The following is a 57671-nucleotide window of genomic DNA, read 5'->3' on the forward strand; positions in this document are numbered from 1 at the left end:
ATGGAGAATTTGAGAAATTGGAATAAAATTGCGGATGTTCTTTATATTTGGCACTATAATACTGTATTTCCACATTACCTAATGCCTTTGCCTGACCTTGAGGAGCTTGCGGCGGACCTGCCAATGTATAAGAAGCACGGCGTAAAGGGCATCTTCTGCCAGGGGACTTATAATGCAGGTTGGGGTCCGTATGGCGGTGCTGGATTTATGGATGATTTGAAGGCATATCTTATCGCTAAGCTTCTTTGGAATACAAAAGCGGATGCTAAGGCAATAATAGCTGATTTTCTCAATGGGTTCTTTGGGAAAGCCGGGAAGCCCATTGGCCAGTTTCTAGATTTAATCCATGACAAAGTGAGAAAAGAAAACATTCATGGCGATATTTGGCAAGATCCAAATAAACCTTGGCTAACACCAGAGATTCTAGCGGAGAGTGAAAGGCTCTTTGATGAAGCAGAGAAGGTGGCTGACAATGAGGATGTTCTAAGACGGGTGAAGCATGCCAGGCTTTCGTTGGAGTATGTGAAAATATACCGGGAATGCAAACAAATAGGGGAAAAGGGAACGCCTGAGCAGAAGGCAGAAACGCTAAAGCGGCTTGAGGATTTCATCGCTCGGTGTAAAGCCGATGGAATAACCCAACTTTGCGAATGGACGGGAATTGACAACACGTTTAACTCGCTTGCTGAACCATTAAGGAAGTAGATATTTATTCGTATTAAAAACCTTCTGGCTGGCAGAAGTTTTCATTTTTCAAGGGAAGCACAGAAGTTTGTATTACTTTTTGCGGGCGTTTTTTTCGCTTTGTTTTAAGCCACTCGAGTAGTTTGTTGAGGGGAAGAGCATTAAGAACATTTTGGGGTTCAGCCCATCCGCGTCGTGCGGTGGCTACTCCATACTTAAGAACCGCGTGAAGCTGGTCTGTGCTGTGGGCGTCTGAATTTATTGCCAACATTACGCCCATTTCTTTCGCCATTCGAGCATCTGTGTCCTTTAAATCCAAACGGTCAGGCATTGAATTAATCTCCATTGCTGTGCCATTTTCAGCTGCCACACGGAAGACCGCCTCCAGGTCTAGATCGTAAGGGTCACGCTTGCCCAGAATTCGTCCAGTCGGGTGGCCAAGAATATCCACATTTGGGTTGCTAATTGCTTTGATAACTCGCTCGGTAATAACCCGTCTACTTTGCCCCATCCCGCTATGGACGGATGCGGTTACCACGTCGAACTGGGCAAGCACATCATCGTCATAGTCTAGCGAACCATCGGCACGAATGTTAACTTCAATTCCCTGAAGTATATGTATGTCGGGATATTTGCGATTGAGTTCGTCAATCAAAGTTCTTTGTTCAGAAATGCGGTCCAAACTGAGGCCATGGATAAAGCCCATAGATACAGAATGGTCTGAAATCACAAGATATTCAAACCCACGTTCGCGAGCTGATTTGACCATTTCCTCTAAAGTATTATGACCATCACTCCAGTCGGTATGCACGTGCAAATCACCCTTAAGATCGGACTCCTCAATTAAATGGGGTAGTCTGTGTTCTAGTGCTGCCTCAATTTCGCCCATGTCTTCACGAATTTCGGGAGGCATCCAGTCCATGCCGAGTGTTTCATACATACTCTCTTCTGTTTCTCCCGCAATTCTCTTGCCGTCGGATATGCGGAAGATACCATATTCATTCATTTTTAAGCCTTGGCTTTCAGCAATTGTTCGCAAGTGAATGTTATGTGCCTTTGAGCCAGTGAAATATTGCAACGCCGCTCCGTACTCATGTGGTTTTATTACACGCAAATCAATTTGGAGATTATCTGTAGTAACAACACTGCTTTTAGTTGGCCCCTTTGCAAGTACTTCTTTTACCATAGGCAAATTGACAAAGCGGTCCATTACTTTTTCAAGTTCGTCGGAGGAAGCGAGAAGATCAAGATCTCCAATAGTTTCTCGCATTCGGCGCAGACTGCCGGCAAGATCAGCACGCTTTACTTCTGGAAAGCTGCGTAGCATCTCAAGGAATTCTAATGCAGTTGGTAGAGCTATTCCAAGCGGCGTTCGGCCTGTTCTCGCTTTCAAGCGTTCAATAGCGTTTAGGATGTTTTGTTCGGTCTTTTGGCTAATTCGCGGAAGCTTTGAAAGGCGGTGCTCACGTGCTGCTTGTTCAAGTTTTTCAACAGAATCTATGCCTAGCGCTTCATAAAATAATTTGGCTTTTTTAGGGCCAACGCCGGGTACTTCTAGTAATCTGGCAATTCCTGGGTTAATTTCTGATTTTAGTTGCTCATAATATTCACAACGGCCGGTCTCAAGGTATTCGGATATTTTTGCAGCTATGCTTTCGCCGATGTTAGGAACTTCGTCGAGCTCACCTCTAAGAGCGATATCCTCGATATCTTCTGTAAGGGATTCGATTACACGGGCTGCGTTGCGGTAAGCTCGAACTCTATACGGGTTTTCGCCCTTTATTTCGAGCATGTCGGCAATATTGTTTAGAAATTCTGCAATTTCGGCGTTGCGCATAGGGCTCTCTTTTGAAGAAAATCATTCTTCATTTGAGTTTTTCCCATTGCGTTCAGCGGTTAACCAGTCTAGACAGGAGTCCGTCAGTTTGCAGATTGGGTAATGGGTGCTGTTTTTACAAGGAGCTCGAGTTTTGCTGTTAAGCTTCCATTGATTGTTACCTCTGCAGGTATACGAAGGGCATTTGGGAAGGAAGTTGGGATGTTTATTCGGGATGTTAGGAACTCACGTTTGCCAGGTTGTACTTTGAACTTTAGTATATTTGGGGTTACCAATTCCGATAATATTTTGACCTCGCCTTCAATTGAATCGCTGCCTGGGTTGGCAATTTGAATACCTATAGACTGAGTTTCACCGGGCTTTATTGTCATCTGTGGCGGCAAAAATTGACATGCGCCTATCGGGAGTATGCTAGCTGGATTTATCTTACCTCCAACAGTTACATAACATGGGATTTCTGTCAAAGTGAGCGAAGCGAGATTATTAACAGGTTTCAAAGTTAGTTTGTCTTTTTCGTTATTTAAGCTGCTAGTTATTTCTATGGGATTATTAATTACGAAGCTAATTGTTTTGTTTCCGTCTACGCTCCACATTGCCAGAATATCTGAGTCATTTTTTCTAAATAGATATGCTTTCGTTCCTTCGCTCATCCAAAAAGGATTGACAAATTTGGCTTCGGCAAGAACACTTGTCATTGTTTTGTAGGCGAGGAATGCTGGCTTTGGTGAGCCATCTGCAAATCTAAGTCCAAAATGATGCTCATTGTAGGCTGGGTCAGGACCATCGTTTCCAAGCCAATACCAAAAGATTGTCTCAACACCTGAAGAAAATGCCTCGATATAGGAGCGAGGGAGCATTGCCGCCTGAACCTCAGGTGTTACTCCATTTGTGCTTTGATGCGTTGGCCAGCCAATTTCGGTAATCCAAATTGGCTTGCCTTTCATACCATATTTATCAATCAATTCTCGTAACTGTAATAAATTAGCGGCAAGGTTTGCATGTTCCGGCGTGTCTGGATAGCAGTAAGGGTGGACAGAAATTGCGTCCATAAATTTCGCCCCACCTTCTTTTAGAATTGCCTCGATGAAAGTTAAATCTATGCCGGATGTGCAGGCACCAATGACTTTGCAGTCAGGGTTGCCTTTCTTGCAAGCTTTATAAGCAGCCTTCAAAAGATTGGTATAGTCTTTTGCATTTGGGGCAGGTTTCCAAAAGAAGATATTTGGTTCGTTCCAAACTTCCCAGTATTTGACCTTGCCTTTTAGCGATCTAGTCATGAACTCACAGTACCTCGCAAATGCTTCAACAGCTTCTTTTGACACCGGAGCGTTTCCATTGTCATATAGAGGATTGCCGTAGTCGAGAATTAGGAGTATTTCAAGACCAGCTTTCAGTGTATTTTCGATGTTTTGCATGACTTTGTCTTCAATTTTGAGAACGCCTTTTTCCTTTTCAACATTCTGCCAAAGCACCTCATCGCGCACCAGCTTAATGCCGGCATCCTTGCACTGTTCGATGGCTATTTGGTGTTCTTTGACATCACCTTGTATAGAATGCAATCCGATACCAAAAGGAGAAATCAATTCTTTACTTTTTGCTGCGGTAGCAGGGATAGTAATTACACAAGCAATTGAGAAAGCTATCAAATATTTGCACATGTTAATCACCTTTGTGTTGAGTATACGAAAAAATGTTAAGCGGGTAAAGGGCGGTATTACTTCGCTTAGTAGTAATGAACTATCTGGATATAATAGCCCTTCAAGCATGGTATCTTGGAAAAGTATGAAATTAATAGTTGTTTGACAGCCTTAATGGTGGCTGCATATAATGGCCTCAGTGGTGTATATAAGATAGCGTTTTGGCAGGGAAGGTTTCTAAAAATGTCGAGAAAGCTATGCATGTTCTTTGCACTTTTATTTTTTGCCCACCTTGGTGAATTTGTATATGCTCAGGAGTCCGCATCTCAATTTAGAGCCGTCATAGCAATTTTGGGGAAATCAGAGGAGGTAGATGACGGCAAGATTGAAAAGGAGCTTCGAGACGCCTTTGCCAAGACGGTTGCTGAGCAGGGTGGGGCAAGGGCTTTGGAATTACAAGAGGCTTTTTCGCCGGAAGCTAAAGCAGTGCTGAAGAACGATAGTTACAAGAAACTGTTAGAGTTTCCAGAGTTAATAGCTAGAAGCGATCGCATTCGACGCAATCTTCAGGCTGAAGGCATCCTTGTTGGAAATATAGAAGTATTCGTGAAATATGGTAAAAGTTATTTTATAAGCTTAGACATGGTGGTTTATGACATAAGAGGCGATAAGGTTGTGGAGCTTGACCTTGGGCCCCTTAATCTCAAAAGTGAGCTTGAGCGACCAGCATTTGTTCAATCAGTTGCTGATTCTATTGTTGAACGCATGCAGCGAGAAATCCCCGGAATGAAAGTAAGAGAGCCGAAGAATTCGCATGAGAGCAAAGTTTTATGCAACCCAAAGAGCAAGCTTTATCATCTGTTGAGGTCACACCATTTGCCGCCCAAGACAGTTAACGCTCAGGAGCTTGACCAATCCGAAGCTGTGAAGTTGGGTTATAAGCCTTGTGCGATTTGTTTTCCGGAGTTATGTAAAAGAATTGGCGCTGAGAGCACAGAAGCAATGCTTGGAGCTGAGGTGGCAGGTTTTATTGAATACTACTATCGCGTTTCTACAAATCCTCAGCTTCATGAAAGGGTTGATAAAGTAGGCCGCCAAATATTGGCGGCGAACGGTTTTAAAAAACGCAACTATATTTTCACAGTCCTAAACTCGGGTGAGATAAATGCATTTGCTGCACCAGGCGGATATGTCTATGTTACTTCGGGAATGCTGGATGTTTTGGAGTCGGATGATGAGCTCGCTTGTGTTCTTGCTCATGAAATTGCTCATGTTGAACAAGAGCACGGTTTGAAACAGTATAGGCGAGCGCAAAAAACAGCTGCGATTGGAATATTGGTGAGTGTTATTTCAGGCCAGGATATGAGCATTCTTGCCGAATTCGTGCGAGAGCTCGTAATGCGAGGTTACGACCGAAAGTATGAGAAGGAAGCTGACCGATATGGGTATATGTACGTGAGACGAACATCGTTCGACCCAGAGTCTAATTTTATTCTCCTTGGAAAGCTTTTGGATATGGAGTTGTCAAATGATATTAAAATCGCAAGCTGGCTTCGAACGCATCCAAAGGCTGAGGATCGTTTGAAATATATTGAGGAATATAAGGCAGATATGGAGAAGACAGCACAATATCTGTCGGAGCTAGGCAAAGTGGATTCTGGTCTGGCAGTGGCAACCTGCGAAAATCAAACTAAATATGTCGATTCTATTGACCGCCTCAAGTCTTTTGTAGAAATAGTAAAATTGTTGCCTTGAGTTTTATTCTAAGGTAGCTTGCACATCGCCCTTTTGCTTGCTTCAATTGTTTTGTCAATATCCTCGTCTGTATGTGCGGCTGAAACAAATGCTGCTTCAAATTGTGATGGCGCCAGGTAAATGCCCTCTTCTAACATTGCCTGGAAAAATGTAGCATAACGGTGGGTGTCTGAAGTTTTGGCAGTAGTATAGTCAATCACATTCTCATTTGTGAAGAAAACGGTCAGCATAGAGCCAATTTGGTTTATGGCAACATCTATGCCGCAATTCCCAGCTGCTTCAGCTAAGGAGTCGGCAAGGCGGCTTGTTCTTTTCTCAATAGTGGAATAAGGGTTTTCATCACGCAGAATTCGCAAGGTTTCAATTCCAGCAGCAACAGCAATAGGATTCCCAGAGAGAGTTCCTGCTTGGTAGACGGGACCCAGAGGTGCGACTTTCTCCATAATCTCTTGTCTCCCGCCATATGCACCGATAGGGAGACCTCCGCCAATAATTTTGCCCAAGGTTGTCAAATCTGGAATTACGCCGTATAGCTCTTGTGCTCCGCCATATGCAAGGCGAAAACCTGTAATAACTTCATCGAAAATTAAGACAATGCCATATTTATGCGTTAATTCGCGAAGGTCTGCTAGGTAGTTTTCCTTAGGCAGGACTACGCCCATATTTCCCGCGACAGGTTCGACAATAATGCAAGCAATTTCTTTTCCGATTGATTCAAGAAGCATACGCACGGCATCAATATCGTTATATGGAAGTACAATAGTATCGGAAGTTATGGAAGGCGGGACTCCCGCACTATCGGGGATACCAAAAGTTGCTAAACCTGACCCGGCTTTAGCGAGAAGGGAATCGGCGTGTCCATGGTATCCACCTTCGAACTTTACAATCTTATCGCGGCCTGTATATCCGCGTGCAACGCGAACTGCACTCATCACAGCTTCGGTGCCCGAGCTAACCAACCTTACCATCTCAATTGATGGCACTGCCGAAACTATCAATTTCGCAAGTTCGATTTCGCCTTCAGTTGTTGCTCCAAAACTTAGTCCTCGTTCTGCGGTCTTGCAGATTGCGTTCACAACAAGAGGATGCGCATGGCCTAAAATTAGTGGGCCCCATGAGCCAACATAATCTATAAATCGGTTGTCGTCCGCATCCCAAATATATGCGCCTTTTCCACGTGTTATGAAAAGGGGCTTGCCGCCGACTGCCCTGAATGCTCGGACTGGGCTATTTACGCCGCCTGGAATGTATTTCTGTGCTTCTTCGAATAATCTGGCGGATGTTTGTGTTTCCATATTTTCCTCCTGGAGTTGAAGAACAATAGTTGTTTTTCAAATCTAACCAAGCTGATAATTGTTAGTCTTTTAGCTAAAGTTCCCGAAGAATATTTTTCGTGAAACTTAGAAGCGCTTTGGATATTAGTCTAGCAAAGATATTCTATCTGCGGAAGTAGGTAGAGTTAGATAAAAGGCTATTAAATTTAAAGTTGCCTTGCAATTAAGGGCAAGGCAACTTTAAAAGGAGGTAAGTAAGGGACACGCGCATTCTAATTGTTCCGCAACCTGTTAAAAATGCTTACTGGAAAAATTACCAGGTTTTTGCTATTTTTCGTCTTCTAAGCCAATTCCCTGCTATTCCAAGCATGCCAACTATTATGGTTGCAAAGCTCCCTGGTTCTGGAATAAGTGAAGCTTTGAATTGGAAGACATATCCATCAATATTTGGGTTGGAGGTTCTCAGCACCGGTAGGTGTATTGAGCCGGATATTTGAGGCGAAAGAATCCAAAATGTACCGTTTGCTGGGGCTCCTGGAATTCCCTTGTTATCCAATAAAGTTAGTATATAGCTCACAGAATCAACGGGCAGGTAGTTTCCGCTCATGCCGGGACTCCAAGAGAGTTTAATCACATTGCCTTGATAGTTAGGTCCTGCCCAGACATAGAGCGGATGCCAACTTTTTTCCTTATTGCTTTCGTTTAAAGGAGCACGCATATCCTGTCTGTAATAGCCAGTAGGTCCGCTCCAATCCGAGCCATTGACATGGTAGACACCATAGGATGCGGATGCGCTTAGGAGGCTTAAATCGAGATATTTATCCCTTGTGCTTTGGTAGCCGTCAATGTCATTATTGGTGGTGCCAATGTACCCACCTGGTGCACCACTGGCGCCATCAGGGTCGGATGCCTTAAAAAACCAAAGCCACTCTTCTTGGCTGGCTGCTAGAGGAGCGGTTATAATGGAGATTAAGAGCAAGATGAGCAGTAATTTTCTAATCATCCAGACCACCTCCTCGGTGGCAGTATTATCGGATATAAACGGAACAACTAACAACATTTTATTTTCGCAGGTGGCAACTGTCAACAGACTTGATAATAATCTGGTATTTATACCAGATTATTGCACAGTACGTTTTGAGCTTGGAATCGATTTAACTAGAAAGTAGGGGTCTTTGGAGGTTGTCAAAACCCTCGATAAACAACCTGCGTTTGCGAAAAAATTAGGAAGGCTGAATTCAAGAAGTTGCTATATTTCGTTTTCCTGCAATCGCCGTAGGATGTCCCAATATGCGCCACGTGCACCTCTACGGATAGCTTGGACTAGAACGCTATTATCATTGTAGTTGTAGTTGCTGTCTATTTGAGCCCTAGAAGCATGGAAGAATCTGGGGTCACCGTCAATAAGCTCGCTTACGTATTCTTCGATGTCCGTTCCGAGGTCTGCTGATAGGTAGTAAATCGGTTCTAGGAAGCTATCGTTACCCTCAATTACTCCGTGGAGATTGGGGTTTTTAGGTGATAAGCCTTGGCTTCTCACCAATTCGCCGATTTTTGTGCCGTCATATATCCTCACCCCGAGCGAAACACCAACGCGGGAGGGAGAAATTTCTTTCATCATGGCAATAGTGCGCCGAATTGATTCTCTACTGTCGCCCGGACCGCCTAGCAAAAGGTCATACATAAACGTTATTCTGTGTTTATGGCATATCTCTGCGGTTCTTCGCAAGTCCTCCGAGTTGAAATTGCGGCCTAATGCTTTAAGTACCAAATCATCTGCGCTATCTGCACCAAAATCTATACCAACACAGCCGGCTGACTTCATAAGCTCTGCTAGTTCGTCTGTGAACGGTACTGGGCTTGCATAAGTATACCAAGTAATCTGGTCTTTTAGGTCAGTGTTGATGATTTCTTTGCAAATTGCTTCTGCGTGGGAAATAGGAATATTGAATTCGCTATCACACAGATGCAGACAATCGACTCCCTGTTCTACTAGAGATTTAATTTCGGCAATTATGTGTTTTGGAGGTCGAAGTCGGCATGTGCGTCCCTTCCCAACCGGGTCGGCGCAATAGATGCATTTTTGGTTGCACCCTCGCTTTGTTTCGACTCCAGCCTGGCCGCCCTCTTTAAAGTAGCGGCGATTGTCTAACCATCGTCTAGTCCTAACCGGTAATTTCGCTAATTCTTGCCATTCGGGGGAATTAGCATGTATACCATTTTGCGTCCGATAGACTAGGCCTGGTATATCAAAGGGGTTTTCTTTATTAGCTATTCGTTCGACTAACAGCGGGAAGGCAAATTCTCCGTCACCGCAGATTGCATAGTTTGCGTTGGTTAAATCAATTATTGCCTTTGGTGCAACCGAAAGCCCAGCGCCTCCCAGAACAATCGGTGCATTTGTCAGGAATTTAATTCTGGCAACAATTTCAGCATAAAAGGGAACGAAAAAGTCGCGGCTGGCAAAGTAGCAATCGTCGGTGTTTCGAATCGTCATGCCAATAACATCAGGGTGATATGAGCTAAAATGGCGGTCAACATCTGATTGCCAATTTTCTGAGAAGCAAAGGTCTAGGATTGTGACCGAATGACCTGATGAAGCAAGCGATTCCGCGATATACTCTAGTGCCAGTGGAGCAACTGCAGGCTTCATTCGATTTGGGTTTATTAGGGTAACTTGTGCCAAGGTTACCTCCGCTTTTATCTATAATTCTCTATCCACTGCTTCAGCGATTCTTTTAAGTTGCTTCATCAGGTCTTCGAATTTTTGGGGTAGCAATGACTGCGGGCCGTCGCTGAGCGCAGATGATGGGTTATTATGCACTTCTATTAAAAGCCCATCTGCTCCGGCGGCAATTGCCGCTTTTGAGACAGAGGGCACATAGCGCCACTCACCTGTTGAGTGGCTGGGGTCTATAAAAACCGGCAAGTGTGTCCAATGTTTAAGAACTGGAATTGCATTGATGTCTGTCGTGTGGCGAGTCGAGTCTTCAAAGGTGGTGATGCCACGCTCGCATAGGATTACATTTTGATTGCCCTCCGAGATAATATACTCGGCCGACATAAGCAGATCTCTGATTTTGCACCCAAGTCCTCGCTTAAGTAGAACGGCGTGTTTTGTTGCGCCAACTTGTTTTAGCAAAGGATAGTTTTGCATGTTGCGTGTTCCAATTTGGAGGACATCAGCATATTTAGCAACTAGGTCAACGTGATGCGGATCCATTACTTCGGTTACAACTGGCAAGCCAGTTTTTTCGCGAGCTTTGGCAAGTATTTTTAGTGCTTCTTCACCGAGCCCCTGGAAGGAATAAGGTGATGTTCGTGGTTTAAAGGCTCCACCTCTGAGCATGTGGGCGCCAGCTTCTTTTACTCGATAAGCAATCTCAATAGTTTGATTTTCGGATTCTACGCTACATGGGCCTGCTGCTATTATTATTTGCTTTCCGCCAATTTTAATTCCATTGACTTCAACTACTGTATCGGCTGGGTGATACTCGCGGGATGCAAGTTTCCAGAGGTGGGAAATCAATTCAACGCGCTCAACACCCGGAAATGAGCTGAAATGTTCCACAAGATCTGCCTTCTTTGCATCAAGGGCTCCTAATACAGCAATAACTTTGCGTTCAACACCGGGGTTGATAAACGGTCTTAGTCCAATATTACATATTTCGCTTTCCACAGCCTTGATTTGCTCGGGCGTAGCCGATGTTTTCATAATGATTATCATAAGCTTTCTCCGTCAGTAATTATAACAAGAATTGGATTTTCATGATAATTCAAAGCTCGATAGTATTGATGCATGTATCAATGCGCTTGCTGTTCGGTGGCAAAGATGCTAGAATACTGATGAGCTTGGGAATGGTGTGCAAGGGATACTTGGTAAATTCGTAAACTTGCATTTATTTCACACAAGTTTACCAGGGCGGGCATCTAAAGTAAAAATTGGTGGAGCAGAGGGGATTCGAACCCCCGACCTCGTCCGTGCGAAGGACGCGCTCTCCCAACTGAGCCACTGCCCCACTCGAATTGTATTATAACAGACTTTTCTCGGCGGCGTCAACTGAAACAAGCTTCGCAAACAAAGCAGAATAGCGGAAGGCAAATGCCCCATTATTATTTTGAATGCAACATTGAGGTGATACGATGTTGAAAGTTAAACCTGGTCTTGATGTTTTGGTGGAAAGAGAACTCGGCTTAGTCCGTGGAAAGCGAGTAGGGGTTATAACAAACCATAGTGCGGTCGCCAGCAACTTGGCGCATATTGTGGATGTTCTTATTGATGTTGGTGTAAATATCACAGCTTTATTTGGACCAGAACATGGTGTGCGAGGCGACGTTGCGGATGGAAAAGAAATACCGTCGGGAAAGGATCCGCGCACGGGCATCCCCGTCTATAGTCTATATGGCCCCACTAGAAAACCAACGCCTGAAATGCTTGAGAATGTGGACGTGCTTGTCTATGACCTGCAGGATGTTGGTGCAAGATTTTATACATATACCTATACAATGTCTCTGGCTATGCAAGCATGCGCCGAGAATGGGAAGCAGTTCATCGTTTTAGATAGGCCTAATCCAATTACAGGTATCGCGGTCGAAGGAAATATCTTAGAAAAGGAATTTTCTTCGTTTGTTGGTTTGCATCCAATTCCTATTAGACATGGCATGACAATTGGGGAGCTAGCAATATTTTTCAATAATCAGTATGCTTTTGGTGCTAATCTAGAGGTTGTACCCGTCCAGGGTTGGAAAAGAGCAATGTGGTTTGATGAGACTGGGTTGCCTTGGGTGATGCCGTCACCGAACCTGCCAACATTAGAATCCGCTTTGCTTTTCCCTGGAACGTGTTTTATTGAAGGAACAAATGTATCAGAGGGCCGAGGTACAAGCAAGCCTTTTGAAATGGTGGGTGCACCTTGGGCTGATGGATATAAACTTGCTGAATATCTAAATTCTGTTGAGCTTGATGGGGTAGGTTTTCGGCCAGCAAGCTTTATCCCGACGGCTTCAAAGCATCAAAACGAACCTTGTAACGGCGTTCAAATTCACATTTTTCAAAGAGAAAAAGTAAATGCTGTGCGAATTGGACTCCATCTGATTAAGGCATTTCATGATTTGTTCCCCAACGATTTTCAATTCCGTCCGCCGGGACCTTCTGGTAAGACGCATTTTGACCTTCTGCTCGGAACTGATAAGGTAAGACTCGCAATTATGAATGGAAAGACGGTTGATGAAATAATCGAATCTTGGGAGAATGAATTTTACCAGTTCAAACAAGTAAGACAGGAATACTTACTTTATTCATAAATCTAGAAAATAGGCGCTTAGAATTTTTAAATGCGCAGTAACTGCGGGGCACTTCGAAGGTCTATAATTTTTGTTGTTCTCCTTTCAAGTTTAGTTGCTCCTGCCAACGCTTCTCTGAGTAACGATGAGGAGAAGCTCCTCGGTGCAATTAGCCTTCATCGTATGGTTACAACTATCAACCGCTTATGTAGTCGCGATTTTGGGGGTAGACGTGCAGGAAGTCCAGAGAACAAGGCGGTTGCCGATTACTTGGTTTCGAGATTTAGGAGCGCCGGACTTTACCCTTTGCCTGGAATTAATGGCTATCTTCAGTCGCTTACAATGCGCTATTCTCTTGTCAAAAAGAAGGATGAAATAGAAGCTGTCCTTACATATGCTGTGCAGTCGAACAAAGGCATGCTCCAAAGAATGCGAAGGTTTTCGTATAGAGACTTTAATGGCAATGGAGGCATAAAATTAAAATCTAAGGTAGTTTTTGTTGGTTACGGCATAAATGATTCGCAATCAGGATACAACGATTACTCAGGTATCAACGTAAATGGAAAGATTGTATTGTGGATTTCGGGAAGGCCACCAATGGTGGCAAATGTATCAGGGGCAACTCTAGCACACAAAATAGCTACTGCATATCAGCAAGGGGCTGTGGCATGTTTAATCTATAATCCTCACGCCTTTCAGGAAGGATTTGGCGCAAACATCGGGCTTTCTGGACCAATTGCTGATTTTCCGTGTATTACAATTGATAGGAAGGTCGCAAATGAATTGCTTGCACCAGCAGGCTTGAATATCGAGCAGTTGGCATCAATGAAGCCATTGAATCTGCCCCGAGGCGCACAAGGGGCAGAGGTGGAACTTCGGATACCGCAGGTTTGTGACCCTGCTCGCCGCACATTTAACGTCATAGGTGTTCTTCCGGGGTCTGACCCTTTAATTTCAAATGAAATCATCATTGTAGGTGCGCACTATGACCACATTGGCGTTGGTGCTGGAGGCCAATTTTTCCCAGGTGCTGACGATAACGCTTCAGGAACCTCGGTTCTCATTGAAATAGCAGATGTTCTAAAAGATACAATGCTTAAACCAAGGCGGACAATTGTCTTTATCGCTTGGACTGCAGAGGAAGCAGGTCTTGTGGGAAGCAATTATTTTGTTGCAAATCCTCCGTTTCCGCTGAAAACGGTTCGTTTGAACATCAATCTCGACATGGTAGGAATTGGTACCCCAAAAGCATTTGTTGCTGTTGGTACTTCTCACGATTCACTTTCGATTTTAAAAGAGAGTGCTTCGGACTTAGGTATCACTCTTTCCTTCAATACACGAGTAGGCCCTAGTGATCATCTTGCTTTGGCGCGTAAAAAAATACCCAGCTTTCTAATTTATGCTTCTGGCGAACACCCAAACTATCATACGCCCAGGGACGTGCCTACTTCTCTTAATATGAATGTGCTCGAGCATGCTGCAAGGCTAGCTGTTGTTGCTACCTGGCGCGCGGCAAATGAGTAGGGCTGGGGAGTTTGTGGGTAATGTGGAAGGGGTATAAAACCTCCGAAGATGATGTCACTTTTGTGACCAAGGAGGTGTGAGTGAGGATGAAGAGGCTTTTATTAATTTTCATTGTTGCTTTGTTTGCAATAACGTCATTTGCGGCAATTGCATCTGCTTTTACAATGAATGAGCAAGTCGTTGTTGCAGGCGAGCTTATTGCTATCGCCAGAGTACCCGCTGGTGGGTTAACGCCGACTCAAAGGATTGAGCGTATAAATGAAAGACTTGCATATATTTTGGGATATGAGAGGCTGAGCCCTAGTGCAATTTATCTCGTGCCCAAAGGAGATTGTATAGCAATCATGGTAGGTAGAAGTCTTCTTATGACTGTTACGCCCAGAGATGCAAAAGCTAACAATACTACAGTCTCAAAGCTTGCCCAAGAGTGGTTAAGGAATGCTAGAATGGCACTCCCAAAGGCAAGGCCAACAATGGGCGTTTTAGCTTAGCTCTATGGCCAGAGCAAGCGATGCCAGGGAAGGCAAGGAGCGGATAAGACCTTTGTCTTATCCGCTTTTTAATTTTCTTTCCAATCCTGAAGCTTGTTTGTAAACAAAGTTTATGCTATAAGTAAAATCGTGGAATCTATAATCAATAAAAACGAGTGCTGTGGTGCTAAACTTCCGATAGACGTCATAATAGACACCGATATCGGAACTGATGTAGATGATGCATATGCTTTACTCTTTGCGCTTTCTTCCCCCGAGATAAATGTCAAAGGGATTACACTGGTTCACGCAGACCTCGAAACGCGCGAAAGAATAACACTTAAGCTGCTCAAGCTTTTTGGACGAACCGATATTCCCGTGGCTAAAGGTCTAAGCCATCCGTTAAAGGCTGATAGGCCCATTTATTGGGGTGGCCATGAGGGTAGAGGACTCGACTTTTCTGATGTAGAGAATTTGCATGCAATATCTGAACATGCTCCTGAGTTCATAGCGCGCATAGCCGCTGAGAATCCGGGGAAAATTACATTGATTACTATTGGCCCGATGACGAATGCGGCGGCAGCAATTGGGATGTTCCCCAACGAGATGCGGTGCCTAAAAGGCATAGTTTCAATGGCATCAACATTTAATGGTTTTGGACAAGAAAACGCAGGCATCGAACACAATGTTCGTTTGGATCCAGAGGCTTGTGCTGTGGTCTTGGGGTTTGGCTTGCCGGTTACAATTGTCGGACTAAATGTTACATTAAAAACCTCGCTTACGCGTGAACACCTGGCTGCTATCGAAGCAGCAGATACTGATTTATCGCAATTTTTCTTTCATATGACTAGTGAATGGCTTAATATTACTGGCAGGGATTATGCCATCATGCACGATGCGCTTGGCGTGGCGGCGGCTTTTGAACCAAAAGTCGTGGAATTAATCCCAGTAAGCGCGGCAGTCAGCACTGACATAGCAGGATTAATCACTTATGAAAAAGCAAATGAAACTTCGTTGATAAGAGTTGCAAAATCGGTTGATATAGAACTTTTCAACAGTTTATTTCACCCGCGGATATTGTCTGCAATGAAAAGTATTTAAGTGAAAGGTTTAATAGTTGGAAAAGAACAGCTGGGTATCATCAAGGAAATTAGCACAAGCTTTCTGGGTTCAAGCAAGGGCGGATTTTGCAACCGCTGTAAGTCTATTAGATGCGGGCAAATATTACGCTAGTGTGTTTTTTAGTCAGCAAGCTGCGGAAAAGGCGCTGAAGGCAGCGGCGTTGGAAAGGCTCAATAAAAACCTCAAAGGACACCATTTAACCCAAATGGCAAACATGTTGAATGCGCCCGTAGATGTAATGAATGAGGCCGCAAAGTTAAATGCCGAATTTCTTGCTTCTAGAGACCCTGAAGCTTGTGGAGGGATTCCAGCACAAATGTATGACCGCGAATCAGCTGAGACTCGTTTAAGGGCTGCAGAAAAAATCATTGAATGGGTGAAAACTTTGCTTTAAGGGGGTACTTAAATGGCTTATTTACTGGGTATTGATATCGGAACAAGCGGGACTAAAACTCTCTTAATTGATGAGTCAGGACGTATAGTTTCATCAGCAACCGATTCTTATCCACTGAGTACACCCAAACCCCTCTGGGCCGAACAAAACCCTGGGGACTGGTGGCATGCTACGATTTCAACCATCCGCAATGTTCTTATTGAATCAAAAGTTGATCCGGCTGAAATAAAAGCGATTGGGCTAACAGGACAAATGCATGGCGCAGTTTTTCTTGATGAGCGTAACCAAGTCATTCGACCTAGTATTCTCTGGTGCGATCAGCGAACTGAAGCCGAATGCAATTGGATAACCGAGGCAATCGGAAAGGAAAAGGTCGTCGAGCTTACAAGCAATCCGGTGCTTACTGGGTTTACTGCCGGAAAAATTATTTGGTTGAGAAATAATGAGCCGGAAAATTATGCAAAAGTTCGGAAAGTTTTGTTGCCGAAAGACTATATAAGGTTTAAGCTAACAGGGGAATTCGCCAGCGATGTTTCGGATGCGTCCGGTACTTCGCTTTTCAATGTTAGGGAGCGAAAATGGGCGGATGAGATGCTTGATGGGATAGGGATTCCTCGTGAATGGATGCCTAAGGTTTACGAATCGCCAGAGATTACTGGAGAAGTTACCGAGGAAGCCGCAGAGATGACTGGTCTTAATGCTGGAACACCTGTCGTAGGCGGTGGAGGTGACCAAGCTGCTGGCGCAGTCGGAAATGGTGTTGTGGAGACAGGCATAATATCTTCGACTGTTGGTACTTCAGGTGTTGTTTTCGCATTTGTCGACAAGCCTGTTGTAGACCCTGGACTAAGGGTGCACACATTTTGCCATGCTGTGCCAGGAAAATGGCATGTAATGGGTGTTATGTTATCCGCAGGGGGATCATTACGGTGGTATAGAGACACTTTAGCGGATGTCGAGGTTGCCGAAGCAAGAAAAAGAGGCGTTGACCCTTATGATATCCTTTCAGAGGAAGTTGCAAGTGTGGAACCGGGATGTGAGGGATTAATTTTTCTGCCTTATCTGACCGGAGAGCGAACACCTTATGCAGACCCTAATGCGAGAGGAGCTTTCTTTGGAATTACGCTTAGGCATACAAAACGCCATTTTGTAAGAGCTGTTTATGAAGGCGTGGCTTACGGACTTCGCGATTCTTTCGAAATTCTTCACGAAATGCAAGTACCCATAAAACAAGTGCGCGCTTCTGGTGGCGGTGCTCGGAGTGCTGTATGGCGACAAATTCAAGCTGACATAACCGGCATGGAGCATGTAACGATCAACGTAGATGAAGGTCCGGCATTTGGAGCAGCGCTTTTGGCGTCTGTTGGGATAGGAATCTATCCAAGTGTCGAAGAAGCTTGCCGAAGCACCATCAAGGTTGTCTCCTCAACACATCCAAATTTCAAAAACAAAGCACTTTATGACCGGTTCTATGCAGTTTACAGGGCGCTATATCCCGCATTGAAAGAGCAGTTTCGAATTGTGTCTGAAATAGTTAAAACAGCGTGAGCTGTTGCATGCTCTTAATGTGAAGGCTCGGATATAGAAGCAAATGGCTATTCTTGGCGTTGATATTGGTGGTACAAAAACAATAGTTGCAATTGCCGATGATACGTGTGAAATAATTGCCTTTTCGCGTATTTCAACACCTCGCGAACAGGGTCCACAAAAAGTTCTTTCTGACATTGAACATGCCCTGAAGAACCTTATTGCGCAGACAGGCAATACCCCAAGCAACATTCGAGCAATTGGTATTGGATGCGGCGGTCCACTTGATAGAGAAAAAGGCGTAATCTTGACTGCACCAAATCTTCCCGGGTGGGACAATCTTCCACTTGCAGAATACTTCCAGAGTGCCTTTTGTGTGCCTGTTTTTATTGATAATGATGTCAACCTTATGGCGCTAGGAGAAGCGCGCCGAGGAGCAGGCGTTGGGGTAGATAACTTGGCTTATTTCAACATTGGCACTGGAATAGGCGGTGGAATCATTATTAATGGAAAGCTATATCGAGGTTGTGGCAATGCTGCGGAGTTCGGGCATCAAATAATTCTCCCAAATGGACCCAAATGCCTTTGCGGAAGATGGGGTTGCTTGGAAGCCTTAGCCTCTGGTACTTCAATTGCACGTCGAACACGAGAGTATCTAATGGAAAATTCGGATTCAAAGATTTTAAATTATGCTAAAGATATTGCTTCAGTAACGGCGGAAGATGTGGCGAAAGCTTCAAATGATGGTGATAAGCTTGCACTTCAAATTTGGCAGGAAACCGGTGAGTACATAGGTTTAGGTGTTTCGAATGTAATCAACATTCTCAACCCTAGGATGGTAATTATTGGCGGCGGGGTTATGAAGGTAGGCAATTTGCTTCTCCACCAAATCAAAGAAACAGTCCAAGCAAGGGCGATGAAGCAGCTAGTGGACGATGTTGTCATTGTAAAAGGAGCTCTTGAGGACCAGGCGGGGGTAATTGGCGCTCTTTACCTTGCAAAAGAAGAAGAATAGGAAAGGTTTTTGCTGAAACAAGCCGGTTAAAAATCAATTTACCAAGAGGTTGCCTTCGCTTTTGCGTTTTGCCGCTTAATTCATTGTTGATTAATCAACATCTTTTTGTCGACCACCATGGCAATTCTGCATGGCCCATGAAAATGAAGGCTTACATGCGGAAGCCCAGCCTCATGTGCAATATCCAATAGCTCTGTCGGAGAAAAGGCGCTACGGAATGATAGTTGCAGGTCGTATTTGCTAAGTTTATTTTTAATAAATAGCGCTCCTATATCGGCGGCAAGTATGCATAAAGTCCTTTTGCGAAGATCTGAGACGACGATACCTTGAAGCGCGATTTGGTTTGCAGAGTGGAGTAACAGGATAACGTCATCTTTGGATAGATGATGAATAATTTGTGAACATGTGATAAAGTCAAAAGAGCCTTCCTTGAAAGGCAACTGAAGTATATCTTGTTGGTAAATTGCAATTTCTGGGTATGAGCGGACATACTGGCGAGCAAGTTCGACAACAATGGGGTTTTTGTCCACAGCCGTGATGCATACTGCGATTCCTTGGCGCCTAGCCCACCGCACAATTGACATTGGTATATCGGCAAGACCGGTGGCAAGATCTAGTATTCTAATTGGCTGTCTGGTGGGATAGGAGCTAATTAAGTGAGTTAGATGCCTCATAATAACAGAAGTTCCACCAAGCCATTTGTTCCCAATTTTGACATCTCTTAGATAGCCCTCAATTTCTAAGCGCGTAGGTTTGAAGATATCGAAAGGGTCTCGTTCATTCAACGTTTGGTTTAAAAGTTTTGGTTTCATATGAATTTTCGACGTTTTCCGCAAGCAACAGCTTAAACTCTCAAAAATGCACAGCCTCATAGCAAGTTGAAAGACGTCTGCCTATGAGGAATCATCATCTAGATTCCCCTTAGTAAAAGCCGAGAAAACATTATTTGAGTATTGATTAAGGTTCCATTCTTGATATCTTGCCTTCTATAAATTAAAATTGCATGAGCATGATTAGATAAGGAGATTGCGATGATAATTGGAACGCCAAAAGAGATAAAAGACAACGAGTATCGCGTGGCTCTTGTGCCGGCTGGGGTGGAGCAGTTAGTTGAAATGGGCCACAAAGTGCTTATTGAACGTGATGCTGGCCAAGGGACGGGCATTACCGATGATGAATATCGAAAAGCTGGAGCTGAAATAGTTGACTCAGCTACTGAAGTGTGGAGCCGAGCGGATTTTATTGTCAAAGTAAAAGAGCCACTTCCTCAGGAATTTCCGATGATTAAACAAGGGCAGATAATTTTTACGTATTTTCACTTCGCTGCAGATAAGAATTTAACGCTTGCAATGGTAAGGAGTGGCGCAATCTGCATGGCGTATGAGACAATCCAACTGCCTGACGGTTCGCTACCACTCCTTACGCCGATGAGCGAAATTGCCGGCCGCATGGCGGTTCTGGAGGGCGCGAAGTATTTGGAGCGACCAATGCTTGGTCGTGGTATCCTTCTCTCCGGCGTTCCTGGCGTTGAACCTGCACATGTGGTTATCCTTGGCGGTGGCATAGTTGGAGCAAACGCAGCCAAGATTGCCGCTGGAATTGGTGCGAATGTTACTATTTTGGACGTAGATCTCGAGCGCCTGCGATATCTTGATGACGTCATGCCTAGAAACGTAACAACGCTTCATTCTAACCGCTATACAATTCGGGAGAAACTAAAGCAGGCAGATCTTTTAATCGGGGCTGTTTTATTAAGAGGCGCGCGAGCGCCGATATTGGTAACGCGGTCAATGCTCAAGCTAATGAAACCTGGTGCAGTAATCGTAGATGTTGCAGTTGATCAAGGTGGATGCGTTGAAACTATTCGCCCAACCACTCACAGCAATCCAACTTACGTTGTTGACGGAATTGTTCACTATGGGGTCACAAACATGCCTGGTGCGGTGGCTGGGACTTCAACTTATGCTCTTACAAATGAGACACTGCCTTATGTAGTCAAGCTTGCGAATTTGGGTTATCCAAAGGCACTGCTGGAAGATTCAGCGCTTAGAGCTGGCCTAAATATCGCTTTTGGTAAAGTTGTTCTAAAGCCAATTGCTGAACAGTATAACTTGCCTTACATGCCTGCTGAGGAGGTGCTAGGCGAAATTAAAAGCGCTTAATTTTTTAAGGTAATTTAAAATAGTCAAGCGGGGAAATGTTATTCTGCGTCTTGAATTTCAATTAAATCATCTAAATCGCCGGAAGCATACTTTCCTAATTCGCAAATTCCTTTGAAAGAACATTTGAGACAGCAGTGTAGATTGCAAGTTGGTGGAAAGTCGTCCATTACTGCGATATTACGCGCAGAATCTTGAAGAGAGCTCACCATAGCTTCGAAGCTTTGTTTGAGATATGCTTTTGTATCTTCTATCTCCTCAAAGCTAACTGTGTTTTCTAAACAATGGAAATCTGGGTGGAGACGGGTAGGGCATACAGCTATATTCTCAATTGGTGCATTCCACGTTGAAGACGTATACATCGCATAACATGCAAGTTGCCTGCTTTCATATGGGGAAGCACTGCCAGTCTTCCAATCGTAAACAAGAATGCGTTTGCCATCTTTGAGCGCAAAGTCGAACTTAACATACATGAGAATTCCGTCCATGTAAAAACTTGCATTCTTATCTATCGGAAGCCATCTATCAGCGGGAGTCTGGTTGATTTTCTCTAGGATTTCTGATTCAGCGAAGTTTGTAATGCTGGTGAGTGCTTTGTTTTTAAGCCTTTCTTTTGTTGCGTTGTTGACTTCAAGATTATAATAATGCTCGAAAAGATTGGGATATACATCTGGTGGATTTTTGCGCCAAAGTTGATTACGTGAACCCTGCCAGCCTTGCCTTAGCCTACGCATAATTTCTGCGCGGGCATCTTCTACATTGACGATTTTGCCTTCCCGTGATTGTTCCAACATCCATTGAATAGTTTGATGCACGACATCACCAATCCACATATCAAGGCTTTTAATGAACTTCATTTCATATGCAAGTTTTGCTTCTTCGGGTGCATCTTCATAGATGCCTAAGGGTGCGAGGTAGAAAGTATAGTAGTAACGCCTTGGGCATTCCTCAAACATTCTAGCGCGTGACAGCGACCAACTTAGAACTTTTGTTCCACCCATAATGGTTTCTATTTAAGCGTTTTTACCCTATTTATACAAGCAGGAAGGCGTTTCCTACAGATGAAACTATGTTTTCTAATTTGTTTGGCACAATAAAGCCTGGGTTGTTACCCCCAGGCTATTGTGTTGAAGCAATGTTTTTATGATATCGGCTTGTTGCTAAGGCGATTACCGAACTTCTGCCATTGCAGAGGCTTTTGCCATGCGCAGGCGTTCTGCGACGTTGTCCCAATTGACAAGGTGTTCGATAAATGCTTTTGTCCATTCAGGACGCTTGTTTTGATATTGAAGATAATAAGCATGTTCCCAAGCATCGCAGACAAGAAGCGGAACCACACCCCATTGTGTTCGATTCTCGTGCTTTTCTGCGCCAAGTATCACAAGTTTGTCGAACATGGGATTATATGCAAGTATAGTCCAGCCAGAGCCTTGGATAGCATTGTTGGTGGCAGAAAACAGGTTCTTGAACGCTTCGAAGTTGCCAAAATTAGCGTTAATGGCATCAGCTAGGATGCCATCTGGCATTCCTCCACCGTTGGGCTTCATGTTTGTCCAAAATATCGAATGAAGGATGTGGCCTGACCCGTGGAACGCAAGGTCATTAACTAGGCAATTAATATTGGAGAAATCACCTGATTTAAGCATTGACTGGATTTTTTCTTCGGCTGCGTTTAGCCCTGCAACGTATGCTGCATGATGCTTATCATGATGAAGGCGGAGCAATTCCTCGCTATAGTATGGTTCGAGGGCATTGTAATCATAGGGCAGTGGTGGCAGTTCATGTGCCATTGGTTTTATTCCTCCTTTAAGTTTAATAGACTTGGATGCAAACAGTTCTGGGATAATCAAAATCAGGGAAGATAAACTACAACTCGCTAGTAAGAGGAAATTGCGCCTGTTCATTCTCCCAACTTCCCGCAACTGTTCGCCCAATTTATAGTTTGCATATACCCATGGGTAATGAAATCGAAACCGCGTAAGCCCGATTGTTTTTTAGGAGTTGTGTTTTCAATAGCTTTGTAGCGATTGCTTCAAAGTTGAGCGTTTCAAAAATAGGGGGAAATGCCTTGCCAGCTAATTAAGGGCTTGAATTGCAAGTTTCCTTTGCATAAGTTTAATCAATATAGAAAGCGTATAATCTCACTTTTTCTGCGCCCCAAGTTGAATCAAACGTTGCGCGTATACCTGTTGCAGGGATTCCTATATCAAGGCGAACCATACGCTGGTAGTTACCTTTCACGTTGCGCCATAGTTTCCAGCCATTTTGCGTTTTTACTTCAATACGAAAGTCTTTCACCATTTCTTCTGGTATACATCGCAGCTGGTTGTCTCGTTGGTGATAGCTCATCTGAATAATCTTCGAAAGTGCACTGTCAAATATTAAGGTCGCGCTTGAAACCATCTGTTGCATTTGCCAAGTATATTCAACGCTGTCTCCAATGCGCCCATCCCATGCGTGCTGGATATCACCTACCGGACGATTGATTCCATCTCTTAGAGGTTCTGGGTCACCATATGATGCCTTAAGTGTAGATTTCTTTGTCAGCTCGGAAAACTTTTGCTTTACCCATGGGAGATAGCAGTCCTGGCGTAGTAGAGACTGCTGAAGCTCTTCTATATGCGCATTGACTTCTCGTGGAGTTAACCCTTTTTTAACCGCAATCGCGGCTGCTGTGCCGACAGCTTGCCCCATCACTGAGGCTGTCCCCATTACCCGTGTTGAACTCATGGCTGCATGTGTCATTCCAGCGCATCGCCCTGCAAACATAAGGTTTTCGATGTTTTTCGAATATAGGGAACGGTAAGGTATTCCATATGGTGAAGGAGCAGGGTGGAATATTGTCGGCTTGCCTTTCCACCAAAAGCCACCTGGGTGGTGGTCGTCCATTGTCCAACCGCCATATGCTACTATATCCGGGAAGCGTCCTTCTGCTTCGATGTCATTTTGGGTAAGCATATGGTCGGCAATATAGCGGCGACTTTCGCGTTTGCCAGGAAGGAATTGGACCCATTCAAGCACCCAATTTTCTGCACCATGGTCGCCATGATTCTTAAGATGATCCCACATTCCATAAACAATCTTTAGGAGTTCATCTCGTATTTTCTCAGTGTCATATATGCTATCGTTCTCGCCGCCAAGCTCTAGCCACCAATAACCCATCTCAAGCCACCCATGATGGCGGTAAGGCAAGTCATCGTCAGATGGGAAGTCATAGGCCCAACTGGGTGGTTCGAAATGCTGGGGCGAGCCCGTGTCCCTTGCTTGAAAGAGGAGTGTCATGCCCATAGTCTTGCGGTCAGCAACTTCAGGCTCGATGGATTCGTTGTATTCGCTCTTTGCTTCACGCCCTACGCGATATTCAGCCCCTGTTAACGGGGCAAGAATTGCATCTCCTGAGCAATCAGCGAAAATTTTGGCTTCTATTGTATGATAAGTTTGCGTTGTTGTTTGCCATCCGGTAATAGACTTAATTCTTGTGCCATCCATTTTTGCGTCAAGGCAAGAACAGTTTAGATAGTACTGCAAGTTTGGCTCAAGCATTACCTTTTCATAGAGGATTGTGTCCCAAATGGAAAAACTTCTTTGCGGATTACGGCGAAGGTTTTCGAGCCTCAGCTCTTCGAGGATGCCTGTTTCTCGCATGTTTGGTATTTTGCCATGGCGGTCTGCTCCGCAAATATGAACTCTTATTTCGCTTGAAGAGTTACCACCGAAGACTGGGCGGTCTTGCATGATAGCCACCTTAATACCTTGTCGGGCAGCAGCAATGGCAGCGCAAATACCCGCCATTCCACCGCCTACAACACAAAAATCAACCTTGTGGGTCAGCTTTTTCATAGCTCGCCTCCACATAAATTAACGTATTGTTTCAGTTAAGAATGATTGATTACTTTCCGCGCTCTTCTAGTATTTTTTGTAGTGGATCAATGATGGCATGAGGCTTCGCCATCTGCTCATCGAACCAATTGTTTTGGATGGCAATGCATTCTTGAACTATTTCCGGTTTCTCATCGGAAATATTTGTAGTTTGGTAGGGGTCATTTTCTATGTCGTAAAGCTCGATTGGCTCAAACTTGTAGCAAAGGGGATCGTATGTCCGCACCATTAAGTGCCTTTTTGTACGAACTGCCCGCTGGATTGTGTAAAGTCCATGGTCCCAAACAAGATAATTCCTATCTAAACCAGGTTTTCCTTGCAAATTTTCGAAAAATGACTTACCGTCCCAGTCTTCGGGGATTTCGATATCTAAAAGTTCACATAAGGTTGGAGCGAAGTCTATGCTGTAGAGGAAGGCATCTGATTTACAGCCTTCCTTTGTTACGCCAGGCCAGCGTATAATTAGTGGTATTCGGTGGATGCATTCGTCAGCGCATACGTGGTCGGAGTATATCCCATGCTCACCAAAAGCATCTCCATGGTCAGCCGAGATAATGACTGCAGCATCATCTAAGACTTTTTGACGGTCCAGTTCGTTAAGCACAATTCCAACATGATGGTCGACGTAGGCGATCGCGGCGTCGTAGCCTGTTATAATGTGCTCGAAGTCTTGGCGTGAGGAGATGGACCCAGGCATTAATGGGAATGGGCTGATTCCATCTTTAAATTGTCCTTGTGCCGTAAATGGTCCTTGGACTTCCTGGTGTTTGCGAATAGCTTCTTCATCAGGCCACGTTTGTTGAACTGGAAAGTCTTTGAATTTGTCAGCCCATGATGCGTCCATTTTATAGCATCGGTGAGCGTCCCAATAATTGATGTGCAAGAAATAGTTTTCTCGGGTTGCGTTTGTCTTAAGCCAACGGAGAAGGGGAGCATTTACTTCCTCAGCAGTCTCGCTTCCGCATTTCAGGTTTGGCGTATGGAATTCTGTCCAGCCGCACATGAACCAATATGCGCTATGGCGGTCTGCGAAGTTGGAGAAGCTAAACGTATCATAGCCGCAAGCCCTCAATTTGCGCGTAAATAGCTCGTTGTCAGGTTCTGGACCGCCGTAATTTGTGTGTCGCAAATGAAATTTTGCACCAACACCAACGTTAGATGCCACCCCATTTCTAATGCCAAAGCGTCCAGAAATCCAATTTGCTCTTGATGGAAGGCATGGGGAGTTTGCACAATAATAATGTTGAAAAATGACTCCCTGTTTGGCAATGGCGTCTATATTTGGTGAGGTTGGCCTATGGTATCCATAGCATCCTAGGTGGTCAGGCCTCAAGCAGTCTATGTCGAAATATATGATTCTCATTTCATCTCCCTGCGTCTTTAGTAACAAGGAAAAATGGGTCTTTGCGGAGATAAGCAAGGACCATTTCAGCCATTTTGTTGGCTTTTACTAATTTGATTATGCTTTCTCCAATTCTACCCTCTGTTTGAATGCCGTTTGCTAAAAATTCGGGCTCTAGCCGTGCAAAGTTTCTAGGGATGCCATACTTGTGTAATCTCACTGGAACATCGGCTGTTCTACCATCAGGATACCTTACCATTGCATAAGCTTCTTTTTCCTGGAGGTGATATGGAACACCGGCCATTTCTTCACAATAATGCATAGTTGTGTTGCATTCATGGCCGACGCCAATAAGCAAAATATAGCCACCTGCTTCTACAAGCTTATCGTATGGAGAGCCTTCGCCGCATGGCGTAGGCGAGAACTCATGGCTTTCTATAAAACGTTCTGCTTCCTTTCCCGACGCGCAAACTGAGTGTGTTGGATGCGCGCTTCGAATAAAGTCTTGACGTTTGCGGGCAGTTTCAGGAATTAATCCAGTCCAGCATGGAGTATTGGCTACGTCAAAAACCGGCGGATTATCTGGCGAGAGGTTCTCATTGCCAGTTAGTGTTGGGAAGAGAACGGTGCCGCCTTGACTAACAGATTCAATAATAGCGTCGATGACAGCATCCGCTCCGCCGTCGACATAACCAAACGAAGAAAGCGACGAGTGAGTGAGCACTGCATCCCCCGGCTTTAAACCCAGATTGCGTAGACCTGTTATAATGTCATTCTTTGTAATTGAGGGCATTTCTTGCGCCAATCTAAAATCTAAAATTGCTTGGGCATTCCTAAAAGGACATGATTTATTATTTTCAGCACTTGGATTGTGTCCATCCTCTTTCTTGCCGCAAGGTATTCTTCGCGAAGTGGGCCTTGGGTTATCTGTGCAGCTTTGTCCCAGAGGTGGTTCCAGACATTTATGCTCATTCTTGCTGCTTCAATTTGGTCTTCGGTATATGGGAATAGGTCATATCCTATGCGTTCACCATTCTTTCCATATCCGAGAAGCTGTAACTCAATTGCCATGCCAAATGTTTGCTCGATAAAGGATGCGCCAACGATATTATCATCATCAAATTGGCCCCAACCTGAGTTTGCGTGCTGATGTCCGAGCAAGCCTTCACTTGCAAGGAGTGCCGCATATTGTGGAAGGTTTTCACCGCGCATAATGAGGTGTTGCCAATCCATGTTTACCTTAACGTTGCTAGTATCAATTCCCATTTCTGCGAGCTTTTTGATGACTAAGATGCAAGTTGCCTGATTTGCAAGGAGAATTCGCATTTTAGGCTCGCTATTCTTATCTTCTAAAAGCACAGGTACTTTTTTGCTATTTGCATATTCGACTGCTTCTGCAATGCCATCTATAAAAAGCTTCCACATTTCGGTATAATCAGCTTGATTGGGGTAATTATACCCATCATTTCCTGGCCAGATTATTAACTTTGCGCCCAGTCTTGCGGCTTGGTCAATTGCTCGTTTTGTGATTTCCATTGATTTTCGACGCAAACCGGGGTCAGGATTCATGAAGCAGCCCATCTTGAGCTCCGGCATACAGAAGGTTCCGAGCGCTACTGCATAGAAATCTTTGTTTCCAATTGCTTGAAGGACATCCTTCTCGATGTCTTCGTTAATTTCCTGCGGATAGTGGCCTTCAAAACCATCGAGCAGGTCGCCTAGCCCTTCTGCCATGCGCGCATATTTCTCAGGCATAGGCTCGTCTGCAACCTCGGCATGATAACCATCAGGCATAAATCTTGTCGGTGTCTTGCCTGCCATCCATATGCCAATGCTATTTTTTAATCTTTCCATTGGTTGCTGTGCCTCCTTGTAGGAAATTTAGTTGCAAGTACTTGCACTGGATGGATTCTAACACTGGGTAGAAGCTCTGTCAATCTGCGGCTTTTTGGATAATAGGATTTTGTTTTGGCAATTTAAAAACAGGAATTATACGCAGGCAGGGATAATTTTCAAACCAAAAGAACATAAACACAGACTTAATTTAAAAGGCTATCAGGAACACCTTATGAAGCGAAAGCAAAAAGCTGAATCCACTCATGATTTTAATGCCATACGAGGCGTGCTGGACTTTCTTGGAAATTTCCGTGGTATTGCTGCATTAGTTGCAGTCTTTCTTCTCGGCGTCTTTTTTACTCCGAAGTCGTATTCAACCGGAATGCCCGTCTTTCTAACGCTGAGTACACAGAGTGACATACTTTTTGAATATGCTGAATATGGCATTTTAGCTACCGGAATGACGCTTGTAATTCTGACGGGCGGAATAGACCTTTCGGTTGGTTCAGTTCTTGGCTTTGCCGCAACATTCTTTTCAATTCTAATGATTGCCAAGGGCTGGGCACCTTTACCTGCGGTATTAGCAACTATACTCACAGGTGCAATTGCGGGGTTAATTAATGGCTTCTTCATAGCAAAGTTTAGGATGCAGCCATTTATTGCAACTTTGGCGATGATGGTTGCAGCAAGAGGGGCGGCAAAGTGGATTTCTGGAGGAGTCAAGGTACAACCAGGTTTGGAGGGATACAAGCTCCAAAGCGGTTCTCCAGAGTTTTTTGGGTGGATGACTCAAAAGCTCCCAGGGTTTGGACTTCAGCCAATCACGTTGCTTTTTCTAATTAATATTATTATCATGCTGATAGTTGTAAGATATACAAGGTTCGGCCGCCATCTTTATGCAATCGGCGGTAACGAAGAAGCAGCTAGATTATCAGGCGTAAGAGTTGGATGGGCAAAGGTTATAGCTTATGTACTTTGTGGAGGAATGGCTGCCCTTGCTGGAATTTCGAACGCAACGCGCTTGGATTTGGGTGACCCGGAAGCTGGATTTACATACGAACTTGATGCGATTGCAGCAGTTGTTATAGGTGGAACGAGCCTAATGGGCGGTAGAGGCGGCATGTTCTTTACTCTTATTGGCACGCTGATAATCGGGTACATCAACAAAATTCTAAGCATTAACGGTGTAGAGGAGGCATTTCGCTTGTTGGCAAAGGGCGCAATAATAGTGGCAGCGGTACTAATTCAACAAAGGAGGAAAGAGTAAGGGAATATCAACTAGTTCCCAAAGGAGATGCCTATGATGATTGATAGACGCAAATATACTATTTTAGCTATTTTTCTGGTAACGGGGTTGTTTGCTGCTAGCTGCGGCAAAAAGCAGGTTTCCGAACAAGCAAAGGATTCGGCTAGAGAAGGAAAGACCTGGATAATCGGAATGTCCCAGTGCAATTTAGGCGAACCTTGGCGTGTGCAGATGAACGCTGATATTGAGGCTGCAGCCAAGAAGCACCCTGAAATTAAGGTAATCTTCAAGGATGCTCAAAATAACACGGCTGTTCAGCAAGCGCAAGTAAAGGAGTTCATTTCACAAGGTGTTGACTTGATAATTATTAGTCCCAAGGAAGCACGTCCGCTTACCAAACCGGTTGCAGAAGCCATTGAAGCTGGCATTCCAGTGATAGTTCTCGATAGGAAGGTAGAAGGTGACAAATACACCTGTTTTATAGGTGCAGATAATGTAAAAATTGGGCGTGAGGCAGGAAAGTATTTGGTAAAAATTCTTGGCGGCAAGGGAAAAATTGTCGAGCTGAAAGGCCTAATGACTTCAACGCCAGGTCAGGAACGACACAACGGATTTATGGAAGGAATCAAGGGTTCGAAGTTAGAGATTATTTTTAGTGCTGACTGCCGTTGGCTAGAACCAAATGCCCAGCGTGAGATGGCATCGGCACTAGCTCGTTTCCCTCAGATTGATGCAGTCTATGGGCATAACGATCCAAGCGCTCACGGCGCGTATATGGCAGCGAAACAAGAGGGAAAAGGACGAGAAAAGAAAATCAAATTCATCGGAATTGATGCATTGCCTCACGAAGGAATTCGATATGTAAAAGAAGGTATCCTAACAGCAACATTTCAATATCCAACAGGTGGAGCAGAAGCAATTGACGTAGCTATCAAAATACTTAAAGGTGAAAAGGTTCCGAAGAACATAACGCTTGGTACTCGCATATACACAAAAGAGAATGTTGAAAAGGGTGGCGAGGCACTTTAGTAGTATTAGAGCAAAATATTAATTTAGCTCAGAATTTTTTAGTATAAGGTAACATGGCCGGGGATATCCTAATGCCCTGGCCATTCTATAATTTTAGGAGGCATTTATGCGTAATAAGCTCTCTTTCACTCCTGTATTTCCATTAATTCTATTATCTTTTCTGATTATGGCGTCTCCAGTATTGGCACTGGTCAATTGGGACTTCGAGGATGGGACGCTTCAGGGATGGTCAATAGTATGGGGAGATGCTGGAAAACAGCCGGTAGACAAGGATGATGACCGTTATGGCGGCAACTTTGGCAAACAAGGCAGATATTTTATTGGAACATATGAAAATATGAAAGACGAAGCCCAAGTTGAGCTGAAGTCGCCAGTCTTTATTATCTCGTCGAAAATGATAACAATGTTGGTTGGCGGCGGATGCCATTGGGATAAAACGTACATAGCCCTATATGACTTTTCTAATGACAAGGAGCTATTTCGTGAAACCGGTTGTAACGCTGAAAACATGACCCGTCGTTACTGGGATGTGTCTTCTTTTATTGGGCGGCAGGCATATTTAAAGATTGTTGATAGACATTCTGGTGGTTGGGGACATATCAACGTCGATGACATAAGGGAGCTCACCGATGATGAGATTGGAAAGATGGAGGCAAGCCGCAAGCAAAAAGAGCTCGCAAGGGAAAAGTGGCTTGCAGAACTTATGCTACCAACCAAACGCAAAGTATATAGAGGAAGAGAGCTTTTGGATATAGCAATGCCTCTTGGAGGTATAGGGGCAGGAAACATAGCTATATGTGGTGATGGTTCTCTACGTGAATGGCAGATTTTTAATAAGGTGAACGCCGAATGCGTGGTACCAGGACAGTTCTTTGCAATATGGGCAAAAACTGAAGGAAAAGATCCTGTAGCACGTGTTCTTCAAACAACATCAATCGAAGGACTACCAACAATAAAAGAAACCGAGTTTATTGGTGAGTTTCCAATCGCCGAAGTGAGGTACAAAGACCCAAATCTGCCGATTACGCTTAGTATGGAAGCGTTTTCGCCGTTTATACCAATGAATGCAAAGGATTCCGGAATCCCTGGTATTTACTTTGTTTTTAGGATAAAGAACCCACAAACAGTTAATGTTTTCGCTTCTATCGGTGCTTCGCTGCAAAACGCGGTGAATTACGATGGCAGGTCTGAAATAAAGGGCGTAAGATTTGCTGGTTACGGTGGCAATGAGAATAAGTTAGTTGAGGGCAAAAACTTTGCCGCAATTCATATGTACAATTCTTCTATCTCTCCCACCGAGCGTCAATTTGGGACCATGACGCTCGGCACTTTGGGACAGGCTTCTGCTATGGTTCAGTGGGATATCCCCGAAACAATGTGGTCTGACTTTGCAGCAAATGGAAAATTCGATAACGTTGGGCCAGCTGGCAAAAGTCGGAAAGGTCGAACATGGAACGGAGCACTTGCGGTTCCCATAACACTTAGACCAGGTGAAGAAAAGTCAGTTGTGTTCTTCATTACGTGGCATTTTCCGAACTATTATGCAGAGTATGACAAAGCTCACGAAAATGATTGGCTTGGAAGGATGTTTAGCAATTGGTTCAAAGATTCACTTGCGGTTGCCGAATACCTTGCCGCTAATTATGAACGGCTGGCAAGAGAAACACAACTCTTCCGGAAAACATTCTACAACAGCAATCTTCCATATTGGTTCCTTGATCGTATATCTTCTCAAGCCAGTACTCTAACGAGCCAAGTTTGCATGTGGATAGCTGATGGTTCATTTCATGGCTATGAGGGTGCCGGCTGTTGTCCCATGAACTGCACTCACGTTTGGAACTATGAGCAAACCCTTGCGCATCTTTTCCCAGAACTCGAGCGGAACATGCGAAAGACAGATTTGACTGTGCAGCAAGAGCCTTCTGGAGCGGTTAGACATCGAACAGTTCTTCCGCTTACTGCGCCTAGAAGCACGGGGCCATTTGTTGATGGCCAGCTTGGAACAATCCTGAAGAGCTATCGTGAATACAGGTTGTCTGCAAATCGTGAATGGCTAGATGAAATGTGGCCCAAAATTAAGCTTGCTATGGATTTTGTTATAAATAATTGGGACCCTAATGCTGACGGCGTTTTAGTCAATGAGCAGTGGAACACTTACGATGCAGCAATGTATGGTCCAAACACTTTTATTGGCACTCTTTATTTGGCAGCTCTGCGTGCGGCTGAGGAGATGGCAAAGGTTGAAGGAGATGCAGATTCAACGCGATATCATTTGCTTTTTGAAACAGGGAGGAAGCGTCTGGATCAAGCCTTATGGAATGGTGAATACTATATTCACATTGATAGCAAAGACAAGGCGGCAGCTAGTAAAGACAAAGCCTGGATAGTTGAAGATTGGCCAAACGAGAATCCAGATGCAAATCGTCCTTATGGTACTGGTTGTCATGCTGACCAGCTTTTAGGTCAATGGTGGGCTAACATACTCGACCTCGGCTATCTTTTGCCCCAGGAAAAGATACGAACAGCGCTTGATTCAATCCTAAAGTATGACTGGCGTTGGGATTTTGGGGAGGTTTGTCAACAGCGTGCTTTTGCCGGACCTGGCGATATGGGCCTGCTTAACTGCACGTGGCCATATGGTGGACGACCAGAACAAGCAATTCTTTATGCCGACGAGGTTTGGACGGGGATTGAATATGAGGTTGCTGGTCTACTTATACATGAAGGTAAAATCAAGGATGCATATCGGATTGTAAAGGCTGTAAGTGAGCGATACAACGGTGTCCCACGCAAACCAATAAAACGCAATCCTTGGAGTGAGATTGAGTGTGGAGAACACTACGCAAGAGCAATGAGCAGTTGGGGGATGCTCCTTATGGCCCAGGGGATTTCATATTGCGGGCCTAAAGGGTCAATCGCATTCAACCCCAAAATTAAGCCTGAAGATCATTGTTCCTTCTTCTCCGCTGCTGAAGGGTGGGGAACATTTACACAACGCATAACATCAACAAGCCAAGTTGATACAATTGACCTTGCATATGGCAGCCTAGCGCTTAAATCTATAACAATTCATCTCCCGCTTAATGTGGAGCCAAAGTCTTTGGTAGTTAGATTATCAAGAAAAAGCCTTCCTATAGAAAGCTCGCAGGAAGGCAAAGCGCTAACGGTAGTTTTCAAAGAGTCAGTGGCTTTAAAGGCAGGAGATAGACTAACAATAGAGGTCGAATGGTGAAGTGGATGGATGATGCGGAATGCGATGAATTAGGTCGGTGTTAACCGTTGGACTATATTTTTGTGTTCGAACCCATGGGTTTTCGGTTGGAGTTCCAAGTCTACCAGCGACGCACGCTTCACAGTGAATTCGCCGTATTTGTCGTTAATGCTGTCTAAGACTTTCAGCAAATTTCTATACCGGCGATTGGTAAAGAGTTCCAATTGGTATATTCCTTTGATTAAGTTCGATACAGATACCCCTACCAAGCGTATATGGCGTTTATCTTCTTGCTGCTGGGATAGTATGGAAGCAGCTACTTTGTATATAGCATAGCCGTCATCAAGGTATTCTGAAGTGCTTTTCTGCCGGCAGAAAGTGTCCATATCCTCATATCGGAGAATGAGCGTTACAGTTCTACCGGCGTAGTTTTGCTTTCTTAATCTTCTGCCTACCATTTCCGACAAACGTAACAAGTGGCGATGGACCAAATCCCAATCACGTGTGTTGTGGTTTAGTGTATAGGAGTGGCCTATAGATTTGAGGTCAGGCACGCTGTAGTACGGAATTACTGGCGAGCGGTCTATGCCGTTTCCCATTTCATGTAAGATATTCCCTAGGATGCCAAATCTTCGCTTGAGCGATTCGACTGGAACGCGTCCGAGTGCACCCGCAGTGGTAATTCCCATTCTTTCCAGTCGAATTCGCGTTTTCTCTCCAATTCCGTGAAGCTTTTCTACAGGCAGGTCCTCAAGCAGGTCTTTTACCTCTTCGGGTTTTATCTCCGTCAAGCCATCGGGTTTTTTCATGCCGGCGGCTAGTTTAGAAAGCAACTTGTTCGGTCCAATACCGATTGAACAGGTCAATCCCAACTCTGTACGTATGCGTTGTTTGATTGACCGAGCGATTTCCCATGCGCCGCCAAATCTATCTTGTATGTCGGTGACGTCCAGGAAGCACTCGTCAATAGAATAAATCTCCATTCGGTCGGTATACTCTGCGCAGATTTGGAATACACGGCTTGCGGTGTCCATGTACTTCCATGGGTTTCCTTCGACCCATATGGCGTTTGGGCAGAGTACCAGGGCTTTTGCGAGCGGCATTCCGGACTGAATTCCATAGGGTCGGGCTTCATAACTAGCTGCTGCTACCACCGAGCGCCGGCTTGGGGAACCACCTACCAAAACTGGCTTTCCTCGCAGGCGGTCGTTGGACATTTGCTCGATATTCGCAAAAAACGCATTCATGTCGACTAATAGAATAATGCGCCTTTTCTCCATGGTCTACTCCGTGTAAACTCGGTCCAATATCCATTCAAGCGTGCGGGAATTGAAGCATAGCTCGTAAGTGTTAATACCATCGGTTACGGCGTAATAATGGAGTTTTGCGGAACCTTGGTTGCTCTTCCAAGTAAAATTGATTTTCTTCACTTTGTAGTATCTATCTCGCCATCGAAACCAGATGGGGAAGACTCGCCGACCTTCAAAAGCTGCACAGACGCGAATGTTTTCATCTATCCGTGTGGCTTCCATAGTGTTACCTTCTGTAACCTAGAGTTGCTTTTGTTTTTGCCCACGATTGCACGCTGGAGTGTTATCGAACATACGTTCGTATTATAGGTTGCCTAGCTATTTTTGTCAAGACTAAATTTGAGGTTAGACCCCAGGCAAACTATTTGGTATAATCCCGATGTCTGGAGGAATACGATGAGACAGCAGGGACGTAAAGTCATAGCTATTAACAGGCGGGCGCGACATGAGTACTTTATTGAGGAGACTTATGAGGCGGGAATTTGCCTTGCTGGCACTGAAGTAAAAAGCGTTCGCGCAGGAAAAGTGAGCCTTCAAGAAAGCTTTGCGCGCGTTGAGAATGGCGAGGTTTGGCTCTATAACATGTATATCGCACCGTATGAGTTCGGCACGCGATTTAATCTTGACCCTCGGAGACCTAGGAAACTCCTTCTGCACCGTAATGAAATTCGGCGACTTATGGCATGGACTCAACAGAAAGGGCTTACGCTAATCCCCTTGCAACTTTATTTTGAGCGCGGATATGCGAAAATAGAGCTTGGCGTATGTCGCGGCAAGAAGCTTTATGATAAAAGACAAGCCATAGCAGAGCGTGATGCTCGTCGCGAAGCACTTCGCTCGATGACTGGTCGTGAGTGAGTGCTTTACGAATAGCGGCTTTCATTAAAGCTTGGCGCTGATTATCCTTAGTGCGTGTGTAATTACCTATTAAGGATACTTTTGCATGGTGTGGGACTGATTCTTCGCTTTTAGTTGGGTGGTTCCCCTTTTTAAATTTGGGAAAAGACCGCATTTCAGTGGTGATTTATTCAGCATAGTAAGCCGATATATAAGAATGAACGCCTATTGGTAGTATTAGCCATCAATTTCTTTTTAGGAAGGGCAATATGAAAGGGCGCGTGCTAATTTTTCATGAGCAAGGTTTCCCATTCATAGACACTGTCGAGATTGATTCTAAAAAGCTGATAGAGGCGCTGCCTCCTGTGGATTCTGTGCGAACAGTTGGGATAGAGGATTTAAAAAAGGAATTAAGCGAAGGACGCTGCAATTTATTGGTTAATCCCTATGGTTCGGCTTTCCCAAAAGCAGCTTGGCCTGAAATATTAGCTTATCTCAAATCTGGCGGCTGCATCTTGAACTTGGGGGGTGCACCCTTTAGCGTTCCTGTGAGAAGAGATGGTGATAGCTGGCGACAGGAGATGCGCCAGACAGCGTATCATCGAGAGCTTGGCATCAACCAAGTCTACCCTGTTTCAACGAATTCTGTTACGTCATATGAGACTTTGGAAACCGAACCGCTTCTATCCGGTCTAATTGATGAATTCTCATGCAGATTAGTATATGAACTCCAGGTTAGATTAACGTCCAAACCCGACCACCCTGGCCAGATAGGAAGTTCAGGAGCAAGGGAAGCAATCATACGTCCCCTAATACATGGGCTGGATTCAAATGGTAGACGAATAGTAGCACCAATTATCGCTTTGGACCGCATATTCGGACGTTTTGCTGGGGGGCGATGGGTCTTTGCCAATTTTACTGCGGATTCCATGCCTAGGAAGGAAATTATTACTCGTCTGGCTGGGTTTGCATTGATTGGGGCGCATGAATTTGAAATTAGGCCATCCTTTGCGTGCTATTACCCAGAGGAAAGAGCGGCATTAGTTGTTCATGCAAACAGATTCAAGGATTCTAAGGATGAGACTTCCAAACTAAGCCTTTTTTTAACGGTGCGGAAGGAAAATATAACCATTCTTCAGGAGAATTTGGATATCAGTGATTTCCGCTCACCATACTATCTCGTGGTCCCTCTTAAAGTACCTCTTAGTCCAGGTGTTTACACCGTTCAGGCAAGGCTTTCAACGGGCAATGCTGAGCTGACAGATAAATATGCAGATTATTATACAACTGGGTTTTGGTGTTATGACAGCGCATTGGTTAAAATGACCCAACCACTAACTGCAGGAAAGGATTATTTCATGCGTGGCGACAAACCATCACCACTTGTTGGGACCACGTATATGGCTTCCGATGTTCATCGAAAGTTCCTTCTAGAGCCAAACGTTGCTGTTTGGGAACGTGATTTTGCCGAGATGAAAGCAGCAGGTATCAATATTGTTCGCACGGGCCTGTGGACAACATTTAGGCATGTGATGCTGGACCCAGGCGCACCCAATGAAGGTGCAATGCGAGCGGTAACTGCTTTCATGCTTACAGCGGCAAAATATGAAATGCCTGTCATTTTTACCTTATTCACTTTTGCGCCGGAAGCGTTCGAAGGAGAGAACCCATATTTGGATCCTCGGAGCCTTCAAGGACAACAAGAGTTTGTCTCGGCTTTCGCTAAGCGACTAGCGCCGTTTAACAATGTTATGTGGGACCTAATAAATGAGCCTTCAATACCCGGTCATGGTAGATTTTGGCGCAGTCGGCCTAACCATGACAAGTGGGAGGAACAGGCATGGAAAAAGTGGATAGAAGAGCGGCATCCTGACAAAGAGGAGCTGACGGAAAAGTGGCGGCTAACATGTGGTAGCTCGATTAGTTTGCCTTCGCTGGAAGATTTTGAGGACAAGTTCGTTTATCGGGGCGAAGGTCACCTGCGAGTGTTAGATTACCGTCTTTTTGCACAGGACATTTTCAACAATTGGGTAAGAATTATGACTAATTGCATTCGTGCTAATGGCAATCCAAAACAGCTCATAACAGTTGGACAGGACGAAGGTGGAGCAAGCGAGCGCCCCAACCCCCAGTTCCACTGGAAAGAGGTTGATTTCACTAGCACACATACGTGGTGGCTAAACGACGACCTCCTTTGGTCAGGGCTGACGAGCAAAGTTCCTGAAAAGCCAAGTGTCGTAGAAGAAACTGGCATAATGCACATAGAGGAACCTGGTCGTACGGCGAGACGAACCGAGGAAGACTGCAGAAACTTGCTCGAGCGAAAATTGGTAATGGCTTTTGCTTCCGGATGTGCCGGGTTTATCGAATGGATATGGAACACAAACATTTACATGCCGGACGATAATGAGGCTGCTATAGGATTCCATAGGGCTGATTTAACGGCTAAACCAGAACTTGAGATAATTCCCAGGATTAAAGATTTCGTTGTAAAAGCCAGGCAATATATGATTGGTCGCGAAATTGAACCCGTAGTAATGGTTATACCTTACTCGAGCATGTACAGCGTTCGCGACCTTGCTTCTTCGGCTGTTCGAATGGCAGTCCGGGTAATGCACTATCATTGTGGCGTGCCTATGCGAGTCGTAGGTGAGTACTCGCTTGAAAATCTAGGGAAACCAAGGTTGATAATTCTTCCATCCCCAAGAGTCCTAAGCAATCAGGCATGGGAAAAGTTAATAAGGGCAGTAGAAGAGGGCGCAGTAATGCTTGTTACTGGACCGATTGAATGGGATGAGTACAGGCGTCCGACAGAACGGTTGTCGAGAATAGGCATACACACCGAAACCCAACCCGTCAGCCGCGAGGAGAGAATAATTATATTGGGCGATGAATTTCGCCTTAGCTTTGGTGGTGAGAAGATACATCGGGTAGATAAAGCAGTGGTTAGTGGGCAAGCGAACATTATCAAAAATGAGACAATTGGCGCAGGCAAACTGATATTTGCTTCGTTGCCATTTGAATTAGCAGACAATTCGGAGCCACTAGCAGCCCTTTACTCATTTGCCCTAAAGCAAGCAGCGGTAATATCACCGTTCAAAATTGAAACAGAAGCGCTCGATCCAGGGGTTTTAATTAGGCCGCTTTTATTCAAAGAAGCGATACTTTACACAATTGTCTCAGAAACTAATATGGATAGGCAGTTCGATTTGACAGATATGCAAAGCGGCAAAACACTAAAAGTAAGAGTACCTTCACAGCGTGCGGTTATGTTCCTCATTGATCGCATTAGAGGACAAATCCTGGCTGAGTATGGTTGCTCGGTAGAGGGATAGATTTAAAGCCCCGAATTGTTCAATTTAACGAGAAATTACTGGCTTAAGATTCTAGAGCTGGAAGAATTATCACAATTATAATTAGCATTAAATAAAAATTGTATGAAAACGATTGCATAAGTTGCCGATAAGAAGAATGTGAGCGTCAAGGAAGATTTTTTATATGGAGGAAAAACACTGAATGTGTGCAGTAGCTCGGTATTCCGACTACGATGATTTTGCGTTTTTCTATAACAAATATTGGGGCAAGGGGTGTTGCGATTTAATAATACCTGTTCTTGACAAGTTATTATTGCCAAAATTGCCAAAAGGAGCCCATATTCTTGACCTATGCTGTGGGACAGGCCAAATTGCACACGCGCTTACCGAGCTAGGATATAAAGTAACGGGAATCGATGGGTCGGCTGAGATGATTCGGTATGCTGAGCAAAATGCGCCGAAAGCTAAGTTTTTTGTCGCTGATGCTCGATATTTTAAATTGCCCCAAGAATTTGATGCTACCATTTCTACTTCCGATAGCCTAAACCATGTTATGAATATTAATGAGCTAACAGGTGTTTTCATTAACGTCTATGCTGTTTTAAAGCCAGGAGGATGGTTCCTTTTTGATTTAAATTGCGAGAAAACATATGAGTTGCGTAACCAAAAAGTAACTAGCATTGTAAAACCCGACCATGTATGCGTTGTTCGTGGTATTTATAAGCCGAGGAAAAAAGTCGGCGAGTTTCAAGTTACAACTTTTAGGCTGATTGGGGAATGGGAACGCAAGGATTTAAAACTGCTACAAAAATGCCATTCAATAAGCACAGTAAAGCAAGCCTTAAAACGTGTTGGATTTACAGAAATTCAAACCTTTGATATGAGGAATAAGTTGTTTGCAAATCTCGAGGCGCCATTTACTGTTTTCTTATGCAGAAAGCCTTTCGCCTTGTCTAACCACCAAGAAGTTGCTAGCGATCTGCAGCCCAAGGGTACTTAAAGTTATGTACCCAAGCATGCGTTTTGAGGCGCTCCACTTCGCTGGGAGTGAGGGTTACACTGTCGGAAACCGCGACATTTTCTTCCACATGCTTAATGCTTCTCATTCCTGGTATAACGGTTGAGACTGCCGGGTGAGCAAGAATAAACTTAAGTGCTGCTTGTGCCATCGTGCGGTTTTCGTTTTCAACCCATCTGAGCGCCTGCACGTGTTCCCAGGCTTCTTCCAACCGGCCGCCTGAAAGCCAGCGAGCACGCCAATCGCCTTCTGGGAACTTATAGCCAGGTCCAATCTTGCCTGTTAGAAGTCCTTCTTCAAAAGGCACCCTTGCTATGATTCCGATGTTATACTCAATGGCAACAGGAAAGAGTTCCTCAGCGGGTTTTTGCTCGAATATGTTGTAAATTACCTGAATACTGTCAACACGACCTGACTTCGCAAGGTTAACCCCGCTTGCGGCATCCCAGTCATTGAGACTAACGCCTATGAATCTTATCTTGCCTTGCTCTTGAAGCTTTACCATTGCCTCATACCATTCGAGTTCATGATTGAAGCGTTCAGTCCATACGTGGAGTTGCATTAGGTCTATGCAGTCTGTTTCAAGATTTTTGAGGCTGCGCTCGGTGATTGAGATAATCCAATCTTTTGGGAAGACTTCAGAAACAGGGATGTGAGGAAGAGCAGGCCATTTGTAGTTTTTAGGCATTACTTTGGATGCGACGTAGCATCTTTCACCACGTTCGCGAAATGCACGAGCAATCAACCTTTCGCTATGTCCATCGCCGTATCCAGCTGCGGTATCTATGAAATTAATGCCTAAGTCCATTGCGCGATGGATTGCGGATACGGCAGCATCGTCGTCTCTTGATCCCCATTCACCTCCAATTGCCCATGCGCCGAAACCTATCTCGGAAACCTTCAATCCTGTTCTTCCCAAGCTTCTGTATTTCATCTCAACCTCCGATTTTGCGTTTTCTTGCATAATATATCAAATTCTGGCAAAGCACGCCAATAGATTGCATCATAGGCTTGAAGTTTAAGTTTATTTTAGTGTATCCTTAGATTGAACAAATTCAACATGGCGGTAGGAATAACTAGCTCAAGCAAGCATTAGGAGAAAAGCGATGGCGACAAAGGTTGTGTTGCCCATGCTCGGGCAAACAATGGAAGAAGGAACAATTATTAGATGGATTAAGCAGGAGGGTGAAACTGTCGAAAAGGGCGAACCCTTGCTTGAAGTGATGACGGATAAAGTAAACATGGAGGTTGAAGCCCCGGCATCTGGGGTTCTTCGAAAGATAATCGCCCAGCCTGAAGAAGTTGTTCCGGTGATGGGTTTGATAGGAATCATTGGAACGCCAGATGAGCCAATTGACGATATTCTTGCTGAAGTTGGAAAGCCTCCTGATTTTGGAATCCAATCTACGCCAGGTGCATCGACTCCGCAAGAAAAGCCAACCGATAAGGATGTTCAAATTGCTAACGAGCGCGTTTTTATTTCTCCTAGGGCAAAACGTATAGCAGAAGAGCAAGGTGTTCCTATTGAGGCACTGGCAGGACGAGGAACAGGTCCCAACGGGCGAGTCGTTGAGAAAGATGTTTTAGCATATATTGCTGAACAAGGAGAACCAGTAAAGGTCAAGGTTACACCGCTCGCGGCGAAAATAGCTGCTGAGCAGGGCATTAGCCTTAAAGAAGTGGTTGGCACAGGCCCACAAGGGAAAATCACGCGAGAAGATGTTATTCGAGCAACAACTCAGGCGCAACCTTCTTATCCATCCATTAAGGAGAAGGTTATCCCATTTTCTGGCATACGGAAGATTGTTGCTGATAACGTGACAAAAAGCGCCCAGAGTGCACCTCATGTTACCTTGACTGCTGAGGTCGACATGACTGAGGCAGTGAGAGTAAGGGAGCAAATTCTCGCAGAATTTGAACGCAAATATGGCGTACGCCTTTCTTTCACCGACATAATTGTTAAAGCAGCTGCCAGGGCTATTCTTGACCATCCTATGGTTAACGCAAGCTTACAGGGCAATGAAATTAGAATCCCAGCTGATGTAAACATAGGAATAGCGGTTGCTATCGAGGGAGGCCTTGTTGTTCCTGTTGTACGTAATGCTGAAAAAAAGAGCCTTGCAGAAATTTCAACTGAGATAAAACGATTGGTAGATAAAGCACGGAGTGGCGGCTTGTCAGGCGAAGATATGGCTGGCGGCACATTTACAATAACGAATCTTGGCGCGTATGGTGTGGATATTTTCAATCCAATTATTACCCCTGGCCAAAGCGCAATCCTTGGCGTTTGTAGAATCGCTAAAAAGCCAGTTGCTGTGGGTGATAGCGTGGCTGTGCGCTCTATGATGAATTTATGCTTGTCGTTTGACCACCGAGTTCTCGATGGCGCTCCAGCTGCCGAATTTTTGCGAAAGGTTAAGGAACTTCTCGAGTCGCCATATCAGTTGTTGATATGACAATGCTTTAGGTGTTGGGCTCTCGCTTTTTTCTGGCACTATATTTTAAGTCGAGGTTAATATGCTAAGCCAAGAACGCGTTTTAGAAATATTTAAGAAGTCTGGCGCTTTGCTGCATGGACATTTTAAACTTACATCAGGCTTGCACAGTAATTTATATTTTGAAAAATTCCAGGTTCTTCAATACCCTGAATACGTGGAGGAGCTGTGTGCCGAACTTGCTCGTCGGTTCAAGGACGATAAGGTTGAACTAGTTATCGGGCCGACAACAGGCGGTGTCCTTTTGGCGTATGAGGTTGGTAAACAGCTTGGAACAAGGGGGATTTTCGCCGAGAAATCAGATGAAGGCGGACGGGTTCTAAAGCGGAATTTCAGGATTGAGCCAGGAACGCGTGTACTTGTAGTTGATGATGTTTTGACCACCGGGGGCTCGGTAAGGGATACAATTGACGTGGTCAAAAATAATGGCGGCGTTCTTGTGGGGGTAGGGTTGCTTGTAGACCGAACAGGCGGTAACACCAACTTTGGCGTAAAGACAGAGGCATTATTGAGTCTTGTGGTTGATAAATGGGAGCCTGCCGATTGTCCGCAATGCAAGGCGGGTGTTCCATTGACAGAGACATAAGAAACAGGCGGGATGTATAAAAAATTGTCTAAAGGGGGATTAGAGAGAAATTTTGAAGCTGGACCTAGACTTGCACATACATACTTATCATTCACCATGCGGCCGGGCGGAGATGACCCCGGCCGATATTGTGCGGAAGGCAACTGAAAGGGGAATTACACGTTTAGCAATTACTGATCACTTCTATACATTTACCGACCGCAGCATTTTCGATAGAATCCGTGCCGATGTTGCTAGAGCAAAAGCAGAGTCAAACGGTTCACCGACGGTCTATTTTGGTTGTGAGGCTGAAATTATGGCTCCTGGAAGAACTGCAGCTGGCCCAGAAATTGCTGAAATTCTCGATTTTGTAATGGCGGGCGCTACGCACTTCCAAAATACAGGAATAACTGATTTGCCAAAAGCAAAAGACGACCGCTCATTAGGTGAATATTACCTCCGAATGTTCGAATACGCAGTGAGCATTCCTTGGGTAAATGTCATAGCCCATCCATTTTACGTAGTGCCAGGCGTGTGTTCTGTAAGGATTTTGGACTACATCCAAAAAGATGACCTTGTAGAAGCACTGAAAACTGCAAAGAAAAATAACGTCGCAATGGAGATTAGTAGACGAGCATTAGGTCAAGGTCAGCTTGAGTTTTCACTTTGGTTTTATGAAATTTGCAAGGAAATGGGTCTAAAGTTCACAATTGGTAGCGATGCTCATTCGCTTGACTATGTGGGAAATGTTCAAGAGGTTCAACCAATTATCGAACATCTAGGAATCACTGAGGAGGATATTTGGTTGCCCCAGTCTAAGGCAGAAAAAGAAAAAAAGTAGTTGTGAATAAGAAATAATTTTAGGGCGCAAATAGCAAAAACTCCATCGAGGGAGGTTTATTATGCAAAGAGTTGTCCTTGTTGGTGCTGGGCACATGGGAAAGGTGCACAGCGCGGCTTACGCAGGAATGAACAATGCTGAATTAGTTGGCATTATGGACATCCGTGAAGAAGCAGCGAATGAGCTTGCAACAGCGCATGACACAGAAGCGTTCACCGATTTTGATGAAATGCTGGCAAGCGTAGATGCTGATGTTGTAGATGTATGCGTTCCCACCCCATGGCATAAAGAATATGTCTTAAAAGCCGTAGAAGCGGGAAAGCATGTTGTAACAGAAAAGCCGATGGGTCGCTCGCTTAAAGACTGCCATGAAATGATAGAAGCGGCCGAAAAAGCGGGTGTTACTTTTATGCCGGCGCATGTGCTTCGCTTTTTTCCTGAGTTTGCAGCTGCTAAGATGCAGGTGGATGCAGGAGCAGTTGGAAACCCAGCGGTTGTTCGAACCACGCGCGGCGGTGGCTTCCCCCATGGATGGAATGAATGGTATGCAAATTTCGAATGGAGCGGTGGTCTAGTACTTGATTTGATAATACATGACTTCGACTGGCTCCGGTGGACGTTTGGTGAAGCCGAGAGGGTGTTTGCTAAAGGTTTGGTAAATCGTGGTCTGGAATTTATAGACTATGCGTTGGTAACTATTCGTTTCAAAAGTGGCGTAATTGCTCATGTTGAGGGGACATGGGCAAATCCATCAGGATTTGGCGTAAAGGTTGAGATTGCAGGGGATTCCGGCTTGCTTGAATTCAACAATAAAACGACAGCACCTATAACAATTGCTCGCAAGCATGAAGCAAAACATGGCGGTGGGGTCGCAATACCGGAAAGTCCGACAACACAAAATCCATATTTCCTTGAACTTCAGCACTTTATTGATTGCATCGAAAACGGCACAAAGCCTAGCATCACTCCAGTAGATGGCATGAAGGCAGTCGAAATTTCGCTTGCGGCTTTGGAGTCCATCAAGACTGGTATGCCGGTTACCATAGGAGGTTAAGACAATGGCAGTCAAAATTGGAATTATGAGTTTTGCTCATATGCACTCTTTGAGCTATGCGAGTGCAATTAACCGCAACCCAAACGCCATTCTTGTTGGCGTCGCTGACCATGATTCAGCACGAGGCAAAGAAATGGCGGAAAAGTTTGAAACTAATTACTTTTCATCGTATGAAGCACTTTTAGAGCAAGATATTCAGGCTGTCGTTGTAACGCCAGAAAATTCGTTACATAAGGATCTTACTTTGATGGCTGCTGAGGCAGGCAAGCATGTATTATGCGAGAAACCACTTGCGCCCAATCTAGCAGATTGTCGCGCAATGATTGAGGGCTGCCGAGCTAAAGATGTCAAGCTAATGACTGCTTTTCCATGTCGATTCAGTCCTGCCATGGTTCGTGTGAAGGAAGCAGTTGATGGCGGGCAGATTGGCGAGATTCTTGCCATAAAGGGCACAAATCAAGGAAAGATGCCAGGTGGGTGGTTCATCGAACTGGAGAAATCCGGCGGCGGAGCTGTGATTGACCACACAGTTCACGTAATGGACCTAATGCGTTGGATTATGAGAAGCGATCCGGTTGAGGTATACGCAGAAATCAGCAATCTAATGCATCACGAAAGCTACGATGATGTTGGTATATTAACGGTAACATTTGACAATGGTGTTTTCACGACACTTGATTCCAGTTGGTCGCGTCCAAAGAGCTTCCCATTCTGGGGGAACGTGACATTAGAGATAACTGGTACTCAGGGAGTTATCTCAATGGATATGTTTGCACAAGTTTTGACGCATTATTTTGACAAAGATATGCGAACATATTGGCATTTCTGGGGCAGCGATATAGACTACAACCTCATAAATGACTTTGTTACTTCTGTTGAAAACGATCTTCCAGTAAGTGTTACTGGCGAAGACGGGATGAAGGCAGTTGAAGTTGCATTAGGTGCGTATGAATCGGCAAGAAGCGGAACACCCGTTGCTCTTCCATTAGAATAAGATTGGAAAAAAGCACCCAAATATTTGTCCGGAGAAGTGGGGGGTTTCAGAAATAATTATTTGCACTCTGAAACCCCCGCAATGCATTAATTTGGGATTTTGAGAAAGATGTTAGCTATTTAAAGTTGGTTCTAAACTTTCTTTTGGAGGAAAGTTGGATTTCACGTGGCAAGTGTCGTTTACTTTTTCAATAATGATTCTTCCATCTTGCCGCACTTCGATTACGTTTACAGCGGCATTACCCTGGCCAATTAGGCGATAATTGTTCGGGTCAATTCCGAGAATAAGGCAAATTAGTACCCTGTTGATGCATTTGTGGGCGACAATAAGGGCATTCGAATGAATACATTTCTCGGCTACTTGCAAAAAGGCGGGCCATGCGCGGTCAATCAGATCTTGAACCTTTTCGCCACCTGGAATTCTTACCTTCAAAGGATTTTCCAGATACATGTGGTATAGATTGCTAAAACGGCTTTCGACCTCTGACTCGGGAACGCCTTCCCATTCGCCATAATTTAGCTCTCTTAGTTCAGGGATGAGGTTGATGGGTACTCCTAGTCGTTTCGCAAGAACCTGTGCGGTTTCAACAGCCCGCGATAGATTGCTAGAATATACAGAAGATATATTCTTATTTGCAAGATAATCAGCTAATAAATGCGCTTGCTGTCTTCCTATTTCATTTAAAGGCAAGTCAGTTGAGCCAATATATGCGTTTGCGCGATTAAACTCTACTTCTCCATGCCTGACAAGATAAATTCGCCCCACGCCAAAAAAGTAACACGTTGCCAATTTTTATGTCAAGATAGAGGAAGAAGGAATAGGTGTCGCATTAAGTTGAAATGAGATATTGCTATGAATGAGAAGAAAAGAACAGTTTGGCAAACTTCAGATAAAGGATTAGATGATCTTTGGCGGTGGGTCGCCGCATGTGCAATGAGCGATTATCACTATCGAAACTTGGATGGTCGGCTTGTAGCTATTGGCCCTGAGTGGCTAAGAGACCATATCCATGAGATGAAAGCCTACAAGTATTTTTTCGGGGACTTAAAGAGTGGACTTGAGTTTTTCTTCAATCACCAGCTTCCAGATGGACAATTTCCTGACTTCTTTGTACCAATTGGCGACCAACACAAAAAATTCGTTCACCCTGACTTTGTTCTCGAAGACCCAACGGAAAATCGTGTCTTTATAAGAGTTCCTGTAGAAGCAGATTTAGAGTATCTCGCCGTAGAGGGCGTATATCAAACTTGGAAAGCAACCGGCGACCTGCAGTGGGTCGAAAAGCAATTACCTTTGCTTCTTCGAGGTCTTAACCATTTAACCTCAAATAGGTGGCGCTGGTCAGTTGAACATGGGTTGGTTAAGCGGCCATTTACACCGGACACATGGGATTTCATTCATTTTTATGATCCCGATGACCATTTCAAGACTAATTGCGAAATTCGGCGGATGGATGAGACAGTGCCGTTTTGCCTTTTTCATGGGGACAATAGCGGCTTATACAGTGCTTGTGTAATGCTTGCCGAAATGCTCCAGTCAATGAATAAAAGCAAAGAAGCCCAAAAATGGATGGAATTTGGCGAAGGCGTTCGAGAACGAGCAAACCAGCTCTTGTGGGGTGATAGGTTTTACATTCATCAAGTGCATCTGGACAAGGACCTGGAAAGATTGCACAACGAACGTTTTCGCCTAAGCTTAAGCAATCCTTATGACATAAACCGAGGAATGCCTACGCATGAAATGGCTGTTTCAATCATAGATGCCTATCCGGAGCGCTGGGAGCTACGAAAAGACACTCACATTGCGGAATGGTTTACAATTGACCCACCATATGAGCCAAGGTTCGGTTGGTATGTACCTGGCGAGTATGTGAACGGCGGGCTTTTTGGCGCTGTAGGTGGCGAGCTTGCGAAGGCTGCTTTCAACCATGGGCGCGAGAAATATGCTGTGGATATCCTCCGCCGTTACCATGCAATAGTTAAGAAAGATGGAGAAGTGCGCTTCATGTTCTGGCCAGATGGAAGGCCATATGGCGGTGGTCCTCCTGGTTGGTGTGCAGCGGCTTTTGTATCTGCAATGCTAGAAGGATTGGCGGGTATTGAGGATTGTTCAACATGCTTTAAGATTGTACGTCTCTCGCCAAGATGGACCGCGGCAGACGTTCAGTCTGCAAATATAACCGCTGCTTATCCAGCCTCAGAAAGCTGGTTTTCCTATAACTACAAAGCAAATAGCAGATATATCGAAGTGGAGTGCTCAGGAAGGGGAGAGGAATTAATTATTAGGCTCCTTTTGCCTAGAAACACACGCGCTCAACAAGCAAATTGGAATGGCAAACACCTAAGTTTCAAAATCGAAGCTGTGGAAGAAAGCAAGTATCTCTGCACAAAAGTGCCTTCTCAAAATGGAAAGCTCGCGGTGATTCTTGACAGTTGATGAATTGTTTTTCTATCATGGTTTGCTAGATAAGAAGCCAAAGCATGACAGTAAAAGCTTTCTCTTAAAAATCTATGTTTGAAGCCCAAAATGCTTGAAGAGTTAAAGTTTCTTGTATGCAAGTATAACAAACTTTTACCTGCTTATGGACTGGTAACAATGACCAGCGGCAACGTAAGCGGAAGAGACTTTGAATCTGGGTTGGTTGTAATCAAGCCTAGTGGTGTAGCTTTTGAGGATCTTGCACCGGAAGATATGATTGTAGTTGACCAGGAAGGTAATGTTGTCGAAGGCAAACTCAAACCTTCGGTTGATACAATCACCCATCTTTATGTATACCGCCACATGCCTAAGGTGGGCAGCATAATTCATACCCATTCGAATTACGCTACTGCATTCGCAGCTCTTGGAAGGCAAATTCCTTGCTGTCTGACCGCCATAGCCGACGAGTTCGGTGGACCTATACCGTGTTCGGATTATGCCCCAGTTGGCGGTGATGAAATCGGTCGAGAGATTGTAGCTAAAGTCGGAGCATCGCCGGCAATTCTTATGAAAAACCATGGGGTATTCACACTTGGCCGCACTGTTCAAGAGGCATTCAAGGCAGCGGTTATGGTTGAAGACGTTGCTAAAACTGTTCACCTTGCGCTTCTCATTGGAGAACCAGAAGAGCTTCCAGCCATTGAAATAGAACGAGCGCATAGGCAGTATATTGAAAAATATGGTCAGTGTTAATTTAAGCGACGGAGGAATACACGGCTAGCATAGGCATTCTCCGTTTATAAAAGGTAGGAGGTATCCATGTACGCCCTGGGAATTGATTTCGGCACAAATTCGGTTCGAGCATTAATAGCAGATGTGGAAACTGGCAAAGAAGTAGGGACATATGTTCACAATTACACGCGAGGTGTAGATGGCATTATCCTCGACGAGCGTGATTCGAACTTCGCTCGGCAGGATCCCCAGGAATATGTTGAAGGGTTAGAAGCATCGGTCCGCGGGGCGATAAGGGAAGCTGAACGTGTTAGTGGTTTTAGTGCCAAGAAAATTATTGGTATTGGCATTGATACAACTGGAAGCACGCCAATACCGGTAGATTCAAATGGAATGCCTCTTTCTTTTAATAAGAAGTTTGCGGATAATCCAAATGCCTATGCATGGCTATGGAAAGATCATACGAGTCATGAAGAAGCCTCGATAATCACAGCAAGGGCGAGAGAATCATCAATAGACTACACAAAATATTCCGGCGGCGTTTATTCATCCGAATGGTTTTTTTCAAAAATACTTCATTTAGCTAATACTGACCCAGAAGTTTATGAAGCGGCTTCCAGCTTTGTTGAACACTGTGATTGGATGCCGGCTCTTATTGTTGGAGATACAAACCCAAAATGCATTCTCCGCAGTCGTTGTGCTGCTGGGCATAAAGCGATGTGGAATGCCGAATGGGGTGGTTTGCCTCCACAAGAGTTTTGGTCGGCCGTCAGTCCGAAGCTTGATGGGATAGTCGACAAGCTTTACAGAGATACCTATACGTCTAATACGAAAGTTGGCGGGTTGTGCAAAGAATGGGCTGATAAGCTTGGTTTACAAAAGGGAATTGCCGTAGCCGTTGGAGCGTTCGATGCACACATGGGCGCAGTTGGCGCGGGAATCAAACCCGGCACACTTGTAAAAATCATGGGGACATCCACGTGCGACATGATGGTTGTCCCATCTAGTGAGCTTAATACTCAAATAAAAGGCATATGTGGCCAGGTAGATGGCAGCATAGTTCCAGGGATGATTGGGCTAGAGGCAGGCCAGTCGGCTGTCGGAGACATTTTTGCTTGGTACCGAGATCAAATTCGCTGGGGAGTAGAGAATCTTCTGCCGTCTAATTTGCCTGACCTTGCAAATATGGTGGATACTGCTAAGAAAACGGCTTTAGATATTCTAACAAAGCAAGCTTCAAAGCTACGTCCTGGCCAGTCTGGGCTTCTGGCGCTTGATTGGTTTAATGGAAATCGCACTGTGCTTGTAGATCCGAATCTGACAGGCATGATAGTTGGGCTAACCTTGGGCACTAAGCCCGAGGAAATATTTATGGCGCTAATCGAAGCAACAGCATTCGGTGGGAAAGTAATTATGGAGCGCTTCCAAGAATATGGAATTGAAGTAGCTGACGTTATCACATGCGGTGGATTGGCGGAGCGTAATCCGTTCCTTATGCAGATATACGCAGACGTGACTGGCAGGCCAATGAAGGTTTCGCGTTCGTCTCAGACATGTGCATTAGGCTCAGCGATGTTTGGAGCGGTTGCTGCAGGTTATTTTTCAAATGTAGAAGAAGCTCAGGCAAAAATGAGCCATCTCAAAGATATTGTTTATAAACCTAATCCTGAGCACCGGAAGACTTACGATGCGCTTTTCTCGCTCTATCGCAAGCTCCATGATTCATTTGGAACGCCTCAACATTCAGAAAACTTATTCAGCGTAATGAAGGAATTGTTGGAAATAAAACGGTCAGTTGTCTAAAAATACTATTTTTATTGAATAGAAATTTGGCAACCGGTTCAGAAACTTTTGCTAATAATTTGAATATAATTTTACGCATCATACCGTTTGCTAAGCATTCTATAGTAAACGTCTAACGTTTGTTCTACCATACGGTCTACCGAGAACTTTTCCTTTACGGTTTGCTTACCATTGGCTGCAAGCTTCTGGGCTAGCTCTTTGTCGGTTAAAAGACGCACGACCGCATCAGCAAGCGCATCTGGGTCTTTCACTGGGATGAGAAGACCGTTGACGCCATCTTCGATTATTTCAGGAGTGCCACCGCAGTTAGTGCCGACAACTGGTTTCCCGGCTGCCATTCCTTCGATAAGCGCGTTACAGCACCCTTCTAGATATGACGGTGAGACGAGAACATCTGTTGCTGCTAGAATATCCGCTATATCTGTGCGAAAACCAGCTAATATGATTTTGTCTACAAGTTTCATTTCCTGTATTCGTTTTTCTATCGTTGGACGATATATGCCGTCGCCAACTACCAGAACCTTAGCCGCTGGAACTTTCGCAAGTATTAGCGGAAAGGCATCAAGGAGGGTGTCATAGCCCTTTCTGGGTTCAATATGGGCTATGATGGTAATGATTCTATCTTCAGGTTTTAACTTGAATTCCTTTCGAATTTTATCGGCATCTCCTGTATGCTGCCACAACGAATCGTGGACTGAGCTGTGAATCGTGGTGATTCTTTCCGGTGGAATTCCGATGCCAGTGAGAACATTTTTTACACCATCCGAAACTGATATTATGTGATCATAGAAGTGGTGATACTTAAATCTGGCAAGCGCTCCATTTATGGGATTGTCCATGCGCCTGGAGAGGATAATCAATGGCACCCTAGCGATTCGCCCTGCAATTCCGCCAAGAACATGGGCATGCGAACCTTGAAGATGGACTACGTCGGGTTTGAACTGCTTGAAAAGAAAAGCCAAGCTGGTTAAGGCAAGTAAGTCCCATTCGCCACGCATTTTAACTTCGGTGACTGGAATACCTTCATTTTTCGCATGTTTAGCCAAGGGTACATCAGGTGGACAAACTATTCGTGAATCATGGCCACGCTTGATTTGACCGGTTGCGGTATATATGATTTGATGCTGGCTACCACGCCAATACTTGCCTGTGTCAACGTGAATAATCCGCAATTTACGAGGTTTTATCTCTGCCGCTAGAGATGGTTCTGCATGATTCATCGCTGTGTTCTCCTAAAAGGATTGCTTTCACGATTGTTGCAACTTCATTTGGCTGTACCGCGCTCATACATTTGAAATCATAGCATTTTGGCTTTTTCTTACAGCAGGGAATGCAGGGCAGGTCTGCTACTATAGGCGTAAAGTTCTGGAAAGTTGTCAAATAGCGCCAGCGAGTGGGTCCAAATATCCCAATAGATTGTTTGCCAAGTGCAAGTGCTATGTGGAGAAGACCCGAATCGAGGCCCACTACGATATCTGCCATATCAATGACTGCTGCTGCCTGCTGTAATGTTGTTTGACCCGCGAGGTTTAATATTGGCACACCTGCATCATTGGATATTCTTTCTATTTGCGGGGAATCCGTTGGAGCACCGAGTGCTAGTATATGGCCTTTGTCTGCGATAAGTCTTGCAAGTTCTGCCCAATGCGGTATTGGCCATGTTTTATGCGGCCATGTCGACACTGGACATATTGCAATAATGGTTTTTTTTGCTGTCACTAACAAGTTTTTCAAGCAAGCGATTTGCATATTCCCGACTATCTGGCGACACGGGAACATAGGTTTGCGTGTTATTTGACTTTATGCCAAGTGGCTGAAGGGCATCAAGATATCGCTGTGGGCCTCTATTATTGGAGGAACAAATGACATTATAAGCAAAGCGGCTTCCCTCACGTGCATCCGCAAATCCAATTCTAATTTTTGCACCTGACGACAATACGCACAAGGCGCTTCGAAATAGGCCCTGCAAATCTATAACTATGTCAAACCTATGTGACCGGATATCCCGAAAAAGCCGAATTTTTTTGCGAAGTAACCGCGCCTCTCCTAAGATATCGTTATTGTTCCCAGATGGTTTTTCCCAAACAAGTAATTCGTCTATCCATGGATTGCCATCTAGCACACCTAAGCATTTATTGGCTATAACCCACGCAATATGAGCGTCAGGCATTGCCTCTTTAATGGCGCGCGCCACTGGTGTTGCCATAACTACATCGCCGATTGAGCTCATTTTGCATATAAGAATTTTTGGACTTTTTAGCGTTTGCATTGCAAGAATATTACTTCCTTAATAAAAAGCTTTCAAGCCTAAATCTAATGCTTCATCTTAATTTTGACACTGCTTTGCGCAATTAAAACAAGGTTTTTACCTTTGTTTATTAAATATCTGTTTGCTATAATTCCACCGAATTGCGGGCAACCTTGAGGAGGCTGATGTCATGAGCCGATTGGTAGTTTTGCTTCCCCTTTTTATAATGCTGTCGCAGAAACACTGTGCTATTGCAGATGCGCCTCAAAATTCGAATTCTCCATTTGGCGTAATTTGCTCTTGGAATGGTATTGAAGATGCTGGAATTAAATGGGTGCGATGTGGGGCGGGATGTTCAGCGCTTGATTGGGGTGCTATCAATAAAGCACCAGGAGTTTTTGAATGGAGCAATGCTGATAGTGAGATCAGGGACATTTGCGATAGATTAAAAGCTGATATTTTGGTAATTCTTGGCTATACGCCGGAGTGGGCGTCTTCTGGTCCAAACAAGGAACCGTCTTATCCTCCAAGAAACCTCTCCGATTGGTCAAACTTCGTTGGACGCATAGTCAGCCGATATAAGAATCGAATCAAATATTGGGAAGTATGGAATGAACCTGATATCGGGTTTTGGCAAGGAACAGTCGAGCAGTATGCTGACTTGGTGAAAAGTGCCTATGTTGCAGCAAAGAGGGCCGACCCTGATTGCAAGATTGTTTTAGGCGGTACTGCTGGTGTCAATCTTCCCTTTATTGAACAGATTTATGAACAAGGAGTTGGGCAATATTTTGATATATTGGCGGTTCACCCTTACCAATGGGGCGATATTTTTGATGATAGATGGTTTAATAGTCAGCTTCGGGATCTCCGCCAGCTGATGCAAAAATGGGGCGATGGTCATAAGGAAATTTGGTTGACAGAGCTTGGATGGTCTACAGGCGACAAAAGCATCACTGAGGAGGTGCAGGCTAGGTTATTAGCACAAGCAATGATTACCGCTTACACGCTCACCGATGTCAATGTCACAAAGTATTTCTGGTTCTGCGTTAAGGATTGGGGAGGCCCAGGTTATGGATTAATAAGGCCTGATGGAAGCCGTAAGCCAGCGTTTAATGCATATAGAACAGTTATTAGCGCTTTGAAAGATGCTGAATATCTTTATTCTATTCCGAACGACAATTTGCGATGCCATATGTTTTGCAAACAAGGAAGGGAAATGCTTGCTGTTTGGTCACCAGATAGGGAAACCCATGAGTTTAAATTGCCTTCTGCCCACCAATGGGAGAAGCTAATGCATATAGGTGGCAAGCTTGAATATCTCGATTTGACAAGGACTTCAATTAAAATAAGCTCAGAGCCAGTGTTTATCTTTGGCAAAAACAAAGTTGAAGCTCGGAAGCGGATTTATGAAGAGAAAGCCTTGGAAGATGTAAGGAAAGATGTGTGGTACAGCATTCAGGTCCCGCAAGGCACATCTAGGTTGTGGATTGATAAAAGTGAGAAAAGGTTGCCTGCAATAAAAATCATTGTGCACAATGATTCGCCAAAACCTGTTAAAGTGGCGTTTAAGGTGCAAATTGGTAGGTTCACCAGAATTGTCCGACATAAAGAGCCCATAAGGCCAGGTGAAGCTGTGTTGATTCCTTTAGTTTTCCTTTTGCCCTCTACTTGCAAGACTGGCTTGGAAACGCTTGAGATAAGTGGCACTGCTGATGGAAAGCGAATTCCCACAACGAGAATGAATGTTCGCATATCAAATGGGCCTGTAATTGAATTTCTGGCAAATAGTACGGTTGAGCGTGGGTATATTATAGAAGACCAGGGAAGCGGGTGTGCTCCAAGCGTTAGGTTTGGTGGGACGTGGACATACAAATTTAACCTAGAGAATTGTAGATCTGCTTCTGTCGACCTTTGCGTCGGAGCCCACAATGCTAATGAGTGGAAAGTGCTCATATCGCGTGACCAAAGAACCTGGGATATTGCACTTTCTGGAAAGAGCAATCGAAGCTGGCACTCTGTCGATTTGTCTCCATACGTAGGTGGTCCAATATTCTTAAAATTTGAAGGAAAAGACCAGCAGCTAAGCGAGCTTGTGCTTGCTATGAACCGCTAGTAATCCGGCAACTGGCGCCTAACGGCTTGTTTTGGTTGCATTGTTATTATATAGGTGGTTTGGTATAATACCTTAATACTTTAAGTTTGGAATTACAGGAGGTGGGCAGTTGAAACGACCTATTCCCATCCTTGCAATTTTGTTTTTATGTCTGCAGGTTGTTGTTTTTGCACAAGAGACAACTGAGCCTGCAAGGGCAGACCGTTTCCAGGCGGCTTTGGATTATTACCAAAAAGGTGATATTCAATCGGCGATTACCGAATTGCAAACAGTTCTTAAGGACTCGCCTGATGATGCGCTCGCTTTGAGTTGGCTTGGGTTTCTATACTTGAAGCAGGGTCGTGCTGAAGATGCAATTCGGGAGCTAGAGAAGTCTGTAGAAAAAGCACACACGGCTGAGGCTTATAATAACCTTGGTAATGCTTATCTGGCAAAAGGTGATGTTGACAAGGCGATTAAGGCTTACGAAACCGTACTTTCGCTGGATTCGACAAGAACGGAGACGCTCCATAATCTCGCCAATCTTTTAATGAAACAAAAACGCTTCGACGATGCTGAGAAGAGATACTTGCAGGTTGTTCAGGCTATCCCTAATGATGCTCGGATTTACACTAATTTAGGATATATTTATTTTCAAAGGTCAGAATGGGATAAGGCAGTTGATGCGTATCAAAAAGCCGCTTCTCTTGTTCCAGAAGATGCCCAGGCGCAGTTTAATCTTGGGCTGGCGTTGTATAGGAAAGGTAATCAGGATGAGGCGGCTTTAGCTTTGGAAAAGTCGTTGGAACTTGACCCAACCAACTATTCAGCATACGTCACGCTTGGAGAAATATATTTGAATAAAGGCTTGATTGATAAGGCGACTGCAAAATTCGCAAAAGCCTCAGAGCTTAGGCCTACGGAGTTTGTTCCACATCATAACCTCGCTGTTCTATATGCGAAACAAGGTAACTACGATTTGGCAATACGTGAAGGGCAAGAAGCGTTGAAAATTCAGCCAAATGATCTAGGAGCTATAAATAATTTAGGCTGGATTTACTATAAGAAAGGCGACTTTGAAAATGCAATTACGCAGTTTAAAAAAGCCATTTCAATAAACCGAAATTATGCAGTTGCGCACAGCAACCTTGCTGTAATTTATCAAGAAACAGGGAAAAAGTCAGAAGCTATTGCCAGCTGGTCTGAGGTTCTTCGAATAGAACCAAAGAACGTTACAGCCGCAGTCTCATTGGGTAACCTCCGCTTTGCTGCTGGCCAGTTGCGGCTTGCGGGTATTGCGTACAGGCAGGCATATAACAGCGATCCAACGAATCCTCATGCATTAAATGGCCTTGGGCTTGTAGCTGAGCGAACAGGTAAGCTTGATGAGGCAATTGAGTGGTATACAAAAGCTATTGCTGCCAACCCTAATTTTGCGATAGCTTACAATAACATGGGCGTAGCATACGAAAAGAAAAAACTACGTGACCAGGCTCTCTCTTGTTATAAAAAAGCAGTAGAAATTGATCCGAACTATACCGACGCAAAAGCTAATTTAAGCCGCTTAAGTGGTAAATAATTGCAAATCCGGTATTTATATCAAGAAGTGTATCATGATATCTGTAGCGATTATTTTAAACCCAGAGATTGACACCGCACGCCGGCTTGGGCTCGAAATCGTAAATCTCCTCGAGAAACAGCGAGTGTTTGTAATTGCGGAGCATGATGCGGCATTGGCGATGGGACGACCGGACCTTTCACGTGCTGAAGAGGAGCTTGCAAAAACAGATTTTGCCGTGGTTTTGGGTGGAGATGGAACATTGCTTCGCGCAAGTCGAATAATGACTCCGCATGGCGTACCTATGCTTGGCATACGATTGGGCAAGTTTGGTTTTTTGACCGATGTCGAACCGTGCGATGCTCGTGCGGCCGTGTTGCGCATGCTGAACGGAGAATACACAATTGACGAGCGGATGGTTTTGCGGACGGATGTGCGCCGTGATGGAAAGCGTATAGAACACTGGTTTGCCTTAAATGATGTTGTAGTAGCAAAGGGTCCACTTGCCCGAATGCTTAGGCTCGGTACATGCGTCTCAGAGAAGTATATATCCACTTATGCTGCAGATGGCATAATTATTGCATCACCAACTGGCTCAACGGCATATTCTCTTTCAGCTGGCGGCCCAATAGTAGCACCAGACTTGAACGTTTTAATCGTAACCCCAATATGTCCACACACGCTGAGTGCAAGGTCTTTGGTTGTTTCCAATAAAGAGACAGTCCATGTGAAAGTTGAAAGCGACCCAGGGGATGTGGTTATGGTTACAGTAGATGGACAAGTAGGTATGCCACTGGAACCCGGCGACGAGGTAGTTGTTGGGGAAGCGCATGTGCGAGCAAAGCTGATTTCAGTGACACCTACTACCTTCTACGATAAACTACAAACTAGGTTGAAGTGGGGCGACCGTTTCGACCTGTGATCTAATCATGATTGAGCATCTTCATATTGAAGACTATGCGGTAATAGACAAGCTGGATTTAGAGCTTGGTGATGGCTTAAACATACTCACTGGCGAAACCGGCGCAGGCAAATCGGTTATCGTTGATGCTATTAATATGGTGCTCGGAGAGCGTGTAGATTCAGAGGTTATTAGGACCGGCGCCGATAAAGCCGTCGTTGAGGCAGTCCTATTAGTTGATAGGTCTCCTTTGGCACTAAAGGCTCT

General features: G+C 44.6%; 48 protein-coding genes and 1 tRNA gene (1 of these 49 running past the window's edge). 28 read left to right on the forward strand and 21 right to left on the reverse strand.

Annotated elements, in window-relative coordinates; translation table 11 throughout:
* On the forward strand, nucleotides 1-705 hold a 705-nt coding region (locus tag QHH26_02745), incomplete at its 5' end, for a DUF4838 domain-containing protein (GenBank protein ID MDH7480879.1).
* A gap of 13 nt (nucleotides 706-718) precedes the next feature.
* Here QHH26_02745 and polX read toward each other — a convergent pair.
* A complete protein-coding gene (gene polX, locus QHH26_02750; protein ID MDH7480880.1) occupies nucleotides 719-2521 on the reverse strand; it encodes a DNA polymerase/3'-5' exonuclease PolX in 1803 nt (600 codons plus the stop codon).
* Between the two features lie 83 nt (nucleotides 2522-2604).
* Nucleotides 2605-4179 carry a cellulase family glycosylhydrolase gene (locus tag QHH26_02755; GenBank protein MDH7480881.1) on the reverse strand — a complete coding sequence of 525 codons (1575 nt, stop codon included), beginning with the start codon at nucleotides 4177-4179 and terminating at the stop codon, nucleotides 2605-2607.
* A gap of 222 nt (nucleotides 4180-4401) precedes the next feature.
* On the opposite strand from QHH26_02755, the gene QHH26_02760 reads away from it, so the two are divergent.
* The gene (locus QHH26_02760) at nucleotides 4402-5913 is read left to right on the forward strand and encodes a M48 family metalloprotease (GenBank protein MDH7480882.1); all 1512 of its coding nucleotides are present in this window, start codon (nucleotides 4402-4404) and stop codon (nucleotides 5911-5913) included.
* An 8-nt stretch (nucleotides 5914-5921) separates the two neighbouring features.
* On the opposite strand, the gene hemL is transcribed toward QHH26_02760, so the two are convergent.
* From hemL to QHH26_02785, 5 genes are all read right to left on the reverse strand, one after another.
* Nucleotides 5922-7208, reverse strand: coding sequence for a glutamate-1-semialdehyde 2,1-aminomutase (gene hemL / locus QHH26_02765; protein ID MDH7480883.1), 1287 nt, complete (start codon nucleotides 7206-7208; stop codon nucleotides 5922-5924).
* A gap of 292 nt (nucleotides 7209-7500) precedes the next feature.
* Entirely contained in the window at nucleotides 7501-8190 is a 690-nt protein-coding gene (locus QHH26_02770; protein MDH7480884.1) for a hypothetical protein, read from the reverse strand.
* A gap of 246 nt (nucleotides 8191-8436) precedes the next feature.
* On the reverse strand, nucleotides 8437-9873 hold the full coding sequence (locus QHH26_02775) for a radical SAM protein (GenBank protein MDH7480885.1): 1437 nt from the start codon (nucleotides 9871-9873) through the stop codon (nucleotides 8437-8439).
* Between the two features lie 18 nt (nucleotides 9874-9891).
* Nucleotides 9892-10914, reverse strand: coding sequence for a 3-deoxy-7-phosphoheptulonate synthase (gene aroF / locus QHH26_02780; GenBank protein MDH7480886.1), 1023 nt, complete (start codon nucleotides 10912-10914; stop codon nucleotides 9892-9894).
* A 216-nt stretch (nucleotides 10915-11130) separates the two neighbouring features.
* Nucleotides 11131-11206: transfer RNA gene (locus QHH26_02785), tRNA-Ala, on the reverse strand.
* 124 nt (nucleotides 11207-11330) lie between these two features.
* Here QHH26_02785 and QHH26_02790 point away from each other — a divergent pair.
* The 7 genes from QHH26_02790 (at nucleotide 11331) to QHH26_02820 (ending at nucleotide 18522) form a co-directional block, all read left to right on the forward strand.
* Entirely contained in the window at nucleotides 11331-12491 is a 1161-nt protein-coding gene (locus tag QHH26_02790) for a DUF1343 domain-containing protein (protein MDH7480887.1), read from the forward strand.
* Between the two features lie 30 nt (nucleotides 12492-12521).
* The gene (locus QHH26_02795; GenBank protein MDH7480888.1) at nucleotides 12522-13994 is read left to right on the forward strand and encodes a M20/M25/M40 family metallo-hydrolase; all 1473 of its coding nucleotides are present in this window, start codon (nucleotides 12522-12524) and stop codon (nucleotides 13992-13994) included.
* Between the two features lie 86 nt (nucleotides 13995-14080).
* A complete protein-coding gene (locus QHH26_02800) occupies nucleotides 14081-14485 on the forward strand; it encodes a hypothetical protein (GenBank protein MDH7480889.1) in 405 nt (134 codons plus the stop codon).
* A 129-nt stretch (nucleotides 14486-14614) separates the two neighbouring features.
* Entirely contained in the window at nucleotides 14615-15565 is a 951-nt protein-coding gene (locus QHH26_02805; GenBank protein MDH7480890.1) for a nucleoside hydrolase, read from the forward strand.
* A 16-nt stretch (nucleotides 15566-15581) separates the two neighbouring features.
* On the forward strand, nucleotides 15582-15980 hold the full coding sequence (locus QHH26_02810) for a HEPN domain-containing protein (protein ID MDH7480891.1): 399 nt from the start codon (nucleotides 15582-15584) through the stop codon (nucleotides 15978-15980).
* A gap of 12 nt (nucleotides 15981-15992) precedes the next feature.
* Nucleotides 15993-17528, forward strand: a complete 1536-nt coding sequence (xylB, locus tag QHH26_02815) for a xylulokinase (GenBank protein ID MDH7480892.1) — start codon at nucleotides 15993-15995, stop codon at nucleotides 17526-17528.
* A gap of 43 nt (nucleotides 17529-17571) precedes the next feature.
* The gene (locus tag QHH26_02820) at nucleotides 17572-18522 is read left to right on the forward strand and encodes an ROK family protein (protein ID MDH7480893.1); all 951 of its coding nucleotides are present in this window, start codon (nucleotides 17572-17574) and stop codon (nucleotides 18520-18522) included.
* Nucleotides 18523-18602: 80 nt separating this feature from the next.
* Here the strand turns inward: QHH26_02820 and QHH26_02825 are convergent, their stop codons facing one another.
* Nucleotides 18603-19334, reverse strand: coding sequence for a methyltransferase domain-containing protein (locus QHH26_02825; GenBank protein MDH7480894.1), 732 nt, complete (start codon nucleotides 19332-19334; stop codon nucleotides 18603-18605).
* Nucleotides 19335-19553: 219 nt separating this feature from the next.
* On the opposite strand from QHH26_02825, the gene ald reads away from it, so the two are divergent.
* Nucleotides 19554-20684, forward strand: coding sequence for an alanine dehydrogenase (ald, locus tag QHH26_02830; protein MDH7480895.1), 1131 nt, complete (start codon nucleotides 19554-19556; stop codon nucleotides 20682-20684).
* Nucleotides 20685-20722: 38 nt separating this feature from the next.
* On the opposite strand, the gene QHH26_02835 is transcribed toward ald, so the two are convergent.
* From QHH26_02835 to QHH26_02860, 6 genes are all read right to left on the reverse strand, one after another.
* Nucleotides 20723-21682, reverse strand: a complete 960-nt coding sequence (locus QHH26_02835) for a PD-(D/E)XK nuclease family protein (protein ID MDH7480896.1) — start codon at nucleotides 21680-21682, stop codon at nucleotides 20723-20725.
* A 168-nt stretch (nucleotides 21683-21850) separates the two neighbouring features.
* On the reverse strand, nucleotides 21851-22471 hold the full coding sequence (locus tag QHH26_02840) for a superoxide dismutase (protein ID MDH7480897.1): 621 nt from the start codon (nucleotides 22469-22471) through the stop codon (nucleotides 21851-21853).
* Between the two features lie 325 nt (nucleotides 22472-22796).
* Nucleotides 22797-24521: an FAD-dependent oxidoreductase gene (locus tag QHH26_02845; GenBank protein MDH7480898.1), complete on the reverse strand. Its 1725-nt coding sequence runs from the start codon at nucleotides 24519-24521 to the stop codon at nucleotides 22797-22799.
* Between the two features lie 49 nt (nucleotides 24522-24570).
* The gene (locus QHH26_02850; GenBank protein ID MDH7480899.1) at nucleotides 24571-25923 is read right to left on the reverse strand and encodes a sulfatase; all 1353 of its coding nucleotides are present in this window, start codon (nucleotides 25921-25923) and stop codon (nucleotides 24571-24573) included.
* Nucleotide 25924: 1 nt separating this feature from the next.
* Entirely contained in the window at nucleotides 25925-26695 is a 771-nt protein-coding gene (locus tag QHH26_02855) for an AAC(3) family N-acetyltransferase (GenBank protein ID MDH7480900.1), read from the reverse strand.
* Nucleotides 26696-26715: 20 nt separating this feature from the next.
* A complete protein-coding gene (locus QHH26_02860; protein ID MDH7480901.1) occupies nucleotides 26716-27756 on the reverse strand; it encodes a TIM barrel protein in 1041 nt (346 codons plus the stop codon).
* A gap of 214 nt (nucleotides 27757-27970) precedes the next feature.
* Here QHH26_02860 and QHH26_02865 point away from each other — a divergent pair, with 214 nt between their 5' ends.
* The 3 genes from QHH26_02865 to QHH26_02875 all read left to right on the forward strand — a co-directional run bounded on the left by QHH26_02865 (nucleotide 27971) and on the right by QHH26_02875 (nucleotide 33245).
* A complete protein-coding gene (locus QHH26_02865) occupies nucleotides 27971-29005 on the forward strand; it encodes an ABC transporter permease (protein MDH7480902.1) in 1035 nt (344 codons plus the stop codon).
* A 33-nt stretch (nucleotides 29006-29038) separates the two neighbouring features.
* Nucleotides 29039-30013 carry a substrate-binding domain-containing protein gene (locus QHH26_02870; protein MDH7480903.1) on the forward strand — a complete coding sequence of 325 codons (975 nt, stop codon included), beginning with the start codon at nucleotides 29039-29041 and terminating at the stop codon, nucleotides 30011-30013.
* Nucleotides 30014-30119: 106 nt separating this feature from the next.
* On the forward strand, nucleotides 30120-33245 hold the full coding sequence (locus QHH26_02875) for a GH116 family glycosyl hydrolase (GenBank protein ID MDH7480904.1): 3126 nt from the start codon (nucleotides 30120-30122) through the stop codon (nucleotides 33243-33245).
* A gap of 29 nt (nucleotides 33246-33274) precedes the next feature.
* On the opposite strand, the gene dinB is transcribed toward QHH26_02875, so the two are convergent.
* Both dinB and QHH26_02885 read right to left on the reverse strand, forming a co-directional pair.
* Nucleotides 33275-34504 carry a DNA polymerase IV gene (gene dinB, locus QHH26_02880; protein ID MDH7480905.1) on the reverse strand — a complete coding sequence of 410 codons (1230 nt, stop codon included), beginning with the start codon at nucleotides 34502-34504 and terminating at the stop codon, nucleotides 33275-33277.
* Between the two features lie 3 nt (nucleotides 34505-34507).
* Nucleotides 34508-34756: a hypothetical protein gene (locus QHH26_02885; protein ID MDH7480906.1), complete on the reverse strand. Its 249-nt coding sequence runs from the start codon at nucleotides 34754-34756 to the stop codon at nucleotides 34508-34510.
* Nucleotides 34757-34930: 174 nt separating this feature from the next.
* Here QHH26_02885 and smpB point away from each other — a divergent pair, with 174 nt between their 5' ends.
* The 3 genes from smpB to QHH26_02900 all read left to right on the forward strand — a co-directional run bounded on the left by smpB (nucleotide 34931) and on the right by QHH26_02900 (nucleotide 39685).
* Nucleotides 34931-35392 (forward strand): SsrA-binding protein SmpB, encoded by a 462-nt coding sequence (smpB, locus tag QHH26_02890; protein ID MDH7480907.1) that lies wholly within the window; start codon nucleotides 34931-34933, stop codon nucleotides 35390-35392.
* Nucleotides 35393-35640: 248 nt separating this feature from the next.
* Nucleotides 35641-38706, forward strand: coding sequence for a hypothetical protein (locus tag QHH26_02895; GenBank protein ID MDH7480908.1), 3066 nt, complete (start codon nucleotides 35641-35643; stop codon nucleotides 38704-38706).
* Nucleotides 38707-38887: 181 nt separating this feature from the next.
* Nucleotides 38888-39685 (forward strand): class I SAM-dependent methyltransferase, encoded by a 798-nt coding sequence (locus tag QHH26_02900; protein ID MDH7480909.1) that lies wholly within the window; start codon nucleotides 38888-38890, stop codon nucleotides 39683-39685.
* On the opposite strand, the gene QHH26_02905 is transcribed toward QHH26_02900, so the two are convergent.
* Nucleotides 39657-40637: an aldo/keto reductase gene (locus QHH26_02905; GenBank protein MDH7480910.1), complete on the reverse strand. Its 981-nt coding sequence runs from the start codon at nucleotides 40635-40637 to the stop codon at nucleotides 39657-39659. The two genes, QHH26_02900 and QHH26_02905, sit on opposite strands and share 29 nt — an antisense overlap.
* A gap of 172 nt (nucleotides 40638-40809) precedes the next feature.
* Between QHH26_02905 and QHH26_02910 the strand changes: the two genes are divergently transcribed.
* The 5 genes from QHH26_02910 (at nucleotide 40810) to QHH26_02930 (ending at nucleotide 45652) form a co-directional block, all read left to right on the forward strand.
* Nucleotides 40810-42159, forward strand: coding sequence for a dihydrolipoamide acetyltransferase family protein (locus tag QHH26_02910; protein ID MDH7480911.1), 1350 nt, complete (start codon nucleotides 40810-40812; stop codon nucleotides 42157-42159).
* 61 nt (nucleotides 42160-42220) lie between these two features.
* Complete coding sequence (gene pyrE / locus QHH26_02915; protein MDH7480912.1) at nucleotides 42221-42784, forward strand: orotate phosphoribosyltransferase; 564 nt, start codon at nucleotides 42221-42223, stop codon at nucleotides 42782-42784.
* Between the two features lie 52 nt (nucleotides 42785-42836).
* A complete protein-coding gene (locus QHH26_02920; protein ID MDH7480913.1) occupies nucleotides 42837-43604 on the forward strand; it encodes a PHP domain-containing protein in 768 nt (255 codons plus the stop codon).
* Between the two features lie 61 nt (nucleotides 43605-43665).
* Nucleotides 43666-44658, forward strand: a complete 993-nt coding sequence (locus QHH26_02925) for a Gfo/Idh/MocA family oxidoreductase (protein MDH7480914.1) — start codon at nucleotides 43666-43668, stop codon at nucleotides 44656-44658.
* 4 nt (nucleotides 44659-44662) lie between these two features.
* Nucleotides 44663-45652, forward strand: coding sequence for a Gfo/Idh/MocA family oxidoreductase (locus QHH26_02930; GenBank protein MDH7480915.1), 990 nt, complete (start codon nucleotides 44663-44665; stop codon nucleotides 45650-45652).
* Nucleotides 45653-45763: 111 nt separating this feature from the next.
* On the opposite strand, the gene QHH26_02935 is transcribed toward QHH26_02930, so the two are convergent.
* Entirely contained in the window at nucleotides 45764-46417 is a 654-nt protein-coding gene (locus QHH26_02935; GenBank protein ID MDH7480916.1) for a histidine phosphatase family protein, read from the reverse strand.
* An 87-nt stretch (nucleotides 46418-46504) separates the two neighbouring features.
* Here QHH26_02935 and QHH26_02940 point away from each other — a divergent pair, with 87 nt between their 5' ends.
* The 3 genes from QHH26_02940 to QHH26_02950 all read left to right on the forward strand — a co-directional run bounded on the left by QHH26_02940 (nucleotide 46505) and on the right by QHH26_02950 (nucleotide 50605).
* Complete coding sequence (locus QHH26_02940; protein ID MDH7480917.1) at nucleotides 46505-48088, forward strand: hypothetical protein; 1584 nt, start codon at nucleotides 46505-46507, stop codon at nucleotides 48086-48088.
* Nucleotides 48089-48178: 90 nt separating this feature from the next.
* Nucleotides 48179-48823 (forward strand): L-ribulose-5-phosphate 4-epimerase, encoded by a 645-nt coding sequence (locus QHH26_02945; GenBank protein ID MDH7480918.1) that lies wholly within the window; start codon nucleotides 48179-48181, stop codon nucleotides 48821-48823.
* 66 nt (nucleotides 48824-48889) lie between these two features.
* Nucleotides 48890-50605: a ribulokinase gene (locus QHH26_02950; protein ID MDH7480919.1), complete on the forward strand. Its 1716-nt coding sequence runs from the start codon at nucleotides 48890-48892 to the stop codon at nucleotides 50603-50605.
* 71 nt (nucleotides 50606-50676) lie between these two features.
* Here QHH26_02950 and QHH26_02955 read toward each other — a convergent pair whose 3' ends face one another.
* From QHH26_02955 to QHH26_02965, 3 genes are read right to left on the reverse strand one after another with little or no spacing between them, the layout of a single operon-like run.
* Nucleotides 50677-51825, reverse strand: a complete 1149-nt coding sequence (locus tag QHH26_02955; protein ID MDH7480920.1) for a glycosyltransferase family 4 protein — start codon at nucleotides 51823-51825, stop codon at nucleotides 50677-50679.
* Complete coding sequence (locus QHH26_02960) at nucleotides 51779-52288, reverse strand: glycosyltransferase family 9 protein (protein ID MDH7480921.1); 510 nt, start codon at nucleotides 52286-52288, stop codon at nucleotides 51779-51781. The genes QHH26_02955 and QHH26_02960 overlap by 47 nt, the downstream gene beginning before the upstream one ends.
* A complete protein-coding gene (locus QHH26_02965; protein MDH7480922.1) occupies nucleotides 52269-52874 on the reverse strand; it encodes a glycosyltransferase family 9 protein in 606 nt (201 codons plus the stop codon). Before QHH26_02965 ends, QHH26_02960 begins: the two co-directional genes overlap by 20 nt.
* A gap of 169 nt (nucleotides 52875-53043) precedes the next feature.
* Here QHH26_02965 and QHH26_02970 point away from each other — a divergent pair, with 169 nt between their 5' ends.
* The 4 genes from QHH26_02970 to recN form a co-directional block, all read left to right on the forward strand.
* Nucleotides 53044-54966: a glycosyl hydrolase gene (locus QHH26_02970; GenBank protein ID MDH7480923.1), complete on the forward strand. Its 1923-nt coding sequence runs from the start codon at nucleotides 53044-53046 to the stop codon at nucleotides 54964-54966.
* A 109-nt stretch (nucleotides 54967-55075) separates the two neighbouring features.
* Nucleotides 55076-56524, forward strand: coding sequence for a tetratricopeptide repeat protein (locus tag QHH26_02975; protein MDH7480924.1), 1449 nt, complete (start codon nucleotides 55076-55078; stop codon nucleotides 56522-56524).
* Between the two features lie 34 nt (nucleotides 56525-56558).
* Nucleotides 56559-57425 carry an NAD(+)/NADH kinase gene (locus QHH26_02980; protein MDH7480925.1) on the forward strand — a complete coding sequence of 289 codons (867 nt, stop codon included), beginning with the start codon at nucleotides 56559-56561 and terminating at the stop codon, nucleotides 57423-57425.
* Between the two features lie 7 nt (nucleotides 57426-57432).
* Nucleotides 57433-57671 carry the start of a DNA repair protein RecN gene (gene recN / locus QHH26_02985; protein ID MDH7480926.1) on the forward strand. 1444 nt of this gene lie beyond the right edge of the window, so only the first 239 of its 1683 coding nucleotides appear in the window; it begins with the start codon at nucleotides 57433-57435; its stop codon lies off the right edge, out of view.

It is taken from the genome of Armatimonadota bacterium (assembly GCA_029907255.1).
Lineage (GTDB): Bacteria > Armatimonadota > UBA5829 > DTJY01 > DTJY01 > JAIMAU01.

What these genes read in the sequence shown, in the direction of transcription:
- QHH26_02795 (MDH7480888.1), top strand. Translation starts at nt 12,522, where the DNA reads ATGCGCAGTAACTGCGGGGCACTTCGAAGGTCTATAATTTTTGTTGTT.
- pyrE (MDH7480912.1), top strand. Translation starts at nt 42,221, where the DNA reads ATGCTAAGCCAAGAACGCGTTTTAGAAATATTTAAGAAGTCTGGCGCT.
- xylB (MDH7480892.1), top strand. Translation starts at nt 15,993, where the DNA reads ATGGCTTATTTACTGGGTATTGATATCGGAACAAGCGGGACTAAAACT.
- QHH26_02950 (MDH7480919.1), top strand. Translation starts at nt 48,890, where the DNA reads ATGTACGCCCTGGGAATTGATTTCGGCACAAATTCGGTTCGAGCATTA.
- QHH26_02980 (MDH7480925.1), top strand. Translation starts at nt 56,559, where the DNA reads ATGATATCTGTAGCGATTATTTTAAACCCAGAGATTGACACCGCACGC.
- ald (MDH7480895.1), top strand. Translation starts at nt 19,554, where the DNA reads ATGATAATTGGAACGCCAAAAGAGATAAAAGACAACGAGTATCGCGTG.
- QHH26_02905 (MDH7480910.1), bottom strand. Translation starts at nt 40,637, where the DNA reads ATGAAATACAGAAGCTTGGGAAGAACAGGATTGAAGGTTTCCGAGATA.
- QHH26_02885 (MDH7480906.1), bottom strand. Translation starts at nt 34,756, where the DNA reads ATGGAAGCCACACGGATAGATGAAAACATTCGCGTCTGTGCAGCTTTT.
- QHH26_02835 (MDH7480896.1), bottom strand. Translation starts at nt 21,682, where the DNA reads ATGGGTGGAACAAAAGTTCTAAGTTGGTCGCTGTCACGCGCTAGAATG.
- QHH26_02860 (MDH7480901.1), bottom strand. Translation starts at nt 27,756, where the DNA reads ATGGAAAGATTAAAAAATAGCATTGGCATATGGATGGCAGGCAAGACA.
- QHH26_02930 (MDH7480915.1), top strand. Translation starts at nt 44,663, where the DNA reads ATGGCAGTCAAAATTGGAATTATGAGTTTTGCTCATATGCACTCTTTG.
- QHH26_02940 (MDH7480917.1), top strand. Translation starts at nt 46,505, where the DNA reads ATGAATGAGAAGAAAAGAACAGTTTGGCAAACTTCAGATAAAGGATTA.
- QHH26_02875 (MDH7480904.1), top strand. Translation starts at nt 30,120, where the DNA reads ATGCGTAATAAGCTCTCTTTCACTCCTGTATTTCCATTAATTCTATTA.
- QHH26_02790 (MDH7480887.1), top strand. Translation starts at nt 11,331, where the DNA reads ATGTTGAAAGTTAAACCTGGTCTTGATGTTTTGGTGGAAAGAGAACTC.
- QHH26_02865 (MDH7480902.1), top strand. Translation starts at nt 27,971, where the DNA reads ATGAAGCGAAAGCAAAAAGCTGAATCCACTCATGATTTTAATGCCATA.
- QHH26_02850 (MDH7480899.1), bottom strand. Translation starts at nt 25,923, where the DNA reads ATGAGAATCATATATTTCGACATAGACTGCTTGAGGCCTGACCACCTA.
- smpB (MDH7480907.1), top strand. Translation starts at nt 34,931, where the DNA reads ATGAGACAGCAGGGACGTAAAGTCATAGCTATTAACAGGCGGGCGCGA.
- QHH26_02845 (MDH7480898.1), bottom strand. Translation starts at nt 24,521, where the DNA reads ATGAAAAAGCTGACCCACAAGGTTGATTTTTGTGTTGTAGGCGGTGGA.
- QHH26_02945 (MDH7480918.1), top strand. Translation starts at nt 48,179, where the DNA reads ATGCTTGAAGAGTTAAAGTTTCTTGTATGCAAGTATAACAAACTTTTA.
- QHH26_02895 (MDH7480908.1), top strand. Translation starts at nt 35,641, where the DNA reads ATGAAAGGGCGCGTGCTAATTTTTCATGAGCAAGGTTTCCCATTCATA.
- QHH26_02900 (MDH7480909.1), top strand. Translation starts at nt 38,888, where the DNA reads ATGTGTGCAGTAGCTCGGTATTCCGACTACGATGATTTTGCGTTTTTC.
- QHH26_02970 (MDH7480923.1), top strand. Translation starts at nt 53,044, where the DNA reads ATGAGCCGATTGGTAGTTTTGCTTCCCCTTTTTATAATGCTGTCGCAG.
- QHH26_02770 (MDH7480884.1), bottom strand. Translation starts at nt 8,190, where the DNA reads ATGATTAGAAAATTACTGCTCATCTTGCTCTTAATCTCCATTATAACC.
- QHH26_02800 (MDH7480889.1), top strand. Translation starts at nt 14,081, where the DNA reads ATGAAGAGGCTTTTATTAATTTTCATTGTTGCTTTGTTTGCAATAACG.
- QHH26_02760 (MDH7480882.1), top strand. Translation starts at nt 4,402, where the DNA reads ATGTCGAGAAAGCTATGCATGTTCTTTGCACTTTTATTTTTTGCCCAC.
- QHH26_02925 (MDH7480914.1), top strand. Translation starts at nt 43,666, where the DNA reads ATGCAAAGAGTTGTCCTTGTTGGTGCTGGGCACATGGGAAAGGTGCAC.
- hemL (MDH7480883.1), bottom strand. Translation starts at nt 7,208, where the DNA reads ATGGAAACACAAACATCCGCCAGATTATTCGAAGAAGCACAGAAATAC.
- QHH26_02820 (MDH7480893.1), top strand. Translation starts at nt 17,572, where the DNA reads ATGGCTATTCTTGGCGTTGATATTGGTGGTACAAAAACAATAGTTGCA.
- QHH26_02855 (MDH7480900.1), bottom strand. Translation starts at nt 26,695, where the DNA reads ATGCCCTCAATTACAAAGAATGACATTATAACAGGTCTACGCAATCTG.
- polX (MDH7480880.1), bottom strand. Translation starts at nt 2,521, where the DNA reads ATGCGCAACGCCGAAATTGCAGAATTTCTAAACAATATTGCCGACATG.
- QHH26_02955 (MDH7480920.1), bottom strand. Translation starts at nt 51,825, where the DNA reads ATGAATCATGCAGAACCATCTCTAGCGGCAGAGATAAAACCTCGTAAA.
- dinB (MDH7480905.1), bottom strand. Translation starts at nt 34,504, where the DNA reads ATGGAGAAAAGGCGCATTATTCTATTAGTCGACATGAATGCGTTTTTT.
- QHH26_02755 (MDH7480881.1), bottom strand. Translation starts at nt 4,179, where the DNA reads ATGTGCAAATATTTGATAGCTTTCTCAATTGCTTGTGTAATTACTATC.
- QHH26_02825 (MDH7480894.1), bottom strand. Translation starts at nt 19,334, where the DNA reads ATGAAACCAAAACTTTTAAACCAAACGTTGAATGAACGAGACCCTTTC.
- aroF (MDH7480886.1), bottom strand. Translation starts at nt 10,914, where the DNA reads ATGATAATCATTATGAAAACATCGGCTACGCCCGAGCAAATCAAGGCT.
- QHH26_02840 (MDH7480897.1), bottom strand. Translation starts at nt 22,471, where the DNA reads ATGGCACATGAACTGCCACCACTGCCCTATGATTACAATGCCCTCGAA.
- QHH26_02965 (MDH7480922.1), bottom strand. Translation starts at nt 52,874, where the DNA reads ATGCAAACGCTAAAAAGTCCAAAAATTCTTATATGCAAAATGAGCTCA.
- QHH26_02910 (MDH7480911.1), top strand. Translation starts at nt 40,810, where the DNA reads ATGGCGACAAAGGTTGTGTTGCCCATGCTCGGGCAAACAATGGAAGAA.
- QHH26_02870 (MDH7480903.1), top strand. Translation starts at nt 29,039, where the DNA reads ATGATGATTGATAGACGCAAATATACTATTTTAGCTATTTTTCTGGTA.